The sequence below is a fragment of the Streptomyces coeruleofuscus genome, from assembly GCF_039532725.1.
Taxonomy (GTDB): domain Bacteria; phylum Actinomycetota; class Actinomycetes; order Streptomycetales; family Streptomycetaceae; genus Streptomyces; species Streptomyces coeruleofuscus.
Window position 1 is genome coordinate 1 of record NZ_BAAASE010000016.1, and the last position, 56,073, is coordinate 56,073.

The 56,073-nt window shown below is 69.2% G+C and carries 52 protein-coding genes and 9 pseudogenes (1 of these 61 only partly in view); 32 read left to right on the plus strand and 29 right to left on the minus strand.

Annotated elements, in window-relative coordinates:
- The 4 genes from ABFX81_RS39120 to solA (ABFX81_RS39135) all read right to left on the minus strand — a co-directional run.
- Positions 1-736 (minus strand): extracellular solute-binding protein (locus ABFX81_RS39120; protein WP_346139412.1); only part of this gene is annotated, 736 nt, incomplete at its 3' end.
- Positions 737-819: 83 nt separating this feature from the next.
- Entirely contained in the window at positions 820-1,791 is a 972-nt protein-coding gene (locus ABFX81_RS39125) for a succinylglutamate desuccinylase/aspartoacylase domain-containing protein (RefSeq protein WP_086841530.1), read from the minus strand.
- 19 nt (positions 1,792-1,810) lie between these two features.
- Complete coding sequence (gene solA / locus ABFX81_RS39130; protein WP_086841532.1) at positions 1,811-2,947, minus strand: N-methyl-L-tryptophan oxidase; 1,137 nt, start codon at positions 2,945-2,947, stop codon at positions 1,811-1,813.
- A gap of 43 nt (positions 2,948-2,990) precedes the next feature.
- Positions 2,991-4,133 (minus strand): N-methyl-L-tryptophan oxidase, encoded by a 1,143-nt coding sequence (gene solA, locus ABFX81_RS39135; RefSeq protein WP_086841535.1) that lies wholly within the window; start codon positions 4,131-4,133, stop codon positions 2,991-2,993.
- A gap of 273 nt (positions 4,134-4,406) precedes the next feature.
- On the opposite strand from solA (ABFX81_RS39135), the gene ABFX81_RS39140 reads away from it, so the two are divergent.
- Together ABFX81_RS39140 and ABFX81_RS39145 are read left to right on the plus strand one after the other, a co-directional pair.
- Positions 4,407-5,150, plus strand: a complete 744-nt coding sequence (locus ABFX81_RS39140; RefSeq protein ID WP_086841550.1) for an IclR family transcriptional regulator domain-containing protein — start codon at positions 4,407-4,409, stop codon at positions 5,148-5,150.
- 354 nt (positions 5,151-5,504) lie between these two features.
- On the plus strand, positions 5,505-6,248 hold the full coding sequence (locus ABFX81_RS39145; RefSeq protein ID WP_086841552.1) for an IclR family transcriptional regulator domain-containing protein: 744 nt from the start codon (positions 5,505-5,507) through the stop codon (positions 6,246-6,248).
- Positions 6,249-6,524: 276 nt separating this feature from the next.
- Here the strand turns inward: ABFX81_RS39145 and ABFX81_RS39150 are convergent.
- From ABFX81_RS39150 to ABFX81_RS39160, 3 genes and pseudogenes are all read right to left on the minus strand, one after another.
- Positions 6,525-7,018, minus strand: a pseudogene (locus tag ABFX81_RS39150) (dienelactone hydrolase family protein); the annotation flags it as partial.
- A gap of 234 nt (positions 7,019-7,252) precedes the next feature.
- Positions 7,253-8,236 carry an alcohol dehydrogenase catalytic domain-containing protein gene (locus ABFX81_RS39155; RefSeq protein ID WP_086841537.1) on the minus strand — a complete coding sequence of 328 codons (984 nt, stop codon included), beginning with the start codon at positions 8,234-8,236 and terminating at the stop codon, positions 7,253-7,255.
- A 20-nt stretch (positions 8,237-8,256) separates the two neighbouring features.
- Positions 8,257-8,835 (minus strand): helix-turn-helix transcriptional regulator, encoded by a 579-nt coding sequence (locus tag ABFX81_RS39160; RefSeq protein ID WP_086841539.1) that lies wholly within the window; start codon positions 8,833-8,835, stop codon positions 8,257-8,259.
- A 32-nt stretch (positions 8,836-8,867) separates the two neighbouring features.
- Between ABFX81_RS39160 and ABFX81_RS39165 the strand changes: the two genes are divergently transcribed.
- The 7 genes and pseudogenes from ABFX81_RS39165 to ABFX81_RS39200 form a co-directional block, all read left to right on the plus strand.
- Positions 8,868-9,353: an ester cyclase gene (locus ABFX81_RS39165; protein WP_346139413.1), complete on the plus strand. Its 486-nt coding sequence runs from the start codon at positions 8,868-8,870 to the stop codon at positions 9,351-9,353.
- A gap of 185 nt (positions 9,354-9,538) precedes the next feature.
- Positions 9,539-9,847, plus strand: coding sequence for a hypothetical protein (locus tag ABFX81_RS39170; RefSeq protein WP_346139414.1), 309 nt, complete (start codon positions 9,539-9,541; stop codon positions 9,845-9,847).
- 643 nt (positions 9,848-10,490) lie between these two features.
- A complete protein-coding gene (locus ABFX81_RS39175) occupies positions 10,491-11,327 on the plus strand; it encodes a helix-turn-helix domain-containing protein (RefSeq protein ID WP_086855443.1) in 837 nt (278 codons plus the stop codon).
- Positions 11,328-11,409: 82 nt separating this feature from the next.
- The gene (locus ABFX81_RS39180; RefSeq protein WP_086855440.1) at positions 11,410-11,880 is read left to right on the plus strand and encodes a cupin domain-containing protein; all 471 of its coding nucleotides are present in this window, start codon (positions 11,410-11,412) and stop codon (positions 11,878-11,880) included.
- Positions 11,877-12,596: a GDSL-type esterase/lipase family protein gene (locus ABFX81_RS39185; protein WP_086855441.1), complete on the plus strand. Its 720-nt coding sequence runs from the start codon at positions 11,877-11,879 to the stop codon at positions 12,594-12,596. Before ABFX81_RS39180 ends, ABFX81_RS39185 begins: the two co-directional genes overlap by 4 nt.
- Positions 12,597-13,069: 473 nt before the next feature.
- On the plus strand, positions 13,070-13,687 hold the full coding sequence (locus ABFX81_RS39195; protein ID WP_346139416.1) for a hypothetical protein: 618 nt from the start codon (positions 13,070-13,072) through the stop codon (positions 13,685-13,687).
- An 83-nt stretch (positions 13,688-13,770) separates the two neighbouring features.
- A pseudogene (locus tag ABFX81_RS39200) lies at positions 13,771-13,991 on the plus strand (transposase); the annotation flags it as partial.
- Positions 13,992-14,175: 184 nt separating this feature from the next.
- Here the strand turns inward: ABFX81_RS39200 and ABFX81_RS39205 are convergent.
- The gene (locus tag ABFX81_RS39205) at positions 14,176-14,466 is read right to left on the minus strand and encodes a peptidoglycan-binding protein (protein ID WP_279345107.1); all 291 of its coding nucleotides are present in this window, start codon (positions 14,464-14,466) and stop codon (positions 14,176-14,178) included.
- Between the two features lie 107 nt (positions 14,467-14,573).
- Complete coding sequence (locus ABFX81_RS39210; protein WP_086855686.1) at positions 14,574-14,858, minus strand: RHS repeat-associated core domain-containing protein; 285 nt, start codon at positions 14,856-14,858, stop codon at positions 14,574-14,576.
- A gap of 14 nt (positions 14,859-14,872) precedes the next feature.
- Here ABFX81_RS39210 and ABFX81_RS39215 point away from each other — a divergent pair.
- Positions 14,873-14,998, plus strand: a pseudogene (locus ABFX81_RS39215) (IS5/IS1182 family transposase); the annotation flags it as partial.
- A gap of 109 nt (positions 14,999-15,107) precedes the next feature.
- A complete protein-coding gene (locus ABFX81_RS39220; RefSeq protein ID WP_346139485.1) occupies positions 15,108-15,659 on the plus strand; it encodes a hypothetical protein in 552 nt (183 codons plus the stop codon).
- A 13-nt stretch (positions 15,660-15,672) separates the two neighbouring features.
- On the opposite strand, the pseudogene ABFX81_RS39225 reads toward ABFX81_RS39220, so the two are convergent.
- Positions 15,673-16,208 (minus strand): annotated as a pseudogene (locus tag ABFX81_RS39225) (IS5 family transposase); the annotation flags it as partial.
- A gap of 181 nt (positions 16,209-16,389) precedes the next feature.
- Here ABFX81_RS39225 and ABFX81_RS39230 point away from each other — a divergent pair.
- Positions 16,390-17,235: a MerR family DNA-binding transcriptional regulator gene (locus ABFX81_RS39230; protein ID WP_086854957.1), complete on the plus strand. Its 846-nt coding sequence runs from the start codon at positions 16,390-16,392 to the stop codon at positions 17,233-17,235.
- A gap of 267 nt (positions 17,236-17,502) precedes the next feature.
- Entirely contained in the window at positions 17,503-17,727 is a 225-nt protein-coding gene (locus tag ABFX81_RS39235) for a hypothetical protein (RefSeq protein WP_346139417.1), read from the plus strand.
- Positions 17,728-17,895: 168 nt separating this feature from the next.
- Here the strand turns inward: ABFX81_RS39235 and ABFX81_RS39240 are convergent, their stop codons facing one another.
- The 5 genes and pseudogenes from ABFX81_RS39240 to ABFX81_RS39260 form a co-directional block, all read right to left on the minus strand.
- Positions 17,896-18,618 carry an N-acetylmuramoyl-L-alanine amidase gene (locus tag ABFX81_RS39240; protein WP_086854958.1) on the minus strand — a complete coding sequence of 241 codons (723 nt, stop codon included), beginning with the start codon at positions 18,616-18,618 and terminating at the stop codon, positions 17,896-17,898.
- An 89-nt stretch (positions 18,619-18,707) separates the two neighbouring features.
- Complete coding sequence (locus ABFX81_RS39245) at positions 18,708-19,010, minus strand: hypothetical protein (RefSeq protein ID WP_086854959.1); 303 nt, start codon at positions 19,008-19,010, stop codon at positions 18,708-18,710.
- Between the two features lie 374 nt (positions 19,011-19,384).
- Positions 19,385-19,522, minus strand: a pseudogene (locus ABFX81_RS42315) (transposase); the annotation flags it as partial.
- Positions 19,523-19,868: 346 nt separating this feature from the next.
- On the minus strand, positions 19,869-20,114 hold the full coding sequence (locus ABFX81_RS39255) for a hypothetical protein (protein WP_346139418.1): 246 nt from the start codon (positions 20,112-20,114) through the stop codon (positions 19,869-19,871).
- Between the two features lie 47 nt (positions 20,115-20,161).
- The gene (locus ABFX81_RS39260; RefSeq protein ID WP_086854961.1) at positions 20,162-21,034 is read right to left on the minus strand and encodes an alpha/beta fold hydrolase; all 873 of its coding nucleotides are present in this window, start codon (positions 21,032-21,034) and stop codon (positions 20,162-20,164) included.
- 670 nt (positions 21,035-21,704) lie between these two features.
- Between ABFX81_RS39260 and ABFX81_RS39270 the strand changes: the two genes are divergently transcribed.
- Positions 21,705-22,967 (plus strand): TolB family protein, encoded by a 1,263-nt coding sequence (locus tag ABFX81_RS39270; RefSeq protein WP_346139420.1) that lies wholly within the window; start codon positions 21,705-21,707, stop codon positions 22,965-22,967.
- Positions 22,968-23,015: 48 nt separating this feature from the next.
- Positions 23,016-23,483, plus strand: a pseudogene (locus ABFX81_RS39275) (MFS transporter); the annotation flags it as partial.
- 111 nt (positions 23,484-23,594) lie between these two features.
- On the opposite strand, the gene ABFX81_RS39280 reads toward ABFX81_RS39275, so the two are convergent.
- Together ABFX81_RS39280 and ABFX81_RS39285 are read right to left on the minus strand one after the other, a co-directional pair.
- A complete protein-coding gene (locus tag ABFX81_RS39280) occupies positions 23,595-25,208 on the minus strand; it encodes a ricin-type beta-trefoil lectin domain protein (RefSeq protein ID WP_346139421.1) in 1,614 nt (537 codons plus the stop codon).
- A 965-nt stretch (positions 25,209-26,173) separates the two neighbouring features.
- Entirely contained in the window at positions 26,174-26,752 is a 579-nt protein-coding gene (locus ABFX81_RS39285; protein ID WP_086855622.1) for a hypothetical protein, read from the minus strand.
- A gap of 36 nt (positions 26,753-26,788) precedes the next feature.
- Here ABFX81_RS39285 and ABFX81_RS39290 point away from each other — a divergent pair, with 36 nt between their 5' ends.
- Entirely contained in the window at positions 26,789-26,944 is a 156-nt protein-coding gene (locus tag ABFX81_RS39290) for a hypothetical protein (RefSeq protein ID WP_346139422.1), read from the plus strand.
- Positions 26,945-26,978: 34 nt separating this feature from the next.
- The gene (locus ABFX81_RS39295) at positions 26,979-27,671 is read left to right on the plus strand and encodes an HAD family hydrolase (protein WP_346139423.1); all 693 of its coding nucleotides are present in this window, start codon (positions 26,979-26,981) and stop codon (positions 27,669-27,671) included.
- A 357-nt stretch (positions 27,672-28,028) separates the two neighbouring features.
- On the opposite strand, the gene ABFX81_RS39300 is transcribed toward ABFX81_RS39295, so the two are convergent.
- Positions 28,029-28,463: an Rrf2 family transcriptional regulator gene (locus ABFX81_RS39300; protein ID WP_086855621.1), complete on the minus strand. Its 435-nt coding sequence runs from the start codon at positions 28,461-28,463 to the stop codon at positions 28,029-28,031.
- 128 nt (positions 28,464-28,591) lie between these two features.
- Between ABFX81_RS39300 and ABFX81_RS39305 the strand changes: the two genes are divergently transcribed.
- Together ABFX81_RS39305 and ABFX81_RS39310 are read left to right on the plus strand one after the other, a co-directional pair.
- A complete protein-coding gene (locus ABFX81_RS39305; protein WP_346139424.1) occupies positions 28,592-29,341 on the plus strand; it encodes an SDR family NAD(P)-dependent oxidoreductase in 750 nt (249 codons plus the stop codon).
- A gap of 224 nt (positions 29,342-29,565) precedes the next feature.
- A pseudogene (locus ABFX81_RS39310) lies at positions 29,566-29,837 on the plus strand (Ku protein); the annotation flags it as partial.
- Between the two features lie 315 nt (positions 29,838-30,152).
- On the opposite strand, the gene ABFX81_RS39315 reads toward ABFX81_RS39310, so the two are convergent.
- The 3 genes from ABFX81_RS39315 to ABFX81_RS39325 form a co-directional block, all read right to left on the minus strand.
- Complete coding sequence (locus tag ABFX81_RS39315; RefSeq protein ID WP_346139426.1) at positions 30,153-30,485, minus strand: hypothetical protein; 333 nt, start codon at positions 30,483-30,485, stop codon at positions 30,153-30,155.
- A gap of 574 nt (positions 30,486-31,059) precedes the next feature.
- Positions 31,060-32,037, minus strand: a complete 978-nt coding sequence (locus ABFX81_RS39320; RefSeq protein WP_086855157.1) for a CU044_5270 family protein — start codon at positions 32,035-32,037, stop codon at positions 31,060-31,062.
- On the minus strand, positions 32,034-32,630 hold the full coding sequence (locus tag ABFX81_RS39325; RefSeq protein WP_346139427.1) for an RNA polymerase sigma factor: 597 nt from the start codon (positions 32,628-32,630) through the stop codon (positions 32,034-32,036). The genes ABFX81_RS39320 and ABFX81_RS39325 overlap by 4 nt, the downstream gene beginning before the upstream one ends.
- A gap of 182 nt (positions 32,631-32,812) precedes the next feature.
- On the opposite strand from ABFX81_RS39325, the pseudogene ABFX81_RS39330 reads away from it, so the two are divergent.
- A pseudogene (locus ABFX81_RS39330) lies at positions 32,813-33,006 on the plus strand (hypothetical protein); the annotation flags it as partial.
- Between the two features lie 584 nt (positions 33,007-33,590).
- Complete coding sequence (locus ABFX81_RS39335; protein WP_346139428.1) at positions 33,591-34,151, plus strand: DUF3592 domain-containing protein; 561 nt, start codon at positions 33,591-33,593, stop codon at positions 34,149-34,151.
- A gap of 367 nt (positions 34,152-34,518) precedes the next feature.
- On the opposite strand, the gene ABFX81_RS39340 is transcribed toward ABFX81_RS39335, so the two are convergent.
- The gene (locus ABFX81_RS39340; RefSeq protein WP_086855329.1) at positions 34,519-34,971 is read right to left on the minus strand and encodes an Lrp/AsnC ligand binding domain-containing protein; all 453 of its coding nucleotides are present in this window, start codon (positions 34,969-34,971) and stop codon (positions 34,519-34,521) included.
- A gap of 147 nt (positions 34,972-35,118) precedes the next feature.
- Here ABFX81_RS39340 and ABFX81_RS39345 point away from each other — a divergent pair, with 147 nt between their 5' ends.
- From ABFX81_RS39345 to ABFX81_RS39355, 3 genes are all read left to right on the plus strand, one after another.
- Positions 35,119-36,147 carry an EamA family transporter gene (locus tag ABFX81_RS39345; protein ID WP_086855330.1) on the plus strand — a complete coding sequence of 343 codons (1,029 nt, stop codon included), beginning with the start codon at positions 35,119-35,121 and terminating at the stop codon, positions 36,145-36,147.
- Between the two features lie 472 nt (positions 36,148-36,619).
- On the plus strand, positions 36,620-37,456 hold the full coding sequence (locus ABFX81_RS39350) for an alpha/beta hydrolase (RefSeq protein ID WP_346139429.1): 837 nt from the start codon (positions 36,620-36,622) through the stop codon (positions 37,454-37,456).
- Between the two features lie 403 nt (positions 37,457-37,859).
- Positions 37,860-38,120: a hypothetical protein gene (locus tag ABFX81_RS39355; RefSeq protein WP_346139430.1), complete on the plus strand. Its 261-nt coding sequence runs from the start codon at positions 37,860-37,862 to the stop codon at positions 38,118-38,120.
- 552 nt (positions 38,121-38,672) lie between these two features.
- Here ABFX81_RS39355 and ABFX81_RS39360 read toward each other — a convergent pair.
- From ABFX81_RS39360 to ABFX81_RS39375, 4 genes are all read right to left on the minus strand, one after another.
- Entirely contained in the window at positions 38,673-39,665 is a 993-nt protein-coding gene (locus ABFX81_RS39360; protein ID WP_346139431.1) for a hypothetical protein, read from the minus strand.
- The gene (locus ABFX81_RS39365) at positions 39,662-40,192 is read right to left on the minus strand and encodes a SigE family RNA polymerase sigma factor (protein ID WP_086855129.1); all 531 of its coding nucleotides are present in this window, start codon (positions 40,190-40,192) and stop codon (positions 39,662-39,664) included. The genes ABFX81_RS39360 and ABFX81_RS39365 overlap by 4 nt, the downstream gene beginning before the upstream one ends.
- 309 nt (positions 40,193-40,501) lie before the next feature.
- Positions 40,502-41,701, minus strand: coding sequence for a serine hydrolase domain-containing protein (locus tag ABFX81_RS39370; protein WP_346139432.1), 1,200 nt, complete (start codon positions 41,699-41,701; stop codon positions 40,502-40,504).
- A gap of 182 nt (positions 41,702-41,883) precedes the next feature.
- Positions 41,884-42,489: a hypothetical protein gene (locus ABFX81_RS39375; RefSeq protein WP_086855127.1), complete on the minus strand. Its 606-nt coding sequence runs from the start codon at positions 42,487-42,489 to the stop codon at positions 41,884-41,886.
- A 453-nt stretch (positions 42,490-42,942) separates the two neighbouring features.
- On the opposite strand from ABFX81_RS39375, the pseudogene ABFX81_RS39380 reads away from it, so the two are divergent.
- Positions 42,943-43,125, plus strand: a pseudogene (locus tag ABFX81_RS39380) (IS5 family transposase); the annotation flags it as partial.
- A gap of 20 nt (positions 43,126-43,145) precedes the next feature.
- Here ABFX81_RS39380 and ABFX81_RS39385 read toward each other — a convergent pair.
- Positions 43,146-43,463 carry a YqfO family protein gene (locus tag ABFX81_RS39385; protein ID WP_086855555.1) on the minus strand — a complete coding sequence of 106 codons (318 nt, stop codon included), beginning with the start codon at positions 43,461-43,463 and terminating at the stop codon, positions 43,146-43,148.
- 666 nt (positions 43,464-44,129) lie between these two features.
- Here ABFX81_RS39385 and ABFX81_RS39390 point away from each other — a divergent pair.
- The gene (locus ABFX81_RS39390) at positions 44,130-46,574 is read left to right on the plus strand and encodes a SpoIIE family protein phosphatase (protein ID WP_346139433.1); all 2,445 of its coding nucleotides are present in this window, start codon (positions 44,130-44,132) and stop codon (positions 46,572-46,574) included.
- A 427-nt stretch (positions 46,575-47,001) separates the two neighbouring features.
- Here ABFX81_RS39390 and ABFX81_RS39395 read toward each other — a convergent pair whose 3' ends face one another.
- A complete protein-coding gene (locus ABFX81_RS39395; RefSeq protein WP_346139434.1) occupies positions 47,002-49,167 on the minus strand; it encodes an FG-GAP repeat domain-containing protein in 2,166 nt (721 codons plus the stop codon).
- A 344-nt stretch (positions 49,168-49,511) separates the two neighbouring features.
- On the opposite strand from ABFX81_RS39395, the gene ABFX81_RS39400 reads away from it, so the two are divergent.
- On the plus strand, positions 49,512-50,663 hold the full coding sequence (locus ABFX81_RS39400) for a trypsin-like serine protease (protein WP_086854221.1): 1,152 nt from the start codon (positions 49,512-49,514) through the stop codon (positions 50,661-50,663).
- Positions 50,664-50,909: 246 nt separating this feature from the next.
- On the plus strand, positions 50,910-51,332 hold the full coding sequence (locus ABFX81_RS39405) for a DUF350 domain-containing protein (protein ID WP_086854220.1): 423 nt from the start codon (positions 50,910-50,912) through the stop codon (positions 51,330-51,332).
- Positions 51,333-51,646: 314 nt separating this feature from the next.
- Here ABFX81_RS39405 and ABFX81_RS39410 read toward each other — a convergent pair whose 3' ends face one another.
- Positions 51,647-52,237, minus strand: coding sequence for an isochorismatase family protein (locus ABFX81_RS39410; RefSeq protein ID WP_086851470.1), 591 nt, complete (start codon positions 52,235-52,237; stop codon positions 51,647-51,649).
- A gap of 281 nt (positions 52,238-52,518) precedes the next feature.
- Between ABFX81_RS39410 and ABFX81_RS39415 the strand changes: the two genes are divergently transcribed.
- The 4 genes from ABFX81_RS39415 to ABFX81_RS39430 form a co-directional block, all read left to right on the plus strand.
- Positions 52,519-53,580, plus strand: coding sequence for a LacI family DNA-binding transcriptional regulator (locus ABFX81_RS39415; RefSeq protein WP_086851472.1), 1,062 nt, complete (start codon positions 52,519-52,521; stop codon positions 53,578-53,580).
- A gap of 91 nt (positions 53,581-53,671) precedes the next feature.
- On the plus strand, positions 53,672-54,925 hold the full coding sequence (locus ABFX81_RS39420) for an ABC transporter substrate-binding protein (RefSeq protein ID WP_086851453.1): 1,254 nt from the start codon (positions 53,672-53,674) through the stop codon (positions 54,923-54,925).
- A gap of 10 nt (positions 54,926-54,935) precedes the next feature.
- Positions 54,936-55,895, plus strand: coding sequence for an ABC transporter permease subunit (locus tag ABFX81_RS39425; RefSeq protein WP_086851455.1), 960 nt, complete (start codon positions 54,936-54,938; stop codon positions 55,893-55,895).
- 18 nt (positions 55,896-55,913) lie between these two features.
- A protein-coding gene (locus ABFX81_RS39430) for an ABC transporter permease subunit (RefSeq protein WP_086851457.1) crosses the window boundary here: on the plus strand, positions 55,914-56,073 show its start. It continues 668 nt past the right edge of the window; the window shows 160 of its 828 coding nt (coding positions 1-160); its start codon is at positions 55,914-55,916; its stop codon lies beyond the right edge, outside the window.

Here is a 56,073-nt window from a genome sequence, read left to right on the forward strand (position 1 = left end):
TCACCTCCTGGCGGCTCAGGAGCACACCCGGGAGGGGACCGCTGTCCCAGAACTTCTTGATGTCACCCCGCAGCCGGGTCAGCACCTTGAAGGCGCGGTCCACATCCAGCGGGTACAGCTTGTCCATGGGGACGCCGTCGGCCAGCAGCGCGAACTCCAGTTCGGGCAGGTCGCCGTCCGGGCTGACCATCGCGCGGCCGCCCTGGAACGCCTTGGTGTCCCAGAAGTCCGCCCACGACTCCGGCTTGCGGCCGTCGAAGGCGTCGGTGCGGTACGCGATGCACTGGCCGTAGAAGGAGTTTCCGATGGCGTGCTCGGTGATCTGATTGTCGGGGATCTTCGCGCTCTTCAGGCTCTTGACCCGGTCGGGGTCCAGCGTCTCCAAGGCGTCCTGCTTCACGTACTTGAGGTGGGACATCATCGCGTTGTTGATGAGGTCGCACTGCGGGCGGCCCTGCTTGATCTGGGCCAGCAGCGGGGCATCGTCCAGGTTGAGCACCTTGACGCTGATGCCGGTCTCCTGCGTGAACGGCGTGTAGATCGCCTTCTGCAGGGCCGCGCCGTAGGAACCGCCACTGTCGCGGACGACCACCGTCTTGCCGCCGCCCTTGGCGCTGCCGGACGGGGTGCGGCTGGTGCCGGTGCCGCAGGCGGCGAGAGAGGGCAGGGCGGCGAGGGCGGCCAGACCGCCTGCTCCGCGCAGGAGCGTTCTACGACCGATCACGGGATCACTCATGACAAATCTCCTGGAAGTAGCGCATTGAGGGCCAGCTCAGCGGGATAGGGGGAATCAGGGGAGTCGAGGGGGTATGCAGCGCGTCAGTCGCGGGGGACGGCGATCTCGGCGAGCAGCATGCCGAGGCGGACAGAGAGCCCGTTCATGCCGTAGATGACCGTTCCGGTGGCCGGGGCGACGACCTTGTGCTCGGTGCCGTCAGCCGGGTCGATGACGCGGCCGATGGTCTGTCCTTCGGTCACCTCGTCGCCTGCGATCGCGTCCGGGTACCACAGGCCGGCGACCGGGGAGACGATCTCGCCCGTCCAGACCCACTCGCGGGGCTGCACGGTGACCGGTGCGAGGTTCTGCGGGGCCTCGATGACACCGAGGTGGTGCAGCAGCCGGTACAGGCCGTCGAGGAGCCTGCGCACGGTGGCGGGGTCCCGGTCGCCGAGCTGCCCGGTCTCGATGAGGATCCCGGGGATGCCCTGGCGGTTCGCCGCGGCGTGGCTGTTGCCGCCGTCCGGGAGGGGGCGGGGCATGACCCGTTCGTAGCCGACGGCGTGGGCCATTGCCTTGATCTTCGCGGCCAGCTCGGCATCGGAGGTCACGCGGTAGCCGACGAAGTCGAGCAGGTGCTGGTCGATGCCGCCGCTGTGCAGGTCCACGTAGGCGTCGGCGCCGTTGACCACGTACTCGAAGAGCCAGGCCGCCATCCGCTCGGTGGGGCCGCCCTCCTTGTCGCCGGGGAAGATGCGATTGATGTTGACGCCGTCGAGTGGGGAGACGTTGAGCCTGCCCCCGTAGACGGCCGGCGGGTTGGCCACGGGGCAGATCACCAGCTGGCCGGTGATGTCGTCCGGTTCCAGCAGCCCGGCCAGATGGGTGGCGGCGTCGATGCCGATGAATTCGCCGCCGTGGACACCACCGGTGATCACGACCCTGGGTCCGGGACGGGAGCCGTTGACGAGGATCAGGGGAACGTCCGCTGTGGTGGTGCCCAGGTCGGCGGCCAGGCTCCCGCGGGTCTTCTGGCCGGGCTCGGCCCGCAGGGGGCCGATGGTCAAGGTCATGTCTTACCTCGTAGTGAACTCAGGCCTCGGTGCGGCCGTTTGTGGTGATGAATTCGATCGGCTGGGAGGTGCGGCCCTCCAGTGCGAGGTCAGCGGCGACGTCGCCCATGGCGGGCGAGATCTTGAAGCCCTGACCGGAGAAGCCGGCCAGCAGGACGATGTCGTCGCAGCCCGGCAGGGAACCGACCAGCGGCCGGGTGCTGCCGGTGTAGCCCTCCATGAAGACGGACAGCCGCACCGGGTCGGGGTTCAGGCCGGGCAGATAGCGCCCCACCACCGTGGTGAAGGCCTGCAGTTCCTCCGGTGCGACGGTCCGGTCCAGCCGGTTCGGGTCCTCCACGGGCTTGTGGTGGGCCTGGGGCAGGCCGAGCTTGACAGTCAGGCCGCCCGGGGACGGGATGCCGTAGAAGGGGAACTCGCCGCAGCGGATGAAGGCGGGACGCTCGGCGTCCGCCGGGTGGTCCTGGTGGGGCAGGAACCAGGCGCTGATCGCGCGGTAGATGCTCACCTCCCACGGCAGGTCGGGCAGCAGGTCGCCCACCCAGGGCCCGGGGGTGACGACCGCGGCGTCGAAGCGCTCCGTGTCGGTGTCGGTGCGGATCTCCACGCCTCCCCCGGTGACGGGGGTGACGTCCCGCACCGGGGTGTAGCGGCGGATCCGGGCACCGAGCTCCTCCGCGCGCCGGGCCGCGGTCTGGACCGTCAGCTCGGGGCGGACGAAGCCCGCGTGGGAGTCGAGGACCACCAAGTCGCCGTCGCCGACGCGGAACTGCGGGAAACGCTTGGCCATGGCCTCGGTGTCGATCACCTCGTGGTCGAGGCCGTGCTCGGCGATGCCGTCCATGACGGTACGCATCTCGGGGTCGTCGGCCGGTCCCATGACCAGGGCTCCGGTCAGGCGGCGCAGTTCCCGCCCGGTCTCCGCCTGCAACTGCTGCCAAAGGGCCTCGGCGTGCCGGACGAGCGGAACGTAGCGGCCGTCGTGGGTCTGCACGCTGCGGAAGACCCTGGTCTCACCGCCTGCGGCGCTGCGGTCGTGACCGGGGGCGAAGCGGTCGTAGGCGACGACCTCGGCGCCCCGGGCCGCCAGCCGCCAGGCGGCCTGACTGCCCATGGTGCCGGTCCCGACGACAGCGACGCGCTTTCTGGTGGCCATGTGGTGCTCCCTGTGCATGTACCGGATGGTGGCCGGGTGGGGTTCAGGCCTCGGTGCGGCCGACGGTCGACATGAAGTCGATGGGCTGGGAGGAGGAGCCCTCCAGCGCCAGGTCCGCGGCGATGTCGCCGAAGGCCGGGGAGAGCTTGAAGCCGTGGCCGGAGAACCCGGCGAGCAGGATCACGTTCTCGTTGCCGGCCCCGGGCAGCGGACCGACCAGCGGGCGGGTGCTGTCCGTGTAGCCCTCCATGAAGACGGACACGCGGGTCGGGTCCGGGTGCAGGTCCGGCATGTGACGGCGGATCAGCTCGGCGTAGATCTCCAGCTCCGCCGGCTGGACGGTGCGATCCAGGGTGTTGGGGTCATCGGCCAGGCGGTGCAGGTCCTTGCTGAGCCCGAGCTTGACGGAGATGCCGTCCGGGGAGGGCAGGCCGTAGCAGTGGGTGGGGGTGGTGCGGATGAACGCGGGACGCTCCTCGCCGAACCAGGCGCCGGTCGTGGGCACGAACCAGGCGCTGATCACGCGGCGGATCTGCACGTCCCACGGCAGGCCGGGAAGCAAGTCGTTGACCCACGGGCCGACGGTGACGACGACCGCGTCGAAGTGCTCGCTTCCGGAGTCGGTGTGGATCTCCACCCCGCCGTTCACCGGCGTGATCTCCCGCACCGTCGTGTAGCGGTGGATCGTGGCACCCAGCTGCTCCGCGCGGCGTGCGGCGGTCTGGACGGTCAGCTCGGGACGGATGACACCGGCCCGGCGGTCGAGGACGACGGCGTCGCCGTCTTCGAGCCGGTACTGGGGGAACCGTTTGGCCAAGGACTCGGCGTCGAGCACTTCGTGGTCGAGGCCATGCTCGGCGATGGACTCGAGGACGGTGGCCATCTGCTGTTCCTCGGTGGACCCCATGAGAAGGCATCCGGTCAGGGTGCGCAGTTCGCGGCCGGTTTCCTGCTGGAGCTGCTCCCAGAGGACGTCGGCGTGCCTGAGCAGCGGAACCCACCGGGAGTCCTCGAAGTGGGCGCTGCGGAAGATGCGGGTCTCGCCGCCGGCAGCGCCGCGGTCGTGGCCGGGGGCGAACCGGTCGTAGCCGACGACCTTGGCGCCCCGGGACGCGAGCCGCCAGGCGGCCTGGCTGCCCACTGTTCCGACTCCGACGACGGCGACGCGCTTCCTGGCTGCTGGCACAGGGCTTTCCTTTCGTACCGCCGGGCCGCATGCTGGGCCCCGAGCGTGAAGATGGTCGATTTGCGGCGGCTTGGAGGGGCGGGCCCTGGAGGCCTCGATCGCTCACATCCGTCCGGGTTCGGGGGTCCCCCTCAACCTCGGAGCCTGTGAAGCCGTGCCACATTGTGGAATGTTGTGCTAGGATCTGGCACAGAGAATGACAGCGGCTCCGAGGGGAGTCAAGAGGGTGTCCAGCACAATCTCTGAGGATCAACAGGGGGCAAACGGATGGAGATGAAGAGCGTCACCAGGTCGCTGCGCATCCTGGAGGCGGTCGCCCAGCATCAGCCGGTCACCGTCGGGGAACTGACGAAGATCTTCGGTCTTCCGAAGTCGACGGTGCAGCGCACGCTGGTCACACTGGCTGAAGCCGGCTGGCTGCGGGCCAACCGCAGGGACACCACCCGCTGGGAGATCGGCGCCCGGGTCCTCGCCGTGCGGCCCGCCGCCCTGCAGGGCTCCAGCCTGCTCACCGCCGCCCACGAGCCGATGGTCCGCCTGCGCGACGCCCTGAACGAGACGATCCACCTGTCGGTGCCGGACGCCCTCCAGTGCATGGTCGTGGTGGACCGCGTCGACTCCGACCATCCGGTACGCACGTTCCACACCATCGGCGACACCTCGCCACTGCACGCCACCGCGGTGGGGCGGGCGGTTCTCGCCCACCTGCCGAAACAGGACGTCGAGGAGCTCATCGCGCAGGGGCTCGAGCGCTTCACCGACACCACGCCCGCCGATCCCGACGAACTGCGCGCCGAACTGGACCGGATCCGCACCGACGGTTATGCGGTCAACCGCAATCAGTACCGGCCCGGTGTCTGCGCCATCGCCGCGCCCGTTCTGGACGAGGACGGCGCCCCGCTCGCCTCCGTCGCCGTCTCCATGCCGGACTCCCGCTTCGACGCCGAACGGCTGCCCGAGTGGAGCCGCATGGTCGCCGAGACGGCCGCGGAGATCACGGGCCGTCGACGCGGCTGAATGTCAGACGGAAGCACTTGACAGCCGCACGGCGACATCGGCCCCTCACGCACGAGCGTGGGGGGCCGACTCGTATGACACGCGACCGTCACCGCTCTGTGCCCGACTGGGGGGCCGGGCACAGAGCGGCTGTATCGCGCGGCTCGGTAGGCGAGTCAGGGCACTACCGCTGTCCGTCGCCGCGCGGACGGGGGATGTGGCACCTCCACGGCGCCGGCCCGATGTCTGGTCCGATCACGCGTGCCGCATTGTGGAATGTTGTGCTAACATCCGGCACGAGCTTGCCTGAGGCTCCGGAGAGAGTCAAGAGGCGAGACCGAGCCGTTTACCCGTACCGCGAGGCCCCAGATGGAGATGAAGAGCGTCACCAGGTCGCTGCGCATCCTGGAGGCGGTCGCCCGGCATCAGCCGGTCACCGTCGGGGAACTCACGAAGATCTTCGGTCTTCCGAAGTCGACGGTGCAGCGCACGCTGGTCACACTGGCCGAAGCCGGCTGGCTGCGGGCCAACCGCAGAGACACGACCCGCTGGGAGATCGGCGCCCGCGTACTGTCCGTGCGGCCCGCCGCGCTGCAGGGCTCGAGCTTGTTCGCCGCCGCCCGCGAGCCGATGGTCCGCCTGCGCGACGCCTTGAACGAGACGGTGCACCTGGCGGTGCCGGACGCCCTTCAGTGCATGGTCGTGGTGGACCGCGTCGACTGCGATCACCCCGTGCGCACGTTCCACACCATCGGCGACACCTCACCCCTGCACGCCACCGCGGCCGGACGCGCCGTCCTGGCCCATCTGCCACATTCCGAGATCGACCAGTTCTCGGCGGGCGTGCTGGAGGGGTACGGCAAGGAGACCATCACCGACCCGTCGGAACTGCGTGCGGAACTGCGTCGCGTCAGGCACCGCGGTTACGCCGTCAACCGCAACCAGTACCGGCCTGACGTGTGCGCCGTGGCCGCGCCCGTCCTGGACGCCGGCGGCTCCCCCCTGGCCGCCGTCGCCGCCTCCATGCCCGAGTCCCGCTTCGATCCCGCCGGCACGGCCGAGCTGGGACGTATGGTCGTAGACACCGCATCGGAGATCACCACCCGCTACCTGGGCTGACGGCGGTAGGGCCCGGACCGGCAGCCCGCAACGCAGGTGCCTGCGCCACCGAGTCGCTGTGAAGACTCTGGGTGTTGGCGCCGGAGGTGCTTACTGAGGTGGTTTTCTGTCCCCCATGGCTCCAAACGCCATCGAGAGCCTGGCCTCCCTCATCGCGGCGCGCGTCGACACCCCTCCGACTCACGGGAACTGGGAACCACCTGCGCGGTGGGAAACGATCACTCCGAGCGCGGGAAGCGATCTTGGGAGTCCCTGCATCGGCGCTGATCAGCGCATTCCGTCGGTGCCCCACACCGGGCATCGAATACGCGCCGCCTCGCCCGGTCGGCCCGTGGTCAGTGCGTTGACTGTGCCGATCGCGCGCAGGTTGACGCCGTCGCGCCCGAGTTCCAGCCCGAGGCGCCCCCGGTGCCATAGCCGACGGCGGCGATCCGGTCGGGGTCGGTCCGCGGTTCGGTGCGCAACACGTCGAGCGCTGCATGGCCGATGCTCCGCATCCGGTCGGGATCAGCGAGCAGTGGCATGCAACGGGCCAACATCTCCTCGGGGTCGCTCAAATAGCGCCCGCCCTGAAGGTCGAAGGCCAGCGCTATTTATCCCAGCTCGGCGAGAGCATCGGCCCTGCGGCGCTCGACGTCGCTGAGCCCCGTGCCCTCTGGTCCGAGCAGCACTGCGGGCCGGCGGTCGACACCGGCCGGGAGCGCGAGGTGCCCGATCATCGTCAGACCGTCGGCCGGGTACTCGACCGTACGCGTCGTAATCGTCGTCATGAGACTGGACTGTAGTGATCGTCGAGCCAGGTCCGGCGGCTGTTCTGCCGCTGGCAGAGCAGCGCGGACATCCCCCTGAAATACTCGCGAGAGCTCACAAGAACCGTCACAAACCTCGTCCCCACGGCAGCTATCCATCCCATTGCCCCTTCGACCCGTATCTCGGTCAGGCCTCTCACCGGTTTGAAGATGGGATCCCAGGCAGTTGAGCAGGGCAGTAATTCCGAGTCCGCGCTATTGGGGGATGGTGACCAGGATGCGGCCGTGGCCACCGCCGGCGTCGACGTGGTCGTGGGCCTTGGCGATGTCGTCCAGCCGGTAACGGTCGCCGACGGCGACGGTAAGGGCGCCGACGGCGGCGGCGGAGGTGAGGTCGCGGGCGGCCTGGCGCTTGGCCTCGGCGGGGAAGTCGTCGCTGCCGAGCAGCCGCAGGGTGACGTTATTGAACAGCAAGGGCCAGAAGGGGATCGCAGTGCGGTCCGTGCGGGTGGCGTAGGCGGCGATGACGGCTCCCTGGGCGGCGACGGCGTTGTCGAGGTCGGCGTTGTCGGACAGCGCGACCTCGATGATCCGGTCGACGCCCCGCGGCGCGTACGAGCGGATGGCTGTGGCGGGGTCACCGGTGTCCAGGGCGACGGCGTGGGCGACAACGGCCGGGTCGACGTGGTCGAGGTCCGTGGCTCGGCGGACGGTGGCGATCACGGTGGCGCCGGCCCAGTGGGCGAGCTGGGCGGCCAGTGAGCCGACGCCGCCGAGAACCCCGTGGACCAGGACCAGTTGGCCGTCGACCGGGCCGTCGGCGAAGACGGTGCGGTGGGCGGTGATGCCAGGGATGCCGAGGCTCGCGCCCAGCTCGTCACTGAGGTGGTCGGGCAGGGGTGCGGCCTGGTGGTCGGGTACGACGGTGTACTGGGCGGCGGTGCCGAAGGGGCGGTAGGACTGCGCGCCGTATACCCAGACCCGTTGTCCGACGCGGTGGGCGTCGACTTGGGCGCCCACGGCGTCGATGACTCCGGCGGCGTCGCTGTGCGGGATCACTTGCGGGTAGGGCATGGACGAGCCGAGCCAGCCGCGCCGTTTCTTGGTGTCGCCGGGGTTGACGCCCGAGACGGTGACGCGGACGCGGACCTCGCCGGGGCCGGGGACGGGATCAGGGAGTTCGCCGACGTGCAGGACATGGGCGGCGGGGCCCTGGTCGTCGTACCAGGAAGCAAGCATGGGGGTACCTCCGTGGGCCGTCAGCTCGCGGGAGCGGCGGGCGCCTGTGGATCGCTGTCGGTGCATGCGGTGCCGAATGCGGGCGGCTTCTCCCCGAGGGTCTCGCGCAGCCAAGTCCGTTCGGCGCGGCTGGTGGCGCGGGCGGTGAGCAGCATGCCCCGTCGGTAGGGGTCGGCGATCTCCTCGGCACGCAGGGGCCGCTCGTTGTCGTAGAAGAAGCTCGCCGGTTCTTCCAGGAACTCCAGCCGTCTGCGCAGCACCGCGTGCTGTTCGGCCACGTCAGGCAAGTGAGAAAGGAATGCCAGAACGACGTAGAACCGGGTGAAGTCGGTGATCTCATGGTCGGCGGGCTTGCGCAGGCGCTGAAGCATTTCGGCCCGTCCGGCCGCGGTCAGGCTGAGCACGTACCGGGCCGCCCCGGCGGCCGGGTCGGCGCGCCGCTCGATCAAGCCCGCCTTGGTCAGACGGTTGATTGCCGGATACAGGCTGCCGTCACTGACCGGCCGCGTGTAGCCGGTCAGCTGTGAGAGGCGGCGGCGCAGTTCGTGTCCGGGCAGGGGGGTCTCAGCCAGGAAGCCGAGTATCGCGAGTTCCAGCATGAGTCCATCTTTGCACGCAACATCGAATCGATGTGAACATCGAAGCGATGTTACGCTCGCAGGTACCCGCTCAAACGTCTCTGGAGAGGCACAGCAAGATGCCGTCGCAGTCCACCGAGTCAGTGATGAACCGCTTCGTCGAGTTCATCAACACGGGCAACGAGGATCTCGCCCGCGAGGTCATTTCTCCGGACGCGGTGTTCCACGCACCCAGTCACCCGGAACCACTGCGGGGGCCCGATGGGTACATGGAAGTCCTCGGGATGATGCGCGGCGGCTTCTCGGATGTGGAGTGGACGCTGGAGGAGACGGTCACCGAAGGCGACACAGTGGCCGCGCGGTTCACCATGCGAGGAACCCACGACGGTGAATTCTTCGGGATCCCGGCGAGCGGCAACAAGATCTCGGTGCAGGCCATGAACTTCTACTACCTGGCCGACGGCCGGATCGTCGGCGAACAGGCTCAGCCCGACCTCCTCGGGGTGATGCAGCAGATCGGTGCCGTACCGGCGTCGTGAACCTCGTAGCGCCGCATGAGGTCGGTCTTCTTCTTGATCCGGCGTCTTCGCGCAGGCAGCACCCGTTGCGGTGATAGCTGCATGTGGTGTCTTGTCATCGCTGACGTGACCGGGCCGGGTGTGGGAGTACTCGCCGCCCTGCGGGCGAATACTGCAATCCTCGAATACCGACACTCCACCAGTGGGTGCGCGAGACGACCGAGGCGATCGTCGGCGCGATCACCGGCCCCTTGGCCGCTCCCAGCAGTCTGCTGCTCGGCAGGTACGACGACGATGGCCACCTTGAGTACACCGGCAGCACCACCACTCTCGTCCAGGCGGCGAGCAGCACGGTCGCCGGGCTACTCGCTTCGGCCCGGCGTGGTCATCCGTGGATGGGCTGGTCGTTCTCCGCCGGGTGGGGCAGCCGGGAGACGCTGGACGTCACGCTGGTGGAACCCAAGCTGGTGGTGGAAGTAGGCGTCGACGTCGCACGCGATGCCTCCGGCCGGTAGCGCCACCCCGCTCGCCTGCACCGAGCCCGCCCCCGACCTCTCCCCCGACGACGTCCCCCGCTGGTCCTGAGGGCCGCCTTACGGTGAACCGGGCGCGCGGCCCCGCGTCGGGCCAGGACACCAGCGGGCGCTTGATCCCCTGGGCCCAGTTCCCGGTCTGCGGCCATGGTCTCTGCGTATTTGCGAGTGTTGGGGGCCTTGCCCTGCTGGTCGGTGTAGTGCTGGCTTCCGTCGACCTCAAGTACGACGCGTTTACGGGCATGGCCTGCAGGATGCACTGTGGCAGGGCAGCGACTGCGTAGAGGTTCCCGGCAGGACCAGACGTGAGCTCTCGGCGTCATTGCCGCTCGGCGATGGTGCCCGGGTCAGTGTCGAGGACGGTCAGGACGGGGTGGCCGGCGTCGAGGATGCGCCAGTAGGTCCCGCGGTACTCGCCGTTGCCGTCCGCGATCAGCGCGGCGGCTCCCGGGGACTTGGCCGCGGCGGCGCACTCCTCGGCCCCGTTCCCGTATAGCTACGGCCAATGGAGATGTAGCGCTGCGTGACGGGGTGCCGGTGAGAACCGCGTCACCAGCCGCAAACGGCGGTGATCAGCCCTTGGATGGTGATCTTCCTGGGCTGGGCGGCTCGTACACTGCCGAGAATGGAGGACCACACGGCCACCGGAGTCGGTGCACGTCCGGCGCCCGGCCTGCGGCAGTACGTCGACTCGTATGTCGGCTTCGACCTCCGCGGGCTCCCGACGGGGGTGCACTGCGGCCCGCCGAGTCGCGCGCTCACTGCGGTGATCAGCCTGTCAGATCCCTTGGAGGTGGCGGCGGGCGTTGACGACGGGTCACCGGTCACCCGATTCGGCAGCGTGGCCGGCGGTCTGATGCGCCGGTCCGTCGCGATTCACCACGACGGACGCCAGCAAGGTGTTCAGGTAGCGCTGACACCGCTCGGGGCCCGGGCCATCTACGGCATGCCCGCCGCCGAGCTCGCCCACCGACTGGTCCCACTTGACGAGCTTCTCGGAGCGCTTGCCGTCGAGCTGGTCGACCGGCTCCGATCGGCGACGACATGGGCGGCGCGGTTCACCGCGCTGGACGAATTGCTCCTCCGAGCTGTCGGCCGTGGCGCCTGCGGCGACCATGTGCGCTGGGTGCGCCCCGAGGTAGCCGAGGCATGGCGCCGCCTCGTCGCCGCGCGGGGTTGCGTCCAGGTTGGTGCGGTCGCCGCGGAACTCGGCTGGAGCCGTCGGTACCTCACCGAGCGGTTTCGCGGTGAGGTGGGCCTGTCGCCGAAGACCTTCGCCCGAGTCTTGCGCTTCGAGCACGCGCACGAACTGGCGGCGGCGCAGGACCCGCTCCCGTGGGGCGATGTCGCAACCGTCTCTGGCTACGCCGACCAGGCCCATCTCGTTCGGGACTGGCGCGAGTTCACGGGCCGATCGCCGACGGCCTGGCGTCGCAGCGAAGTCCTCCTCGGAGCCGGGTAGCCGCCGACCGTCTGCCCGTCGCGTCGGCTTCTCTTCCCTTTTCTTCAAGACCGCCCGATCGCTGGCGTGGACGATCGTCGGCATGAGACTCGTCAACCACGAATGCAATGCCATGGACCTGCGGATCACCCCCGTGCACCTCGGACTGGGATCGAGAGCCAAACCCGTCGAGGGCTTCACCTGGGACCCGAAGGTGCTCCAGGCCTACAGCGCCGCGGTCGCGGCAGACGGCGCCGAGGGCCGGATGGTGATGATCTTCGACGGCGACGGGCTCGGCGACCATTGGGAGAGCCACCCTGCAGGCGACGAACTGGTCGTTTGCCTCAGCGGGTCCGTGACGGTCACCCGCGACATGGACGGGGTCCCCGACCGCGTTCTGCTCGGGCCGGGCGAGGCCACCATCAACCCGGCCGGGGTATGGCACGTGGTCGACATGGAGGGGCCGACGTCCATCCTGGCCATCACTGCGACCCTCGGCACCGACCACCGTCCTCGGACCGACACCCGCCCGACCGAACGCGTCGGCACGTCCAGCCAGGAGGAAGCGCCGTGACGACACGCATCGCGTGCCTCGGCGACAGCCTCACCCGCGCGCAGTTCAGCGTCGACTACCTGGATCTTCTCGGACGACGCCGCCCTCCCGGTGACGTGCAGCTTGCCCGTTTCGGCGCCAACGGCGACTTCGCCTACAACCTCTTGCAGCGCCTCGATACTGTCGTCACGAACCCACCCGATGTGATCACCGTGTTGATCGGGACCAACGACGCCCGAGCGAGCCTTGCCGGCTACCCCGTCGAGCAAGCCATGAAGCGCAAACAGCTCCCCGATCGCCCGTCGGCCGGCTGGTTCCAACAGTGCCTGGGAGCCGTCGTCGCACGGCTGCGAGCGGAGACCGACGCGACGATCGGTCTGCTGTCGATACCGGTACTCGGCCAACAACTCGACGGAGCAGCGGCACAGGCATCGCAGGCGTACAGCCGGATGATCGCCGAGATCGCCGCCACCAACGAGGTGGCCTACCTTCCGCTCCACGAACGCCAGATCGAGGAACTGCGCCAAGCGGACCCACCGCCGATTTCATACCGGGAGGTGACGCCCGCAGCGGCCGTCGGCGTCCTCGTCCAGCAGGCAGTGCTGCGCCGCAACCTCGACACGATCTCGCGACGGCGAGGTCTCGTACTCACGACCGACCACATCCACCAGAACAGCCGCGGCGCCACCCTTATCGCTGAGGTCATCGACGCCGGTCTGCTGCCCCAGAGCGCGTAGCCGGTTCCGGCGCCCGGCCGCAGAACAGACTGCCTGCCCGGCTGGTTGGCGAACGGCTCGACGGCGTCCCCCTGCGGCGTTCCGATGCGCCTGGCGACTACATTCCGTACCTGCCGCCGCGCGAGGAGCTGCCGCCCGAGACGGCCGACGCCATGCTTGGGTTTCTGGGCCAGTTTCCGGCCGGACGCCTTGGCGTCACACCTTCCCGTCTGGAAGGCGCGCGGGTTCCCCTCGTGCTCAAGGAACCCCAGGAGGGGCCCGTGCCGCTCCCGTTCGGCACGTCGAAGCTGCTGGACGGGAGCCATCATCCGCTCTACTGGGCTCTGCCCGCAGGCCTTCGGCCTCCCGCAGTTCTGCCCGTGTGCGGACTGTCGGCACTCTCCCTGTAGGGCCGCCGTGAGGGGTCACGAGACCGGCGGCGCTCCCCCGAGACGCCTCCAAGCCGGTGGCCAGTCGGTTCGTATGCTGACCGCATGGGCGTATGCATGGAGGTCCTGATCGTTGACTGGGCCCATCTGGAGTCGGTGCCTGCTGGACAGCGGGAGGACCTGGTCGGGGAGGCCGCGTTCGGCCCGGACGATGCTTACGACTACATCCAACCGCCGGGGTGGACATGGCCCTACCCCACGGAGGCCCGGTGGTGGGCGCGCTACGAGTTCCTCGACACCATGACCTCGCACAAAGCGCACTTCTGGGCTGGCGAACGCTGGGACGAACTGCGCGCCTTCGTCGATGCGCCGCTGCGGGACGCTCTTGACCAGTTCAGTGCCCCGCTGTTCTGGGATGGCTACACCTACGCCTCCGAGGCGTCAGACTTCTCTCCGGCCGTGGAGCCGGGCGCCTGCGACTGGACCTCTCGGCTCGACGTCATGCTCCGGCTGCTGCCGGAGGAGGTAGCAGCGCTGCATCACTTCTGGGGACAGGTCGAGCCGCACCTCGGCTCACTGCGCGAGCCTTTCGACCGCCACCTCACCGAACCCATCGGCTGGATCAAGGACTTCCCTTCGTTCTCCCGACTCGTCACCGAATGGGGTGACGTCGTCAGCCAGGCCGCCCGCCGCGACTGGGCCGTCATCGGCCTGCGGAGCTAAGCACTTACGGTCGGCAGCCTGCTCGGGACCACTGCACCGAACTAAGACCGGGTCCTACGTGGTGAGGCGTCGTTGACCTCGATATGGGGCGGGGTACGTGGAGTTGGGTTGTTCCGGATGGGCTGTGGAAGATTGCGAAGCCGTTGATCCCGCCCCCGAGGGTGCGGCCGCAGGGCGGCGGAACGCAGGACACCCTGATGAGACGCTGTTCGCGGCCATCATCTACGTTCTGGTCAGCGGATGTGCCTGGCGCCAACTGCCGCCGTGCTTCGGCAGCCGCGAGCGCGATCCCCGCAACTACCTGGCCTTCCTCGGCCTCGCCGCCGCCCTCTGCTGCTACAAACGACTCATCCGCCTCACCACGTAGGACACGGTCTTATGAAGCGGATTTCGGCGGGCTATCGGCCGCCTGTGCTGGTCGGACTCAGAGTCGGAGCACGCCGTCGTGCTTCAAAGCCGTTCCGGGAGCTCAGCATGTTGAGTTACCGTCACTCCGAATAGGGCACCCTGAGCTTGGCCCAGGACTTTGCTCCCGGCCAGCCGTCCGCGTCCGCACCCTGGTACCCGAGCTTCCGCTGCCACCTGGCGTAGGAGTCACGGTGGTGCGTCGTCCACCGACGTCCACTGAGAGGGTGGGCCGAGGGTGGGCCGGCCGGACCAAATTCGGTGCATCCCTCTTCGGCCAGGCGCATCGCCATCATCCTGATGATCGGGCTACTCGGCTCGCTTTTGAACCACTCGGAACCTGGAAAGGGAACGTAGCCGTCTTCTGTACTCATGCTTGCATGTTAGGCGTATCCACCGTTGCCAGCATGTTCACGCTTTTGCGACTAGGTAAGTTCATGCGATTGGCGGATGTCTGATCCAACTCGGCCGACAAGATGGGCTACTGGTACGGCGCAACCCCGGTTCCACAGATCGCACTTGCAGCACCTCCCGCGAAGATTCCCATGCCCTTCGAGAAGGCCTTCCGGTATTCCCCATCTCCGATGGCCTGCATCATTTCCAATCCGTCTTGGACGTCATTGACGCGGCCGTACCACTTGCCGACCTCGTCCAAGCTGAGCAACCCGCTCGGGTCGGTTCGGTTGACGGGGTCGCCACCGGCGTAGAGGTAGGTGCTGTTCTCCTGCTCCGACGGGCCGAGCTGGGTGAAACGGCCGAGGGACAGGTCGTAGTAGCGCGAGCATGTCGTGGTTGTCCGGCTGTCGACGGCTCAGACCATGCTACGAACGTATTGCCCGCAACTACCTGGCTCGGCCCCGCCGCCGCATCTGCTGCTACAAACGAGTTGTCCGCCTCACCACGTAGGACACGGTCTAAGAACCCCTAACGAAATGATCTGGGAGGTGGTTGGATCACCATCTGTGTCGGCGAAGCAGGGGAAGGCCAGAGGGGCTGGTCCGGGGAGGGGCTGGGCGTGACATCACTGACGTTTCCGGTGGGGGGCTGGAAGACGCGCACTGTCGCCATACCTCGACCGCTCGGGAAGCCAGCGTTGTTGAGGTTGAGGTCGCGGGGGCCGATCACCACTTACTTCGCGAAACCCTGGATCGACACGGCGCAGGAGCGGTCGTCGTTTGCCAGCCTCTTCCAGACGTGGGGACGATCGTGGCATCCGTTCGTGCTGCCCGGCAGGTATACGCACTTGGAGGTGTGCAAGGTGAGGGGGAACGGCGTGGCTCGCTGGCAACTCGACAGGATGCGGTCTGAGGATGTGCCCCCTCTGCGGACCACCGTCGCAGGTCACGGCACCGAACTCTTCAGCTGGGAGGGAGAGCATCTGGAGATGCGGTACGAGTACGCTGCCCGTTCAGGTGGCCTGCGGTTCACGCATCATGCGTTCGACACCGGTGAATCACTCGAGATGGACAGGACGGGAACCCAGAGAGGGACAGTTCGCATGGTTGGCCCCGGCTACCTGTGGGTTCATTCCGCACCGGCAAGCGATTGGACACTCCAGTCCGTCTGAGACGGCTGCGCACAGTCTCAAGGCGTCGCCAGCAGATGAGTGCGCCTCCGAGGGCGAGGAACGCTTCGTGGATGTCGTCACGGATCTCCAACGAATGCGCAGGCGGCGGAACCAGTGCAGATGGGCGAATGCGCGCTCCACGACCCAACGTTGGGTACCCAGGCCGGAGCCGTGCTCGGTGGCGCGGCGGGCTATCACCGGCTTCACGCCGAGGCCCACACCAGGCGGTGGTACTTATCGTGATCGTAGCCACGGTCCGCCAGCACCACATCCGGGCGGCGCCGGGGCCGACAGCGCTAGCCCCGCACGAGCGGCACGGCTTGGAGCAGTGGGATCAGCTGGGTGACATCGTTGCGGTTACCTACGCTCAGGATGACGGCAAGCGGGATCCCGGAGGCGTGATCAGGTGATGCTTGCTGCCCGTCCTGCCTCGATCAACGGGGCTTCGTCCGGTCTTGGATCCCCCGTTAACGCCCGGATGTGGGAGCCGTCGACCACAGCCCGGGAGAAGTCCAGGGCGTTCGCGCTGCGCAGTTGCGTCATCATCACCAGGCTGACCGGCAGCTGGACCGCGACCAGGTGGTGGCGGTGTCCGCCCGCGGCTTCTGCGGCCAGGGCGAGCAGCTGCGCCACCGTGAACGCTTCAGGGTCCGGGTGGTGGGTAGTTGCACATGCCGTAGCGGCATGTGGTGTCGTCGAGGGCACCACAGCACGAAAGGCCCTGTCTGCGATGTACCCCTTCGTCACTCCTCCCCGCGAGGTCAAGATCGGCGATGCCGCCGCCTTCGCCGGAACCACCCCGCGCGCCATTCGTCACTACCACCAGATCGGTCTGCTGCCGGAGCCCGAGCGAGGCGGAGACGGACGCCGCCGCTACGGCTACGACGACATGATCCGCCTGCTGTGGATCCGCAAGATGTCCGAGGCCGGCATCAGCCTGGACGACATGCGGGCCGCGTTCGACGAAGCCCGGGACGTTGAGGACGTCCTGGGCCGGCTGGAGGAGACCCTGGCCGCCCAGGAGGCCGACATCAAGCGTCAGCGCGCCGCAGTCGAGCGCCTGCGAGCCGTGGGCAGCCCACTGGGCCTGCTTTCCTCGTTGGTCACGGACCGGCTCAGCCACCTGCCCTCTGGCGCACTGCGCCCCTCCGACCTGGACGCCCTGCTGGTCACGGAACGGATCTTCGGGCCGCTGGGAGCCGCGATTCAGGCCAGTGTGTTCATCACCCTGGCGACCCATCCCGGCCTACGGGCCGAGGCAGACCGCCTCGACGCGGCCGACGCCGCCCTCGATGACACCGTCGACCCCCACGACCCGCAGGTCGAGGAACTCGCCGCGCAGCACTGCGCCCACCACAAGGCCCTGGAGCAGGCCATGGAAGCGGCCGGAATGGACGAGGCCGAGGAGAAGCTCTTCGAGATCGACGAGGCCGACCTGACGGGCGACGAGGAGGACACCCAGATGAGTGCCTTCAAAGCGATAACCAAGATGCCCTATGGCTTCTCCGCGGCCCGGACGCGGTGCATTGAACTCACGGGCCGCCTACTTTACGGGGACCTCTCTGCAGGCAGCTGATCGCTGGTGTGGCCGTGCGTGAGAATCCCGGATTGGCCACCGACACGAAGCCAGGGTCTCGACGTCTCGACACGGCCGGCACACTCCACGAGCAGGAAACCCAAGCCGACGACCCGGGCCACGCTCCTTGAAACTCCCCACTTCGTTGAAACCAGAGCGAGTGATGCGAGGAGCATCCCTGGCCGTTTTCAAGGCTCTGTCCGCCGTTCCGTGAATCCCCAGGTCGCGGAGTGAGCGAGGGATCGTTTCGGCAGAGTATGGCCCGGCATGGCCAGCAAGACGGTCGAAGCCGTGCTGTTTCCCGGGATCGATGTGCAAGTGGGACGCGTCAGCGACTCCTCCGACGTCCTCATCGTGGAGTTCGGGCGTTCGCCGACCTGGCCCGTCACCAGCGCGGATACCTGCTGCTGGAGTGGATCCGGCAGGCCGAGCAGGACGCACCGCGCTGGTGCGGGATTTGTGCGGGTGCGCGGACACCTTTGCAAGGTGTGAGTCCGAGAACCGCGTCACCGCCCGCCAGGCTGCTACAGCCGAGCCACAATTGATCCCAGGTGCAGGTATCAGCGAGCAGGTGCTCGGGAACGCTCGTGCAAGGGAGCCGCCGCCGGAACACGGAAGGATCGCGGGTGCTCGGATGCGGCTTGAGCTCGTCCCGACTGGTCAGCGTTGGCGCTCGACTGGTACCGGCTCGGTATCCGGCCCGAGGGTGGAGTGTGCATCCTTGAAGTGGTCGTACGCCACCTGTGCCGCTGCGAGGACCGCGTCGTAGATCTGGTCCATGTGCGGACCGGCGCAGACGGTCGAGGACCAGTGGTGGTGGTAGAAGAGGTTGCTCCTGCTGGGGCGTTCGCCGATCACCTCGGCGAAGTTCCAGCCCGCGAGACGTGCGGCGTTCTTCCAGGTGGCCTCGCCGACCGTCCAGTTGGGCGCGAGCGTTGCGTTCGCCATTTCGATGCTGATCGAGCTCTGGTTGCCGGCCGTGTTGCCGACGGCCCAGGCGTACTCGTTCACCTTGACGTACTGAGCGACGGCGCCGGCGGCGTCCACGTCGAAGTGGGCCGAAGCCGGACGTACCTTCCAGACGTCGAGTATGCCTTGGTGCGAAAGCCGGCCAGCGTTGTGGTGCAGCGTGACCGACGTCTTCCTGTACGAAATGTGGGTGACGTGGCCCGTCGCGCTGAGCTCGTCGATGAAGTTCGCGACGGGACAGTCGTAAGGGATGGTGGCGGTCGCTTGGGGACCGGCCTCCGCATCATCCTCGGCAAAGCCGACGAAGTCGCTCTCCGGAAGGTCGTCAAGGTTGTCGGTGCCGGGTCCATCGCCGGTGTCGGGCCTCTCGATGGCCGCCTTCACGTCCTCGTCGTCGACGTTCTTCTCGGGCATGACGCCGTCCTTTCAGTTGCGAACTTCGCGTGACAGATGGTCCGGGGGCCGGACGAGGAGGAGACGCGGCACGATGGCCATGAGCCGGGTCAGGTACGGCCCATCAGGCGTCGGCCTGCTCCGTGAAGTGCTCCGGCGTACTCCGGCCCTTCCACGGCAGAGGCCAGGAGGTTGGCGGCGAGTACGTCGATGCCGCGCGCCGTATCCGCGAACTGGCCCACGGGTAGCAGACGGCGGTCGAGCGGGACGGCGTCGTCGGTGACCACCTCGGTGACCAACGAACCGTCGTTGGTGAAGGCGTGGTCGATGAGCGTGAGGCCGGGGCGGTAGGTGCTGACCTTGATCATGGAGATCGGCTCGTCCCCGGTGATGGTTCGCACATGCCCATGCATGCGAGTCTCCTCTCGGGCATGGCCGGAGTCGACGAACGCAAGTCTGGTTGAAATACAGACTTCTGAGAGGCCGTTCAGGGCGTCTGATTCCAGGTTCGCCCCATGTGCAAACCCTGTCAATTTCGGTCGGGGCGTGCGTCCCCGCGCTGCGCCTCCGGCCGTGCACCACCCACTTCAGCGGGTCCGATGGCGGCCGCCCTGGCCATCTCGGCGAGGTGTTGGCTCCCGCTTTGACTTGAGCCCTACCCCATGGCACGCCGCGGCCTCGGGGGCGCCGTAGGAGATCCCGTTCGACAAGCGGATCGAGGGCTACAGCAAGGTCGTCCTCCCCCCCACAAGTGACACCGCTCCCGGTCGTCCTACCCACGACCGAGCAGCACACGTACAGCACCGGCGCCGCGGCCTGGGTCGACCGGGGTGACCATGACCATGAGTGGCAGTCCGCGGGTGTCGACGACCATGTGGCGCTTGCGGCCGTTGATCTTCTTGCCTGCGTCATAGCCGCGAGTGGCCTTGGAGACGGTCTCGGCGCCTTCACTCCCAGGGAGTCGATCACGAAGGCCTCACACGCCCTGCGTACCTCGTGCGCCTGGTCCCACTCCGCTCCGCACTCCCCCTCTGGCGTGCGCCAGTGACGCACGAGCGCCTCGGCCCCATCGGCGACGTCGCTCGGGGTAGCGAAGACGCGGTGGAACGGGGTGACGGGTGCTTCGAGGAGCACGTCACTGATGCTGGGTCGAGTTTGGCGTAGCCCCAGCCGGTCTCCTCCTCCCACGCGAGCCGGACACCTCCTCGGGCGCCAGTGCGGCTGACGTCCCAGACCAGGGAGCCCCAACCGAAGGCGTGCATGATCGCGGGTCAGGAGTAGTCGCCGCGTTCACCCCGGTGCAGGATGTCGCGTTCCCGGCCGGACGGGGTGTCCAATGAGTCCTCGTGGTCGATGACAATGGTGTCGTCGGCCTGTTGAGCTCGTACCTGGGAGCCGTAGGCGTCTGTCGCCTTCACCAGGAGAGCGTCCTGGTGGGCGGCGGGCCAGCTCTGAATCAGGTACGACTCGACGACTTCGTCCGCCGTCGTCTGGCAGCAGCAGCTCACCGCCACCACCGGGGGTTTCGCCCTGCGGATAGCTGGTGCACCGACATCCACTGGCCTTATACGTGATGCTGCCCGGCGAAGAATTCGGCGAGGGAGGAGGCGAGCGCTTCCGGGGCCTCTTCGGCGACGTGGTGTCCGGAGTCGATGCCGTGGCCGCGTACGTCAGAAGCCCATGACTGCCAGATCTTCAATGGATCCCCGTACAGGTCCTCGAGGTCGTCTCGCAGGGACCAGAGGATCAGTGCCGGGCACTGGATCCGTGCCCCGGCGGCGCGGTCGTCCTCCTCGTGCCGGCGGTCGATGGTGAGGCCCGCCCGGTAGTCCTCCAGCATTGCCCGCACCACGTCGGGATTTCGCGTGGCCGCACGCCACTCGTCGTAGTTGTCCTGGCCCATAGCCCGGGGGTCGCCTCGGTACCAGCTGTCCGGGTCGGCGTTGATGACGCGCTCGGGGATGTCCGGCTGGGCGAAGAAGAACCAGTGCCACCACTGTGTAGCGAACTCGGTCGTGATGCGGGACAGGTGCTCGGTGATAGGCAGACAGTCCATCAGCGCCACCCGCGAGACCGCCTCTGGGTGATCGAGGGCGAGGCGCAGCGCGACATAGCCTCCGCGATCGTGGCCGGCAAGCGCGAACCGGCCATGGCCGAGGGAACGCACCACCTGCACCACGTCGCCGGCGACGGCCCGCTTGGAGTATCCCGCGTGATCTGCGGTAGGTGCCGGTCCTATGGAGCGCCCGTACCCGCGAAGATCGGGACAGATGACGGTGAAACCCCGCTGGACGAGAAGCGGGGCGACGCGATGCCAGGTGGCAGAGGTGCGGGGGTGGCCATGCAGCAGCACTACCGGCGGCCCTTCCCCGCCATGGCGAACAAAGATCGATCCCTCATCGACCCCAACCCACGTTGTTTCGAAACCCTCGAACAAGGCCCGAACCTCCCGCCCTCTCACACACGCCCGTGCCGCCGATCGGCCTACACCGACGAGCGCTCAACCGGCCCAGCCTTCCTCCTGCCCCCACGTGCCCCGTAGATTCAAAGGGATCCGAGGCTGTCTCCGAGGCCACCCGCGGTTTCGACGCGGAGAAAAGATCAACGGACGCAAGAGACACATCACGGTCGCCACTCTCGGACTGCCGGTGATGATCACGATGACACCCGCCGACACCGCCGACCGCGACGCCCCCCAGAGGATAGAAGCGCAGTTTGCTGCCCGCTGCCCCCGCAGCCGGCCGAACGCCTCACCGCCTTGGCGACACCATTGACCGCAACGCAGGCGCGGCTCTGCACCACTGACCGCGGACGGCCCCTCGAAACCACCCGTCACTGCATGGCCGACTGCGCGGCCTGCTCAGTCCTCGTGCCGTCTGCCTGGACTGAGCAAGCGTACGGACCGCTGATCTCGCCGCCTGGTTGTACCACATTCATCGGATTGTCCAGGGGCGGCAGTTGGAGTTGTATCGGAGGCGCGCCGCCTGCCGCCGCGACGTCCGGTGACCACCCGGTCGACGCTGACGGCCGCCGCCGACGCCTGGCGCGCGGGGCATGCCGAGCCCGGGCGGCGTCCACGTCCGCACGAGTCAAGGGGGAACACATCCATGCGAAGCAGACTCGGAGCCACAGCCGTGGCCGTCACCGCCTGTATGTGCGCGGCGGCGCTGCTGGCGCCAACGGGGGCACAGGCTGCACCGCACGACCCGCACCGCGAGCACCACGGGAAGAAGCCGGGCACCCGGCACACTGTCCGCCTCAGCCAAGGCGCCGACGGCGCGTCGGACGCCCCGTCGCTCAGCGCCGACGGCCGCTACGCGGTCTTCACGTCGTCGGCCGCCAACCTGGTCCCCGATGACACGAACGGCGCCCCGGACGTCTTCCTGCGGGACCTGAGGACCGGCCGCACCCAGCGTGTCAGCACCGACGCCGCCGGAGGCCAGTCCGGGCTCGGCGGCACCGAGGGAGCCATCAGCGCGAACGGACGGTACGTGGTCTTCGTGTCGGCCTCGACCGACCTGATTCCGGGCGAAGTCCACGACAAGCAGTCGGTCTACTGGCGCGACCTGCGGACCGGGGAAGTGAGGTACGTCGGCAACGACCTCGGCAATTACCTGACGTGGGCGCTGCACGCGTCCGTCAGCGCCGACGGTCGGTATGTCGCGTTCGCCGTGAGCGAGACGGTCCCCCGACCGGGCGCGTCGGTCGCCGTACGCGACATGCGCACCGGGGAGCTGACGAAGCACCCGTTCGCCCTGCACCGGGCCACCAGGCCGCTGCTCAGCGACGACGGCAGCGTCATGGTGTACACGAACAGCAGCTACTGGCCGTACGACAATCCGGCCTCCGACGTCAAGGTGGCCGACCCGCTCGGCGGGACCCAGCGGTCGCTGCACACCACGCCCGACGGCGCCCGTGGCAACGGCAGGGCGTCCCAGGCCGGCATCAGCGGCAACGGCCGCTACGCCTCCTTCACCTCGACGTCCACCGACCTCGGCCCCGAGGACACCAACGGCGACGGTTCCAACGTCTTCGTCCGCGACCTGCGCACCGACGCCCTGCGCATCGTCGAGGCACCCGACCCCGCCCTGTCGACCGCCGACGGGGCGCTGAGCCGCGACGGCCGGTACCTGCTCTTCCGGGCGTTCGCGGGCACGTCGGACCCGGGCACCTGGTACCTGCGCGACCTGCGCAACGGCCGCACCAAGGTGGCGATCACCGACGCGGCCGGCACCCCGGTCCAGGCCGACACCGGGGACCGGCCGCTCGACGCCCGGGCCCGGACGGTGGCCTTCTCCTCCACGGCAGACAACCTGGCGCCGGGCCCGCGCAGCCCGAAAGCGGACGCCTATGTGCGACGGCTGCGCTGAACTTGTTCTTTACGGTCCGGCCGAACCTTGAAGTCTGGCCGTATTGAAGCTCGTCCCCGACGTCATGCGCTCACGGGACTCCTGGCCGCGCTCGTCGTATCCAGTCGGGTGCGGCGCAGTCGACCTCCTATTGGCTGCTCCTTGTGGCGCGGCTGCTGACAGCGCTCGTCCAGGCGTTGTTCGGGGCCGTGATGGGTTCGGTCGCGGTGGGCCTGTTCGCGCCAGAGTTCCGCGGGCGTGTGGTCGGGGCACTGTCCTTCGCTGGTTCGCTGGCCTTTGCTTGGTGTTCCTGCCGGAACCTGATTGGGCCACCGGAGCGACTGGCGGGAGCCCGTCGCCATGCTGGCGGCTCTGGGGCTTGGCTCTCTGGTGACGATCGCCGTTCTGCTGCCGACCGTGCGTCCGGAGGAAGAGCCCGCCGCCTACGGAACCAGCCCCGACGTCCGCCGGTTCGTGACGGTGCTTGTGGCCGGGACTCTGTCTGCCACCGGCGCGTTCACGGGATACACCTACATGCCGCCTCACCCCCGGCACCCGCGCGGACTTACTACTCCTCGATGCCCCAAGTCATGTCCACACGACCTGCCGGCCGGGCAGGTCCAGCAGCGCAACGTGCGCGAGTTCTGATCAAGCGGCCCCCGCCCGCCACCGCTGCTCGGTGCCTGCACCCGCCGACTCCAGCGACAGCCCGTCCCCAGCGCCGCCGTCCGGGGTGAGGGCCGTACGGAAGGCGATGGCGGGGCGGATCAGCCCGTCATCGTCCACCACGAACATCAGGTTCCGGCCGTTGCGGCCGTCCACCGAGTCGCAACTCCAGATCCCGACGCCCCGGTGCGTCGCTCCCCGGCTGTCCAGGCAGAAGTCGGGATCGGCGGCCGACTGGAGCACACTGCGGTCGTCATCGACGCGCCAGCGCTGGGTGCGCGATGAGGAGCAGGGGGCCGTGATCACATCGGTGCCGTTGGAGAAGTCGCCGCTCACGTCCAGGCACAGGCCCGACGCGACGTTCACGACCTGCGCGAACGAGCCGGAGAGCGGGCGTGTGGAGGAGGGCGGCGGCTTCGGGCTCGCCGACTTCGTCGGTGACGGACTCCTTGTCGGGGAGGGCGACTTCGAGGTCCGCGACGGTGAGGGTGACGGTGAGGGCGAGGCCGACGACGGTGTCGCCGACACAGTGGCCGTCACCGTCACCGCCACCGGCGGCGTACTCACCCGAGCGTTCACCGGGCCCACCGGGTCATGCGACGGCGATCGGCCCTGCGCCATCAGGAACACCGCCACCGGCAGCAAGGCAACCCCCAGCACCGCCGACACCAGCACGGTGCGCCGGCGATCCGGTGCCCCTTCCCCCTCCTCCAGATCCCGCCCGGACCCGGCAGGGCCGGGCCCGCTCCGCCACACGGCGGTACCACCGGCCCCCCGCTCGCCCGGGTCACCCGCCGCGTACGCCGTGCCGCCCCACGGCAGCAGCCCCTCCGCCAGCGCCGTGCGCGGTGCGTCCCGCAGGGCCGACAGCTCCTCGTACGCCATCGTGCAGTGCGGACAACGCACCATATGGGCGTGCAGATCGGCGCTGTCGCGGGGGCTGTCGGGCCGTATGGACTCCTCGATGAGGCGGCCGAAGTCGGGGCAGTCCGGGTCCTCGGAGGCGGTGAGGCGGGTGCGCAGGCAGGCACGGGCCAGCTGCTGCAGCGCCGCGTCTGTGCCGTAGGTGACGTCCTCCCGGGTCAGGCCGAGGAGGGTTGCCGTGTTTTCCGTGGGCTCCCGCTCCACGATCCCGTACCAGATCAGGCCCTGAGTTCGGGACGGCAGGGACTGAAACGCCGTGAGCATGGAGGGCAGGGGGCCGGAGGGGCCGGCCGTGTTCAGGACGAGCAACAGCCCCGCGTCCAGGCCGGCCGCCCTCCCGTCCTCTGCCCAGGACGCGGCCGACCGGGCGACCAGCAGGAGGAGTTGGTGGCGCCAGGGCAGTCCCGAGTCGATTCCGCGGGCGGTCTGACGGGCCGCCAGCGTGAACGCCTGGGCCGCCAGCTGCCGTGCCGTGGACTCGTTGGGAGTGCACAGCCTGGCGTAGGCGAGGACGTGCGGATGATGACGGGCGCGCAGTTCCTGGAGCGCCGGATACGCCGTGACCGTATCAGCGCGCAGCAGCTCGGTGAGCCGCGCGTCGGACGCGCCCTCGTGGATCCCGTGACCGGGCTCCGCACCGCCACGATCCTTGTCGTCGTCGGCACGAGCCATCCCGCCGCCTCCTTGCAAGCTTGTGACCCGCGCGCAGACCTGACCTACCGGCGGGTATGACGGCTCATAGTGGAGCAATGGAGGTCATGGGGAAAGGGTTTCTGCGGGTAACTCATGAGTCGGCGGCAAGAAGGACTCGATGACACAGAGGCCCTTCCCCTGCGGGACGCCTGTCTGCGGTTGCCGGGAGTGGTAGGCGTCCCAAGCGCCTGCTGTCGAGAGAACACAAGGAAAAGCACCACGAGCAGCTCGTCGGGCAGAAACTAGACGGTCGCCGATCCGGGCGGCCACGGCAGCCGACGACCCGCCATTCGTTACACCGGCGGCTCGCGCCTCCCTCGACGAGGTCGAGCGGTGCGGGGAGGGGGTGCTCTGCTGGCGACTGGCCTGCCCTACCAGTCGGCGGTCAGGGACTGGTGTCTTACCTGCATTTCCTTCGGCCCATTGGGCACAGCGACTCCGAACGAGGGCAAGGCGGGGCTGGTGTGGGAGGTGGCTGCGAGTGTCGTCCGCCGCGCAGCCGGTCATCGCGGCCGGAGGCCGGTACGTACCGGGCCGGTTCAGTACCCAGGCAGGGATGGCCAGGGCCCGCGGGGTCGGGCAGGGAGGCCCTGCCCGACCCCGCCGCCGATCTTCACCGGGGTCCCGTTCTCCTTACCCGCATAGAACCTGCAAGGAGGCAGGACATTCGAACGGCATGGCGTCGAAGCGATAGTCGGATGAGTCGTTGATCATGACTCCGCCGGCTTGCACCCATGGCACGGCTCATCACCTGGTTGCAGGTCACGAACCGCGCCTCGCTGATGCCGGACCTGACGGAAGGCCAGGTAGTGATGGGGTTCCTCTTGATGGGCAGGGTTATTGCCGGAGTCGGGGATGAATGGAGTGCTGCGGGCCTTCCCGGTGGTGCCGAGAGCACGCTACGACGGATCCGGTGGAGCGTTCCCGCCGCTTGCCGCGGCGTGTCAGGGGCTGGAGGGCGGAGCCGGCGGCGTCGGCACCTGGCCGGTGCTCTGATACTGCTTGACCACCTGCCGCATCTTCTTGTGGTCCGCCTTCGTGTACTGCCGCAGAGGAGCTGTGATCGCCCTGAACTCCAGATGGCCCTGGGCAAGCGCACGCACCACGCCTTCGACCAGCAGCACGGCGATGGCGATCGACACCAGGAAGAAGGAGCCTTCCGCCAGCTCCGCATCCTCGGGGTGAGCAGCGGACCCAGCCCAGCGCAGGATCTTGATCTGCTGCATGCCGAGGACGATGACCATGCCGGTCCAGATGACGCCGGCCGTGTAGACGGCCAGTTCTTTGTGCGGGAGACCGATCCTTTCTATGGCCGGCTCGTAGGCATCCGTCAGGTCCCGCTCCTCGGGAGCCTGCCCGTCCCTGAGGGCCTGCAGCACGCGGTGCTGCGCCTCGGCCTTTCGCCGGGCGTCTTCGTTCAGCTTCTGCCCCAGCAGCCGCATGAGCGTGTAGGTCTGGATGGTCCCCACGGCGAAGATCGCGACGATCAAAGTGGTCAGCAGGGCTGCGTAGTCGTCACTCATAGCCCACTTCATGGATCCCCCCGGATCTTGCTCGGCGTGACGGGAACCTACTATCGCAGCGCCATACCGTGCTGCCCGTTCACGGTGTTCGTGGACGGCCCGGGTGTGTGGCTGAGGATCCTGCGCGAACAGCCTCCCGCCGAGTACAGGGCACTGCTCCAGGCGCCCCAGCAGGAGCAACAGCCAGCCTGAGGACGAAACGCAAAATGGTCCGCACCTCTGCGGCATGCGCTGGGAGTACGGGCCGTCGTCGTGTTTACTGCTGGTCATGCCGTTGTTGCTGCTGGACCTCGACAACACCCTTGTCGACCGCGATGCAGCCTTCCGCACCGCCGTCGTCGACTTCCTCGCCGAACACAGCCTGCCCGCCTCCGACCTCACGTGGGTGATGGCTATCGATGCCAGCGGCTATACGGCGCGTCACGAAGTCGCCGAAGCTCTGACCGACCGGTACGGGGGCGTGGTGCCAACTACCACCATCCGTGCCCTTCTCGATACCGGCGCCGCCGATCGCGTCGTGCTGGCGCCGTCCTCCCGCGCAACGCTGGCCAAGGCACAGGCGGACGGCTGTACTTGCGTCATCGTCACCAATGGGCGCACGGTCCAGCAGGAAGCGAAGATCCGTAACACAGGACTCGACCAGCTCGTCCAGGGCTGGGTCATCTCCGAAGGCGTCGGCCACAAGAAGCCGGAACCGGAGATCTTCCAGGCGGCAGCTGCCACCGTCAGCCTGCCCCTGCAGGGCGCGTGGGTCATCGGCGATTCACCGCACGCTGACATCGCGGGCGCCCACACGCTCGGGCTTCGGAGCGTATGGGTGACGGACGGACGCGCCTGGACCCAGGCCTCCTACCGGCCCACCCATGTGGCTGACGACGTCGCTTCCGCGATCAACCACGCCATCACGGCATCGGGATAAGGCGCCGCAAACCTGCTGTGGGAGACCCCCAGACGGCCCACCATGTCGTGGGTCGGACCAGGGAAGGTGATCTCGGGGCAGGGTGTCTCAGCTGCGTCGCAGGGACGCACGGGGCCGTCGAGCCGGTCGCGCTCCCCCGTCGGCGGTGCGCACCCGGTGCGGCACTCTCCCCGTTCTGGTGCCCACGATGCAGTGGATTCCCGCATGGGCGTGCGCGTCGTCGTGCCGGGGTGCGCACCGCACCCCGTACCGGTTCACGCAGTCGAAGGACTCAAGAGCGGGTGTGGGTGGGAGAGTTCGCCCCCCGGTGCTGGGCATGGGTGGGGATCTTGGTGATGCCAGGGCGCAAGGGGGAGGCTAGCGAGATGCCGCGAGTACGTCCCGGAGCACGTTCTCGAGCGTGACGCGGGCCAGCTCGCGTCTCAGGGTCTCCTCGATGCCCTCGTAGATGCTCTGCATCGCCGGCTGGATGCCGTGACCCACCACGCATCCCTGGTCCGGGGTGGTGCGGTGCATTGCGAACAGCGGGCCGGGTTCCACTGCCTCGTACACGTCGAGCAGGGTCATCGACTCCAGCTCGCGTGCCAGCGACCAGCCCGCGCCCACGCCCCGCCGGGACTCCACGAGCCCGGCCCTGCGCAGCTCGCCGAGCAGCCGTCTGATGACCACTGGGTTGGTGTTCGCGCTGGCCGCGATCTGCTCGGAGGTGGCGACCTCATGGCCCTGGCGCTGGTAGAGGCCGATCCAGGCCAGCGCGTGGGCGGCGATGGTCAGCCTGCTGTTGGCGCTCATGGACTCCTCCTCTCAGCCGCAACGCTTCATGTTACGACAGCTCAGTCGTAACAGCGAATGTTGCAACAGCCTGTCGTAACAATTAACGTTGCGACTGCCGGGAAGGGTCAATCAACGAGGTGAGAAGAATGAGCAAGCCACTCACGGGCAAGGTCGCCCTGGTCACCGGGGGGTCGCGCGGACTGGGAGCCGCGACCGTACGGCTGCTGGCCGAGCAGGGCGCCGACGTCGCCTTCACCTACGTCAGCTCCGAGAAGCAGGCGCAGACCGTCGTCGACGAAGTACACGGCAAGGGAGCCAAGGCCGTCGCCTTCCAGTCCGACCAGGCGGACACGAGCCGGGCGCCGGCGCTGATCGACGACGTGGTCGCGCACTTCGGCGGCCTGGACATCCTCGTCAACAACGCGGCGATCTCCGTGGCCGGCACGGTGGACGACCCGGACGCCGACACCGCCGCACTGGACCGGATGCACGCCACCAACTACCTCGGCGTCATCGCCGTCATCCGGGCCGCCTCCCGAGTGCTGCGCACGGGCGGCCGCATCATCACGGTGAGTTCCGGACTGGGCTCCCGGGTCGGCGCCCCCGGCCTTGCCGACTACTCGGCGACCAAGTCCGGGATCGAGAGGTACACCATGGGCGTCGCACGCGACCTCGGGCCCCGGAACATCACGGCCAACGTCGTGGAGGCCGGGCTGATGGAGGGCGGCATGCAGCCGCCGGACACCGAGACCCTCAACGCCCTGGTCAGCTCGCTGTCCCTGCAACGCATGGGGCACCCCGACGAAATCGCCGCGGCGATCGCCTTCCTGGCGAGCCCCGCCGCGTCGTACGTCACGGGCGCGGTGCTGGACGCCCACGGCGGCTACAACGCCTGAGTCCGTACCCCTGCCGCACGCCCCGAAGGACATCGCGCCTTCGGGACGCGCACCGCCGACGACCCGCGACAGGCGGACGGCTCGAAGGCTGTGCGCGGTGAGCTGCGACGCCGCTGCATCCAGGCACTGATGTTCTGCGCTTCGTTTGCGCCTTCGAGTTGGCGGAGGCTCACTGAGCAGCACAACTCCAACGCCGGGCCCCGGGCTGCTTCTCTCCCCGTGCCATCAGCTTTGGTCTCGTGACCGTGCCGATCAACGTCCAGAGCGCCACCGAGGACCACTCGGTCAGATTCCACCAGTACCACCTGGAGGACATGGGTCGGGTGCGGGTCAGGAAGATCGGCAAGAGCCACCAGCTGACCAAGGAGCAAGTGATCCCCATCAGCGGCGACGAGCTGCGCGACCTGCTGCTGCCGACGGCCAAGGCGATCGAAATCGAAGTGTTCGTCCCGCGGAGTCCGTCGATCCGATCCGCATCGGCGAGGGCTCCTACCTCTAGCTGCTTCAGGTGCCGGAAGCTAAGCCGGGCCAGATCGTCGACCTGATGGCCACGCTGACCGAGTCCGTGCAGAAGGCCAGGGCCTCCCGCGGCGAGGACGCCTACGTGCACGAGCTGTCGCAGAAGAAAGCCGCGAAGAAGCAGCCGGCCGAGAAGACCGCCCCGGGGTACGGCCTTCGAAGGCGTTCGAGGCAGCGGTCGCAGACCCATCACCGGGTCCGGCTGGTCAGGTCTCCGGGCGTAAGCCCGTGGGGCGGCGGCCGTACTCCTGAGAGCATCCGGCCGCCGCCCCCTCCCTCCTGCGACCGGGTACTACTCGACGGTCCAGCCGACGCTGCCGACACCCGTGCTGTACCAGGCACAGGTGGCAGAGGACTGGCCCCACTGGCCCGGGTTCAGGGTCACCCAGTCACCGGAGACGTCGAGGGCTTGGCCGCAGACGACCTCGGCGCGGAACCGGACGGTGCGGTCGCTGTTGTTGGTGCAGCTGGCGATGCCCCGGTCCGTGTCGACACCGTGGACCGCGCCACGGCAGTCGACCGAGCCCGCGGCCGACGCCGGGGCGGCCATGGCGCCGACGGACAGGGCCACCGCCGAGACGGTGGTGGCCAGACCTGCGGCGAACATCTTCTTACTGCGGATCACTTTCGTTCCCCCGAGAGGTTGCGGTTTGCATGTGCTGACCTCAGTGAAGGGCACGGGGGCAGCCCCGGGCACCTGACGTCTGTCAGGGTGCCCGGCCCAGAAGGGTCTGTTGTTGGGATCAGGTCGGCTGAAAGGAACTGCGCCTTCCAGCCATCCCGCGACCTGTTTCTTGCAGACGTTGTGGTTGCCGGGCAATGGCCGGCCGACGGCGACGACGAGCCGGGTGTCGGCGACCCGACTCGCGGCGCCCACCTGAACCCGACACGCCCCTCATCGTGCCGCGCTTCCTTCTTTCACTCGGCGCGCGCCGCCGGAGGAGGACCTCTCCAGCGCGTACGGCCCGCCGCGTCGCACCGCTGATGAAGGGTGCGCCGGTATCAACTGGTGGAGTTCCTCGGCCGGGTCTCCCGCGCACTCCGGAACTTGGCCGACTCGGCTGACCACGCGGCGACGATGGTGCGGTTAAGCGGACGCGGCACGGCGAAGCGGAACCGGCACAGCCAGGCGGGCCAGCAGACTAGCTCTGCGCGCGAGCGGAGGTGAGCCGCCCCCACCGGGCGCCCCTCGCGGGTGCTCAGGGGCGGGCGCCGGGCTTGTTGACGACGCCCCAGGCGGCGCGAGCGCTGACGATCTCCCCGTCGTTCCGGGTCTCCCCGAGGTAGGCGTAGCTCTCGGGATCGAAGAAGAGCTCCTGTTTGCCCTGCCAGCCCGCGGCCGTCTTCTCGGCGTAGGTCACGCTCACGCCGATCGCCGCACGGCCGAGCGGGTCTTTCACGCCGGTCGCCACCCGGGCGCCGGGGGTCTTCGCGAGAGCCCGGAACAGGCCCGCCTGAACGTTCGGCGGGATCAGCACCGACCGGTACATGACGTCGATCTCCCGCCAGTCGCGCTGTGCGCGCGTCTCCCCCTTGATGGAGCCGATGGCGTGCTCCTCGCGGATGCGCTTCATCATGCGGTCAGGGTCGCTCGGCAGGGTGGCGAGGAAGCGGTAGAACTGCCGCTGGGAGCGGTCGTCGTAGCCCTCCTTCTTCCACTTCTCCTCCTGGTTGGGGCCGTACCAGACCTGGAGCTCGTCCGGGTCGAAGTCCGAGATGTCACCGGCCGGGGGGATGCCGGGCAGATTTGCGTGCCCGGTGCCGTCCCAGCGGGTCCACTCCTCTCTGCTTTGCGGCTTGCCCTGGACGAACTCGGTGCTCTTCTCGTACACCCACTGCTTCGGGCCGGGTTCGGTGCCGTCGTGCTTCTCGACGGTCGCGGCGGCCAGTTCGAGGGCATCGGCGGAAGCGCCTGCCGACAGCACCTGGGGGCCCTTCCTCGCGGCGGCGCGGGTGCTGTCCTCGGGCAGGGTCGCGACGATCCCGGCGGTCACGGCGAGGGCCCCTGCGGTGGCGGCGCCGACCAGGATCATCCGGCACCTGGGAAGGGCGGCGCGTTGAGGGCGGATCTCCTGCCGGAACGCCGCGGTGAGCCGGGCCCGCGGCGCGGCGAGCCGGTCGGCGTCGGGAAGGGGTGCGTCGGCGCGCAGGCCGCGGAACTCGGAGAGCTCGTTCATGCGGGGTCACCTTCGTGTATGCGAGCTTCGATGAGTGGGCCGCCGGCCGCGCCGGTCGCGGTGCGCAGCTTCCGGCGGGCGCGGTTGAGGCGGGAGCGGACGGTGCCGACGGGAATGTCGAGGGCTTCGGCGATCTCCTGGTAGCCGAGGTCGGCCCAGGCGAAGAGCAGCAGGACGTGCCGGTCGCCCGCGGAGAGACGGGCCAGCGCCCCGGCCAGTGGGCGGGCGGCGGCCTCGGCAGCGATGCGGTCGTCGGCGGAGTCGGTCCAGCTGTCGGCGACCGGGTCGAGGCCGGTGCGGGCGAGCAGCTTCAGCGCCCTGACCTCCTCCCGGCGGTGCCGGCCGATCTGCTTGGCGGCAATGCCGTACAGCCAGGGCCGGACGCCCGCGCGGGCCGGGTCGAACCGGGCCCGTATCCGAAAGGCCGTCAGGAACGTCTCGGCGGTGACGTCGTCGGCCGCGTCCAGGCCGAGCCGTCGGGCGACGTACTGGTGGATCGCCGGGGCGTGACGGTCGAAGAGCGCCGCGAAACGCTCGGGTTCCTCGAGTGAGGCCGCGATGAGCTCGGCGTCGCCGCCGGCCAGGTCGGTCATGGACAGTCCGTCCGTCGGTGGGGTCGGTGGGTGTCAGGGTTGTGGGTGTTCACACCCTGTACTTGCCGAGTCGCGGCGAACGGGTTCACACCGCCGCCTCAGGCGCCGTACGCCTCCGCGGCATCCCGCAGCGCAGCCAGCACCTTTCCCACCCCGGCCCCCTTGCGCACGGCCGCCACGATGTGCGGGACCGGGCGGCCTCGGCCCGCTCGAAGCCACTCCCGGGCGGCGCGTACATCGCCACGTGGGAGCCAAGCCGGGTACGACCCTCCGATGACGTGCGCATCTCGTCGGCTGGCTCGGTGTCGCGTTCGACGAGCTGGCCACCGGGCATTCCGCCCGGCTCGTCACCGAGCTGCGGCTGACCGAGGCGCAGGGGTCCTGGCCCTGGGCTCAACGATTTGGGATGGCGCCGGTGCGTCATCGGGCGTCCACCCACGTCGCCGGGCCGCGGGTCGTCGTACATCGCCTGGCCCCCGGGGCCGAACTGACCCAGCTCCGTGAGGAGGGAGACACCGTCGTCGATCTTCTCCGGCCTTCGGGCCGGTGATGTCGAGCAGCAATCCGTCCAGGGCCCGCCCACCAGTTCGGCGTAGCGTCGTCCCGGCTTCGGGCCCGGGTTTCGTGATCGGCTCCGTAGATCCGGCCGCGCAGCAGCTGCTCATCGTCGCTGTCCATGTCCCCCAGCCTCGCCAGCCGCCACCGACAACGAGGGCTTACCCAGGCGGCCCTGGGCAAGCCCTCCCTCTGCCGGGAGGCTCGGTCAGAAGCGTATTCCGCGCCCCGTACGCTCATCCGTCAACAGGTCGACATAGACGGAGAGAGCGGATGGCAACGGGCAGGGACATACGCGGGCTCGCGGCAGGAGCCAACCGAGCGGCCCAGCCAGCCGAGAACGCCCCTCCCCGACGCCCGCGCCGTACGGGCCCGATTCACTGGTTTCTGTTCAACAGCGGGTGCGTGGCGGCCTCGGTGGCTCTGATGTGGTTCGCTCCGGTGGTGCCCCTGCCGGGCTTCCTGCGCGGCCCGGCCTTCATCACCGCCGCACTGGCGATACCCCTGGCGCTCGTCCTGGTACCGGCCCTCTTGCTCCGCCACGTCACCCACAAGAAGCCTCCGAAACTGGCCATCGGGGCGCTCACCGTTGCCCTCACCGCCGCAGTCGTGCTGGCGGTCATCACCCGAGAGGCCGGCGAAGAGCGGGGCCTGGAGAAGAGGGGCCGCTGGACCGAGGCCGTCGTAGTCGACGTCGACAACGGCAAGACTGACAAGTGCACGCTCCGCACCGACGACGGCCGGGAGATCTCACCTCAGATGACGGACGGCTGCGACCCGGAAAGGATTGAGCCAGGCGACAGACTGCGCGTGCTGTACGACCCCAAGGGAGCAGCTGGTCCGTTCGAGGACACGGAAGTGGACCTGGACCCCGGCGCGTACAAAGGGATCATCGGCGGCCTGGCGGCGCTGATCGTCGTTGCAGGCACCTGGGGCTGCGTACGGGTGAGTCGAGGAGGGAAGTAGACGGAGACACTCCCTGGACACGGCGGTTGGCGGCAAGGCGATCGTGCGTGGCTGCGTCCGGGGTGCGTATCGGCCGGGCGTCTTGGCCGGCTAGTAGGCATCAACGAGGCGCGCTCGAGCGGGAAGACAGCACCGCCCGGCTGAGGCAGGCGCTTGGGTCATAGCGCTCGCACGGCCGCTGACCAGCATGGAAGGCATGGTGCGTGACGTGGACGCTGCCGGAGCCGATGCTCAGCGCCCCCGTGCCCGATCCCGGTCTGCGGCCCGGCTGGGCCGCACAACCTGGGTGGGACGGGTTCCGGGCTCTGGTCTCCGTCGACCGCACCGCGGGCCCGGTGGCCCGCCGCGAGCGGGGTTTGCGCCGGTGTCACGCCGGACCGATGACCTTCTTGCGCATGTGCCCATAGACCACCGACGTCCGTACGTCGGCGAGTTCCGGGCGCTTCGCCAGTTTCTCCAGGACCACTGCGTGCAGATGGTCGGTGTCCCGGACGGCGACGTGCACGAGGAAGTCGTCGTTCCCGGTGAGGACGAAGATCGAGACGACCTCGGGCATCCCCTCCAGGAAGGTCTGGAAGGCCTCGATCACAGCACGTGTCGGCGGGCGGACCCGTACGGCGATCACCGCCTGCAACCCGCGGCCGATCGCCGCGAGGTCCGCCTCCGCATGAAACCCCGTCAGGATGCCGCTCTTGCGCAGCGACCGGATTCGCTCCAGACACGTGGACGGGGCGATACCGAGTTCCTGGGCCATGTCCCGGTTGGTGCGCCGACCGTCCTCCTGGAGCATCCGCACCAACGCCGAATCTAGTTCGTCCACGCTTGCCTCACCTCGCCGGATTCCGAAGGTAATTCGGACTCTTCGCATGACCTTCGATGATCTTGTTAGCCTCCAGCCTAGTTGACCGATGTTCGTTCGGACACAGTGTGGTGGGCGGCAGTGGGTAGTGGAGAGGGGCGACTTGCTATGCGCAAACGAAGGCCCACGGTGTGGGCGGTGTGTGCGGTCATGGCGGCCGCGCTGTTCTGGAGCAGTTCGTACGCGGTGACCAAGCAGGTGCTGGAGGATGTCGGTCCGCTCAGTATCGGCGCCATCAGGTTCACCCTCGCGGCGTTACTCCTGGGCGTGATGGTACGGCTGAGCAGGCACCGCACGGCCCGTCCGGACCGCCGGCAGCGGCGGCAGCTCTACCTGAGCGGGTTCCTCGGCATCACCGTGTACTTCATCCTTGAGAACGTCGGCGTCGACCTGTCCACGGCATCCGACGCATCGCTGATCGTGGCCACGTACCCGCTGATGACGATGCTGATGGAACTGGTCGTCTTCCGCACCCGGATGCCGCTGCCGCGTGTGACGGGCGTGCTGCTGGCGACCGTCGGCGCCTTCCTCGTCGTACGCAACGGGGCCGAGATCGGCGGCAGTTCGCGCTGGCTGGGTGACATCCTGCTGCTGCTCGGCGGGCTGGCCTGGGCCGGCTACAACGTGCTCGGCAAGCGCGCGAGCGCTGGCCAGGACGCCGCGAGCGTCACCTACTACCAGACCCTGGCGGGCGCGGCCGGCTTCCTGCTCGCGTCCCTGCTGGAGGCCGACGACTGGCGAATGCCGGGCCCGACCGCCTCATCTCTGCTGGTCTACCTGGCCGTGGCGTGCTCGGTCGGCGGCTTCCTGCTCTACAACTACGGTCTGCGCAGGATGGCGTCGAGCGTCGCGGTCAACATCCTCAACCTGGTACCGGTCTTCGGCGTCATCGGCGCCGTCGTGATCAACGGGGAGTCGATCCGGCTCGCCCAGGTGACGGGCGGGGCGATCATCATCGTCGGGGTGGCGCTGGGCATGATCGAGCGGGGACAGGAGACCACAGCGAATCCGGGCGCGAGGGGAAGCGAGCCTTCCGGGACTGCGCCCGTTCGGACTACGGCAGAGGCGGGGCCCGTGCCGGACGGGCCCGGAGCGGCTGTACCGACCGCGCGCGGAGTGATCGACGGGGCTCGGTAGCCGTCAGGGGGTGTCGCTGCGACAGCCTCCGGTGATGGAGGCGGCGCCGTAGGTGATGGGCGGACGCGACGGACTCCGATCCCGCCGACGAAAAAATCGGCGGAATGCTGACCAGCCTCAAGCCGTACAGCGCCGCGTGGGCCCGGCTGGCGCCGGTCTGCTGTGTCAGATGGCGATTCGCCCACCCCCCTCCGGCAACATCATCGGCGCTTCACGAGCTCGGCAAAGTCGACGTGCTGACACTCTGCCTCTCCTGACCGTCTTGCTGATCGCCTTCCTCATGTCGCCGCCGTCGACACCGCACCCCGGCGTCTGGTTGCGCCCGGCTTTCCATCCGCCTATTGCGCGAAGAAGAGTGAGCGTCCATTATCAGGAATCCTGTTATTTTAAAGTTGTAACGAAGGGTGGCCGAGGCATGCCATTGAGTCCGCGAGTCCAGGCCAGAGGGATCCAACTGCTGCTCGGTCGGGTGATGTCGCGGGTCCACAAGGACCTGCGCTTCGCGGACATCCCGAAGCGCACCGAAACCCTCCACGTGGAGACCGGCGCCGGCCCGGTGCCGTGCACGGTCTACCGCCCGCCGTCCGACACCCGAACTCCTGCCCCCGTGTACGTCAACTTCCACGGCGGCGGCTTCGTGATCGGCCGCCCGGAGCAGGACGACCACATCTGCCGTTACATAGCCGCCGCGGCCGGCTGTGTCGTGATCAACGTGGACTACGCCGTCGCCCCGCAGCGGCACTTTCCGGTGCCCGTCACCCAGGCGTACGACGTCACCGCGTGGGTCGCCGAGAACGGTCCCACAGGCGGCTGGGACGGCTCGCGCCTTGCCGTGGGCGGACACAGCGCCGGGGCCAACCTGACTGCCGCGGTGTGCCGCATGGCCCGGGACCGCGGAACCTTCTCGCCCCGGCTCCAGATCATCGACTCCGCACCACTCGATCAGATCGCCGACCCGGCCACCAAACAGTCCCCCATCGCCAAGCCGCTGCTCAGCCCTCAGCTCATGCGGGTCTTCACGGCCGCCTACGTCCCCGACCCCGCCCACCGTGCCGATCCCCTCGTCTCACCGGCACTGGCCGATGATCTCGCCGGACTCCCTCCCGCCCTCGTCATCACCGCGGAGAACGACCGCTTGCGCGAGGAGGGCGACGCCTACGCCAAGGCTCTGGAGGCCGCCGGCGTCCCTGTCGTCCACCGTGTCTTCGAGGGAGTCGATCACTACTTCACCCACACCGGTCCCGTACCGGAGGGGAAGGCCGCCATCGACATGATGGCAACCACCTTGCGCACCGCACTCAGCATCTGATGCCAGCCGGTCAGGGCAGGCGAATTGGCCTGCTCTGGGACGGGGCCAAGGAGCAGGAGGGTGTCCGGGCGGCCGGCCGTCGCCGCTCGTCGACGCCGGCGTGCGGGGGGCATCGAAGATGCGGTCTGCCCAGCGCGGCGGCAGGGCAGGGTGATGTCACGGATCCGGGCGTCGTCGGTCGCACCCGGCGGGACGGTACACCTCAACCGTGAGCGGGTGGAGACAACCAGGCCTCGGTGCTCGCAGCCCGCTTCTTGGCCTTCGCCGGATCTGCGGCCGCCACCTGCTCTTGACCTCACGCGCTATGCGCTCGCGCAGGTCCCGGCGGGGCCGCTTGAGCTTGCCCACGACGTACGGCTCCACGGTGCGCTGGGACACCCCGAGCGCCTGAGCGGTGGCCTTGGTGCCCTTCGGCGAGGACAGGGAAGTCGAGGCACTGCAGCTGTTCACCCAGCGCGTCGAAGGCCACCGCAGCGAGCAGCGGCGCCGCCGGCAGCTTCTGACCGGCCTCGCTCTACGAGACACCACCAGCCGCGAGCAGCAGCCGCTCGCGCCGCTGGGCCTGAACTGCCAGACCAGCCGACCTACCAGCAGAGTCATCGTTCAGTTCGCCACAGCCGACGCGCCGCTGCGGCGCGGTAGGTGTGCGAGGCGCTGGACATGAAGGTCACGCCCAGCGACATCCACAACACTCGCCTCAAACTCAAGCGGCTGACGGAGCGCGGGATCCCGGTCGATACGAGCAGGGCTTCTTCGCCTTGCCGCGGCCGTAGCAGCCCGGCGACGCTGCGGCCGGCCCGCCTGCCTCTTGCGAAAGGGTGAAACAGACATCAACTCACGTAACACTCTCGGGATCTGGTCCCGCCGAGGGGAGGCTCACCGGCTGCTGGTGACCTCGCGAGAGCGGCTGGTTTCGTCGGAGCTCCAGTCGCGGATGCTGGCGCTGGATCGGCCGACTGGCTGATGCCGACCTTGAGCTCAGCCGGCCGCGGCAGCTCGCCCCAGTGCTCCGCACCGACCGTGTGAACCCGGCCCCGTCGACCTCGCCCTTGATCGCCGAAGGTTCGATTGCCCGGCCCTGGTTGACCTGCGTGGCGGCCCCGGAGGAGCAGGCACGCCGAGTCGCCTGCTTCTCGGCCGGCTGGCCAGCGCCGAGCGGGCGGGCTGGCCAGCCGTGCTGGACGCCTCGGAGTACCACAGAGCTCCAGCTAGTGCCCTACGGCAGGGTCTTGTCGTACGTCTTGTCCGTGTCCGAGTCGTAGACCAGCTTGCCGGCGGCGTCGAAGCCCTTGATGTGCGGGCTCTTCGTCACCTGCCGGTTCAGGACGCCGGAAGCGACGAACCAGCCGTGGTCCAGGGCGGCCGTGGCGCTGCCGTCGCCGTAGTCGACGGTCACCTTGGCCACGGACGGGTCGACCATGCCGATCACGCCCCAGCGGAAAGGTAGCTTCCACTTGCCCTTGTCCATCAACGACTGCTGGTACAGGTCACCCGCGTTCGCGTCGGGCACGACCAGGCCGGTGTCCGGCCCGTAGGCCTCCTTCGTGCTGGTGCTGATGCCGGCGGACACGCCCTCCTTCACGTTGCAGATCACCCGGAAGCCCTCCGGCCGCTCTGCCACGCCGACGACGTGGATGCCGTCGCCCGGGGAGTTGGAGACGCCCGTGCTCTTCGCCGCCAGGATGATCCGGTAGCTCTCGGCCTTGGCCAGGTCCCCGCTGACCGCGCTTCCCACGTGCTCCTGGTCGAGGCACTGCTCCAGCGCGTCCGACGCCTGGGCGAACGTGATCCCGTCGAGCAATTGCTCCTCCGAGACCGGCGGTTGAGGTCCGGAGCCTGTCGTCGGCCCGGAAGGCGACTCGGTCTGCGGGGCGCTGACCGACGACATCGGCGTCGCCGAGTCAGCGCCCCCTCCCCCGTTTCCCCCTACCACGGCGTACGCCCCCGCCGGCACCGTGACCAGCGCCGCCAGCGCCGCCCCGACCGCCGCGACCCGCCGCCGCCGTTCCGTCACGCCCCGCCGGCGGATCGCCGGGTACGGCGCGGGCGAAGGCTGGATGGTGTGAGCGTCGTCCGTCATCAGTTTCCTCACCAGTTCCTCGAAGTCCCGCTCGTCGTCGGCCTCGTGCGCCGTGTGCGCCTCGTCGGCCCCATCAGCTCCGTGGTGCGCCTCATGCGCTTCGTACGCTTCGTGTGCCTCGTGGTTCACCTTCCACCTCCCAGTCCGGACACCGTGCGGCCCTCGCGCACCAGCCCCGGATACACCCGCAGCTTCGCCAGCCCCTTCGAGGCCTGGCTCTTGACCGTGCCGGGCGAGCAGCCGAGCACCTCAGCCACCTCCGCCTCCGACAGGTCCTCCCAGTACCGCAGGACCACCACCGCCCGCTGTTTCGGCGGCAGCAGGGCCAGCCCGGCGAGCAGGGAGCCACGCTCCTCCACTCGGCCGACGGCCTCATCCCCGCCCGCCCTCTCGGGCGGGGCCGCGGTCAGCGCCTCCGTCACCCGCCGCTTGCGGAACCGGTCACTGTTGCAGCTGACCAGCATCCGTCGGACGTAGGCCTCCGGGTTGTCGCTGCGCGCGATGCGCCGCCACGACCGGTACGCCTTCGCCAGCGCCGTCTGCGTCAGGTCCTCCGCGTGGTGGACGTCGCCCGTGAGCAGATACGCGGTCCGGACGAGCCGTGACCACCGTGCCCTGACGAAATCATGGAACTGGCCTTCAAGTTCGGCCTGCATCAAGCACCCTCCTCGCCCTCCAGACCACCACTGGGGCGGAATCAGTTGCCCGTGACTTCGGAGACCGTTCGAATGACGGCATGGAGAGCGATGCCGAGAACAACGCCGAGACATCACGCCGAACCGGCAGACCACCAGGTCGGAGCCTCCGCCGGCGGCGCTGGCACTGCCTGCCGAGCCGCTGCAGCCTGTGAGTTCTCCGCCCGACCGACGGGGGGCGAACGCCCGGCATCCGGGGATGCCGGGCGACATGATGTACGAACGGTCGATGCGTGCTCGGCGAGAGATGTTGTCGCCGTGGCGACCGTGTCAGCGGGCGGCTTCCAGCTTGGTGCCGGGGTCCGGGGCCGCGGGCCCACAGGTGGCCGCCAGCGCGGTCACCAGGAACTCCTGGACGGCCTTCTCCACTGCGGGCGGTCCGACGACGCCAGGTACCGTCACAGTCCAGCCGAAGGTGACCTGACGGCGGCCGTCGGGGGAGCTCCAGGACTGCGAGCGGTACCCGAATCCATTGCCCATGTTGCCCCACACCCGGTCGCCCGGAGCGGCCGGGCAGATGTCGCCGCCGCCCACCACGCCGAGCCCGTAGCCGGCCTCGTTCACCGCCCGCATGTCGGCCAGGCGGGCAGGGGGCAGCAGCGTGCCGTCGGAGAGCGCCCGGAAGAAGCGGTTGACGTCACCGCTCGTGGACACCACGCCCGCCGCTGCTCCCCACACCGACGGGGTGTACACGGTGGTGTCGACGAGCCGGCCTTTTCCGTCCTGCCGGTACCCGTTGACATGCGGGCCGGCGAGAAAGGGGCTCAGGGTCGGGTAGGACGTGTCCTTCATGCCGGCGGGACGCAGGACGCGGCGGTCCAGTTCACTTGCGAGCGGGCGGCCGGTCGTACTCTCGGCGATGAGTCCAAGGAGCACATAGTTGGTGTTGGAGTAGGTGAACTGGCCGGCTGTTGCGGGTGGTTGCTCGACGGCCCTCCGGACCAACTCCTCCGGGGCCACGTACCGGAAGCGGTTCCGCTCCAGCTCGGCGTCGGTCCCGGTCGGGTACAGCACGTCGAAGTAGTTCGGGATTCCGCTGGTGTGGTCGAGCAGCTGGCTGATGGTGACCTTCTCGTGGGCGGCCGGCAGCAGACCGGGCAGGTGCCGGCCCACCGCGTCGTCCAGGCCGAGCCGACCCTCGTCGACCAGTTGCAGGACGACGGTCGCCACCATCGCTTTGGTGATGCTGGCAATGCGGTACCGGTCGCCGGGCCGGGCGGCCTGCCGGGTGTGGATGTCACGGACACCACTCGCGCCGGACCAGGCCTTGTCCCCGACGCGCACCTGGGCGAGGGCCGCGGGAGCACCTGCGGCCGTCAGTCTGTCCAGTGCCGCCTGCAGCTCCGCTGCGTCTGGGTCGACGGCGTCCGCGACAACCTCCGCCCCGGCGGCAGGAGCCGCGCCGGGCGCGGACGCCGTAGCGGCGGCCGTTCCGGTTAAGGCCGCCAACTCCGTTGCCAGGATGGTCATGATTGCTGCCGCACGAAGCCCGAAGCGCATCATCTTCCCCCGTGAGTTCGATCGATTCTCAACATCAAGATAGACGGCGATCCCATGGTTGATTGCCTTTCAGGTGTCAGCGAGGAGGAAGCCCATCTGGGTGCCGGTGCACCCCTGCCGCTGAGCGAACGCATGACATCCGGCGTGGCAGCTCACTGCAGCCCCACCTCGGCTGACCGGCCGGTACGACGACGCTTCCAGTACGCGACGGTCAGCACGGCCAGCAGCGGCCCCCAAAGGATCAGTGGCGCGTAGCAGAGGTAGAACCATGCAGCCTCCCATCCGCCGGCTCGGCTCGGGTAGCTGTCCGGCAGCTCGGCGCCTCGGATGGTGGTCCCCCTGATCTCGGCGACGCTGAACAGGAGAGTGAACAGGAGGGTGAGGGTGGTGGCCCCGATGGCGGCCGGGATGACCGCTGCCATCGTGGGGACCCGGCGGCCGCGCAGGAAGGGGACCCAGCCCGGAAACACCTCGCCCCACCGTGCGATCAGGCCGATCGCGGTGAACGCGAAAAGCTCGGACACGATCGACAGGGAGAGAATGTACGCCCGTTCACCGACCCCGATCCCGTCGTCGAACGCGGCCGGGAGCCGCCAGATACTCGATGGCAGAACGACTAACGGCACGGCATAGGCCGCGAGGCGCAACCGTCGCGACACGCCGGCAGCGGGCTGGTGGGCTGCCTGCCATGTAGCGCGGAGCCGTCCGGGGCGGGTGGTGGTGAGGTCTTCGATGTGCAGGTGCTGGTGCGGGTGCATGTTGGCTCCTCGGTTCTCCCTGGGCTGGTGGTCGGCCGCCTCAAGATGAGGCTCGCAGTCAGGGGGCCGGTGAGGGACACTCTGCGGACCGAAGTCGTCTCCGCCGGACAGCCGAGGGGACGGTGGACCACAGGATGACGGCAGACACCGTTCCCCTGCCTCTCCCTTGGAGTCGATGATGTCGCTGACCTCGCTGCCCGCGGCTCGGCTCTTCGCGCTACAGGGCCCTACACGCCAGGCTTGAGCCGCTGCTGCCGCAGGGCATCGAGCGGGGGCGACCGCAGGTGTGGACGCGACGGCAGCTGATAGACGGCATCCGCACCGGGTCCGGGCCGACGAGGCGTAGCACTCCCGCAGCAACCGCACCTCCCTGCGCAGACCGGTCCGCTACCGGCTCGAGCGCGGATCGCGCGGCGGGCGGCGGGCGGCGGGCGGCGGGCGGCGGGCGGCGGGCGGCGGGCGGCGGGCGGCGGGCGGCCATCGAAGTTCGACAAGGACGACTACAAGCAGCGACACGCCGTCGAGTGCGGCATCAACCGGCTCAAGCGCCACCGCGCCGTCGCCAGCAGGTACGACAAACTCGCCGTCCGCTTCGAAGCAACCGTGCTGGTCGCAGCCATCAACGAATGGCTGTGACGGGCACCCGCCGACGTTGCTTACGGCTCGTACAGCGGCAGGAAGTGGATGACCGCCTGCTCGTAGGGATGGGCATCGCGCACAGCCTGCTGGACGGCGCTGGACTGAGCCGCGTCACAGACCGATTCGATCCGGCACTCTTCGCTGTGCTGTACGACGCCCACCTCACCGTCGTACGGCTGCGCGCCAGGCAGGGCCTGCCAGTTGCCGGTCACCTTCCAGATGCTGGAACACCGTGCGTACTCGCCCACCCGTCCTGCGCCGGCCACGTGGAGAGCCTCGATCACAGCCTCCGCATGACTCTCGGGGACGGATATCTCGATCTTCAGGCGTGTCATGCCTGGACCCTGGCAACCTCTGCGACCAGCACTTTCGCAGCAGGCCCTAACGACCTCGTGCGCCCGTGGGCATCTCCCGGAGTCGGCGCAGCGGGCGGGGTGTAACTCTGGCGGAAGCTACCGAAGACCACGTTGCGAGCCTTCGAGGAGAACACCCGGATGCCGGCCAACCCGCTCGCCTCCCCCGAGGACATCAAGAATGCGGCGGCCGGACACTCCCCTGACGAGCGCCTTCGCGGCCTCCGCCACGCTGATGCTCGGGGCGCTCGTCACCACCATCACGGTCTCCGCACTGGTCAGCGCCCGCCCCCTGTACCTCGGCTCCCGGCGACGACTGCACCAGGCGACAGGAGACCATCGGGGTCGACGTCCTCGCCGCGCTGCCCGACCACCGTGTGCGACGCGGTGCTGGCCGGCGGCCCAGAACGCCGGAGACACAGCAGGCCACGGCCTCGGCCAGGTCGGCGTCGTCCATGACGATGACCGGGGCGTTTCGGCGCCCTCACGACCCCAGCGAAGTAGACCCGTCGTCGAGGTCCGCCGCCCGCCTGGCCGCCGCGGCCGGTTGAGCGCCGTGGCCCGCGGCGGGATGCTGGAGGCAGCACCCGTGACAGGTGACGCAGCACTGTGCCTGGGCGCGACAGGAAAACGAGGTCGGGATACTCCATGGACAACGAGCCCGACACGACCACAGGGGCAAGAGGAGTAGCCGCACCCGACGACTTCGCGGTCGTCATCGACGCCCGCGGAGCCGTCAGGATGTGGAGCGCCGGAGCCGGACGACTGCTCGGCTACGAGCGCGAGGAAGTGGTGGGTCGGCAGGCCGCCGGCCTGCTCGCCGCGAGGCTGCCCTTCGCGATGCGCCGACACCTGGCCGCCAGGGAACCATGGACGAGCGACGTGGTACTGCGGAAGCGGCACGGAGACCGGGTCACCGTGCAGATCCGGGGCACGCCGCTGGCGGACGTGTACGGCGCCACTCACTGGATCGTCACCCCGGCGGCGGTGACGTACGCCTCCGGGCCGACCGATGCGGGGATGGCGGCGCTGTGGGACCTCACGCTCGCGCAGCTTCCGTTGCCCGTGGCCGTCTACGACAGTGAGGCACGGTTCGTGACCTGCAACCAGGTGATGAGCCAGGCCATGGGACTGAAGCCGGAGGAGATGAGAGGCCTTACGTTGTGGGAGATCTATCCCACTCCGCCCATGGACGAGATCGACCGCCTTCAGCACCAGGTCGTGCGCACCGGTGAGATGATCTCCCGCGAGGGGCAGCCGTTCCGGGCCTTGGGTGAGGTCCGCGATCACGCGTGGCATCTGTTCCTCTCCCCGCTGAAGGACCGGGCGGGCGAGGTGCTGGGGATGTCGGCGCTGGTGATCGACATCACCGAGCAGTTCTGGGCCCGGCGTCGCCTCGCCGTGCTGAACGACGCAAGCGCGCGCATCGGCAGCACGCTCGATGTGACCCGGACAGCCGAGGAACTGGCCGAGGTCGCGGTGGCCGGGTTCGCCGACTTCGCCACCGTCGACCTGCTGGAGTCGGTCGTCCAGGGACACGAGCCGCGAACGGTACCCCCCGGCACGCCGGTCGTCTGCCGCCGTACCGCACAACGGTCGGTGCTCCAGGGAGATCCGGAATCCGTCGTTCCGACGGGTGGCACCGACGTCTACCCGCCCGGCTCCCCACCGGCCCAGGCGCTGATCACCCGCCGGGGCAGCCACTACAGTGCTGGCGATCCACTGCTGCGCGCATGGTCGACGGCTTCCCCGGCCCGTGCCGAGAGCATGCGGCGATTCAATATCCATTCGGTGATGATGGTGCCGCTGAGCGCGCGGGGCGTCACCCTGGGCGTGATGCAGCTCCTGAGGCACCGTACTGCGGATCCCTTCGTCCAGGACGATCTGACGCTCGCCGAGGAGATCGCCGCCAGGGCGGCGGTGAGCATCGACAACGCCCGCCGCTACACCCGCGAGCACCGCACCGCACTCACTCTGCAGCGCAGTCTGCTGCCCGAGCGGCTGACGGGAGCGGAGGCGGTGGACCTCGCCTACCGGTACCTCCCCGCCGGTTCGGGGGACGAGATCGGCGGAGACTGGTTCGACGTGATCGCCCTGTCCGGGGGACGGGTCGCGCTGGTGGTCGGGGACGTCGTGGGCCACGGCGTGCACGCCTCGGCCACGATGGGCCGCCTGCGCACCGCGGTACGAACCCTCGCCGACGCCGACTTCGCGCCCGACGAGCTGCTCACCCGGCTGGACGACCTGGTCATCCGCCTCGACCGGGAGGAAGGCCCGGACACTCGAGGGCAGGCGGAGGAGGCCTCGGGGGAGGTAGGTGCCACCTGTCTCTACGCCGTCTACGACCCGGTCACCGGCCGCTGCGACCTGGCACGGGCCGGGCACCCGCCGCCCGTACTGGTGACCTCCGACGGCACCGTCCAACTACTGGACCTGCCCGCCGGGCCACCGCTCGGCCTGGGCGGACTGCCCTTCGAGGCCGCCCGGGTCGACGTGGGCGAGGGCAGCCTGCTCGCCCTCTACACCGACGGCCTGATCGAGGCCCCCGACCGCGACATCGACGTCGGACTCGACCTGCTGTGTGAAGCGCTGCGCCGCCCGGCCGCCGACCTGGAGGAAACCTGCGACGAAGTGCTGCGCAAGGTACTGCCCGACCCCCCTGCCGACGACATCGTCCTGCTCCTGGCCCGCACCTCCACTCTCGGCGCGGACCGGGTACACACCTGGCAGCTGCCCATGGATCCCGCGGCCGTCGCCGGGGCCCGCAAGGTGGCGGCCGAGCAGCTGGACACCTGGGGGCTGGGCGAGCTCGAGTTCGCCACCGAGTTGATCGTCAGCGAGCTGGTCACCAACGCCATCCGGTACGGCAAGAGCCCCGTCGAGCTACGGCTCATCCGCGCCGACGCGCTTGTCTGCGAAGTCTCCGACGGCAGCAGCACCGCCCCGCACCTGCGGCAGGCCCGCACCTTCGACGAGGGCGGACGCGGCCTGCTCCTCGTCGCCCAGGTCGCCGAGCGCTGGGGCAGTCGTCAGACCTCCGCCGGCAAGACGATCTGGGCGGAACAGCCACTGCCGGAAGAGCGTGTGCGATAGCCGGCCCGGTGCGAGCGGCTGACGCACACCGGCGCCGCTCACCAATCACTCCGGACGATCACGGCGGTCGCCGTCTCCTCTTCGGACGCCGACGACCCGGCCCGCCCCTCCGCCAACCCCCTCCACCAGTGGATCACCGGCTTCGAGAACACCTTCCGCGACCTGGGCACCTCCAACGCCCGGGTCGCCGTCCTGCTCGACACTCCGTGGCCCAAGGGCGACCCGATCGACTGCGCCGCCAGGAACTCCCTGCGACTGCGCGCCTGCGCACACCGTTTGCCGGACGCGACCCGCTACGCGACCAGCGGCGCAGCCATCCGCACCGGCGTCTGACCTGTAGTTGTCGCCAACACCGCCGTCTACCGGGATACCAGAGGCGAACCCGCCTCCGGGGTTCCACGTCCCCGACCGCCCCGGATCCGTGCCGTCAGGAGATGCGGATGTCCGACCAGCTCGTGCTCTTGCCTACCTGGGACCGGCTGTCGAAACCGCCCTTGCCGTTGCCCCGGTTCAGCCAGGCTCGGCCGTCCTTGTCGAGTGAGAGCAGGTCGGCCCGGCCGTCGCCGGACAGGTCGGATCCGCCGACCACGTCCTTGTAGGACGTGCCCCAGTCTTTGAAGACCAGCGACCGCGGCTTGAAGGTGCCGGCGCCAGTCCCGTTGAACCGCCACAGCTCGTTCGACGCGTCGATGGCCAGCAGGTCGTTCCTGCCGTCGCCGTTGAGGTCGCCCGCGGCGATCAGCTTCTTGTAGCCGCCGAAGCCGGACCCGGCGAGCGCTCGGGCCTTGAAGCCGCCCGCGCCGTTGTTCGCGTACAGGTACAGCTTCCCGGTCGAGGCGGACCGGGTCAGCAGGTCTGCCCTGCCGTCGCCCGTCACGTCCCCGGGCGAGACGACCGCGTTGTATGCGCTCCAGTCCGAGGAGACCCTCATGGAGAGCGACTGCTGGTCGGGCAGCCCGCCGCCGCAGATCGTCGGGTGGACACGTGCCTCGCCCTTCGGGGAGCGGACGAACACGTCGTTGCAGCGGTCGCCGTCGAGGTCGCCGAAGGGCAGTACGAGCGTGCCCGTCGGCCAGCCGCTCGCGCGCTGCCCCGCGGTCAGCTTCGTCGCGTCACCCGCGTACACCTTGAGCCCGGCGCTGCCCCGGCCGAACAGGTCGGCTTTGCCGTCGTCCGTGTAGTCACGCCACTTGGGCAGCGCACGGCCGGTGGCGGTGGCCTCATACACGCCGTCCAGGACGGTGCTGTTCGTCTCGCTCCGCAGGTACTCGTCCCACAGCACGACGGGCCGGCCGAGCGCGTCGGCGGCCACCTGCGGCGCCCCGGTGAACTGGGCGCTCTTCGCGCTCAGCCGCCGCGGGGTGGACCAGGTGCCGCCCTTGAAGACGGCGGCCATCGTGTACTCCTCGTACGAGTAGCCCTCCCGCCACGTCACCGTGACCGTGCCGCCCGAGGTGGCGGCCGCGGCGACATGACGCACCTTCTGGTGGGTGGAGAAGCGCTGCGAGTACGGCAGCCAGCGGCCGGTGGCCGCCGAACGCACCGCGTACCAGGGGGTGGTGGGCCCGCCGGCCACGAAGAGGTCGCCGTTGGGCAGGTAGACGGGCGCCGTCATCCTGTACGTGCTGCCATCGCTGTCGGCGGACTGCGGGGTGCTCCACTGCGTGGCGCCGGCGGGCCGGTGGGAGTACATGAGGTGCGCGAGGTCGTCGTAGAAGACGTCGAAGCCGCCCTGCGGATCGGCGAACACCTTCGGGCGCGCGAGATCCTTGTCCGGGACCGGGAAGCCCTCGACCGCGGTCCAGGCGGACGCGCCGGGGGCCTTCTCCAGGGCGACGACGGCGTTGCTCGCCTGCCACTGCCACACCAGCAGGGCGGTTCCGTCCTTGGCGACCGCGAGGTCCATGTTGGCGATGTCGCGGCTGCCGGACGGCGGCTGCCCGTTGAGGCCGACCGGAGCGGTCCACGCGGCCTGCGGGCCGGTCTTCTCGGCGGCCCTCACGACACCGGAGACCGACCACACGGCGATCAACCGGCCGTCGGGGGCCGCCGCCAGGTGGTGGTAGCCCTTCTCGGGGACGGCGGCGACGTATTCGGGCTCGGAGAAGGCGGTCGCCCCGGGCGCGAGGGTGGCGACCTTCAGCCAGTGGTTGCCGTGGTCGTCGGCGCGTTCGGCTCGCCAGGCCAGGCGCACCGAGCCGTCGCCGAGCGAGGCCAACTCGGTGCTGTATCCGCCGGCGTCCGGCCAGGTCTGCGGGGTGAGCCAGCGGGTGCTGCCGGCAGGCCGGATCCGGGTGGAACGCCCGTCGCGGGTGAGGGAGACGAGGGCGCCGTCCCCCGCCGACACCAGGGCGTTCAGCCCGCCCGAGGCTTCACCTGGGTTGGGGGCCGGGGCGTGGAGGGCGCGGGTGCCCCACGGGCCCGGCGCACGCGTCTCGACGCCGGCCACAGCGGTGCCGGCGGCCGTGGCGGAGGTGGCCGTGGCGGTGCCAGTGGCCGCGGCGGTGGCGTGGGCGGCGGCCGGGTCGGCGGCCGCCAGAGCGAAGACGGGAGTGAGCGCGATGCCGAGCACCGCGCGGGACTGCGAAGTCATGGGAATGCCCCCCCGGGCAGGACGAATCGGTTGGCATGGATTCGCCGAACTGTTCGAACAAGTCAGACGCAGCGTATATCAACCAAGATCGTCCCGCGTGGGGGAATTCCCTTCCCTCCCCGCGCCCGGAGGGGTTCGGCCGGCGCGTCCGGTGCCGCCGTGAAGTTCGACGCCCCGGCCCGGCTCGCGGTGCCATGGCACCGCGCTGACGCACCCCTCAACCGCGGCCGGAATTGGCATAGACCTATATGTACTCACGGGCTAGGCTCTGCCGCGCACACGAGAGCGCTCTCAAGCACTGCTGTTCCACCCCCACCCTGTTGGAACAACGAAGGGTCATTCCCTTGAGACGCACCACAACACTGCGCACCGCACTGTCCGCACTCCTCCTGCTCGGCACCTGGGCGACCGCGAGCGCCCTGCCCGCTTCCGCCGCGGATGCTCCCGCGCGCTCCACCGAAGCACCGGCCTCCCCCGAGCTCCTCTCCGCGATGCAGCGCGACCTGGCGCTGACGCGGAACGAGGCCGAGGCACGCCTGGCCGCGGAGAAGACCGCGACCTCCGTCGAACGCAAGGCGCGTGGCGCGGCCGGTTCGGCCTACGGCGGCTCCTGGTTCGACGCCGACAGCGGCCGACTCACCGTGGCCGTCACCCGTGCCGCGCAGGCCGACGCCGTACGCGCGACCGGAGCGGCCGTACGCCTCGTGCGGTACGACGCGCGGCAACTCGACGCAGCGAAGAACAGCATCGACGCGCTGTCCGCGCCCGCCGGAGTCGCCAGTTGGCACGTGGATCCGAAAGCCAACAAGGTCGTCGTGAACATCGTCTCCGCACACCGGGACGACAACGATGTCCGGGCCTTCCTCGCCAGAGCCCGCGAAGCGGGCCCCGTGACGGTGCGCCAGATATCCACCGCCCCGCGTACCTTTGCCGCCGGCACCGTGGGCGGTGACCCCTACTACACCGGCAACGTCCGCTGCTCCATCGGCTTCTCCGTGCGCGGCGGCTTCGTCACCGCCGGGCACTGCGGCCAGCCGAGTGCGGCCGTGTACGGCTGGGACCGGTCCTACATCGGCAACTTCCAGGGGTCGTCGTTCCCGGGTAACGACTACGCCTGGGTGAACGTGGGCAGCGGCTGGTGGACCGTACCGGTGGTGCTCGGCTGGGGCACGGTTCCCGACCAGCTCGTCCGCGGCTCCGCCGAGGCCCCGGTGGGTGCCTCCGTCTGCCGTTCCGGCTCCACCACTCGCTGGCATTGCGGCACCGTGCTGGCGAAGAACGAGACGGTGAACTACAGCCAGGGCGCCGTCCACCAGATGACGAAGACGAGCGTGTGTGCCGAACCCGGCGACTCGGGAGGTTCGTTCATCAGCGGCGACCAGGCCCAGGGCGTCACCTCCGGCGGCTGGGGCAACTGCAGCGGCGGCGGCCAGACCTGGCACCAGCCCGTCAACGAGATCCTCAACCGGTACGGGCTGACACTGCACACGGCCTGATTGGTCATCAGCGCGGCCGAGCGGACTCCGTCACGGAACTGCCGACGGAGTCCGCTCGAACGTCACCTCTTTCACGCACCGCAGCACGGAGTGAGTAGCTCTCCATCCCGACTGGCTTCCCGCTTCGAAGTTCCGGAAGCAGAGGAGGATGTGGGGGGCCGATCAGCGGGCGGAGCGTATGCGCTAGATTTTGCCTCTCTTTGACCGCGATCACTCACGATCTCTACCCTCGGAGTCGGCAACCCCATGAGCGACATCGTCAACGGACTCGGGCGGGCCACCGCCTACGGCGGCCTGGGACTGGTCCTGTTGGTCCTCGGCATCGTCCTGGTCGACCTGCTGACGCCTGGAAAGCTCGGCCGACAGATCTGGGAGCAGCGCAATCGCAACGCCGCCATGGTGCTCAGCTCCGCACTGGTCGGTATCGGCGGCATCGTCTTCACGTCCATCTGGACGACGTACGAGGACTTCGGCAAGGGGCTGGTCTCGACCGCGGCGTTCGGGCTGCTGGGGCTGGTGATGATGGCCGTGGCGTTCCTGGTGGTGGACCTGATCACGCCGGGGCGCCTGGGTGCGACGCTGGTCGAGGCAGAGCCTCATCCCGCGGTCTGGGTGACGGCGTCCTGCAACCTCGCTGTGTCCGCCGTCATCTCGGCCTCCATCGCCTGAACCGCTGTCCCTGGGAGATGGCCCACCACCACACGCCGTGGAGGTCCCTGCTCCATCGAGAAAGCGGCCTCAGCGTCGGGACCCGCCCGCACGTCCCGCGCCACGGAGTCATCGCGGTCACATGCACGACCGCCCCTGGCGCGGGCTGACGGAGCCGTCAGCGTCAGGTGCAACCGGCTTCGCCCGGCCGAATGCGTCCGCGCCACGCTCCCGACTCACCTCCGCCGGAGCAGATGGCCCGCCCTGCCGCGTGCTCGGCGGCAGGGCCCACCACCGATCACCCCGGCCCCGCGCCGGGCCCGGAGCGGGGACTACTACGGTAGTGGTGCCTCGCCGGATACGGCGATGCCTGCCTGGCGGAAGTCGTCCACAGCCGCGGCTGTCGTGTCCGGGGCGACTCCGACCGAGTAGTCCAGGCGTACCCGTGCGCGGAAGCCGGCCTTCACGGCATCCAGCGCGGTGGCACGCACGCAGTGGTCCGTGGCGATGCCCACCACGTCGACGTCCTCGACCCCGCGGGCGCGCAACCAGTCCGCGAGGGGGGTTCCTGCTTCGTCGGCTCCTTCGAAGCCGCTCTTGGATGCGCTGTGGGCCCCCTTGTAGAAGACGGCGTCGACCTTTCCGCCGATGACGACGGGGGCGAAGTGGGGGTGGAATTCACCGCCTTCGTTTCCTGCCACGCAGTGGACGGGGAAGCTGTCCTTGAAGTCCGGGGTCTCGGAGAAGTGACCTCCCGGGTCGATGTGGTGGTCGCGGGTGGCGACGACGTACCGGTAGTCACGGCCCGCGGTCTGCTCCACCAGTTCGGCGATCTTGGTCGCGATCCGCGCGCCACCCGTCACGGGGATACTGCCTCCTTCACAGAAGTCGTTCTGGACATCCACGACGATCAAGCCTCGGCTCACCATGACCACCCTTCAGCACGACGGAACACTCCCCGCGTTCTACCGGCCCTCGCGGACCCCCGGAGACATAAGCGGCTGCGCTCACCCACACGGACCAGGATTTTCACCGCAGGAACGATTCGCACCCGCCGAAGACCATGCCGTGCAGTTCGCAAGCCGCGGTATCGCTCAAGGTATTGCCCTTCCAGACCCGCCGTGCTTAAGGTCACCCCGTTTGTCGAATCGATTCGATTGATTCGAGGAAGCCGGCGGGCCCGAGACGGGCCGGGTGGGGGGTGGGGATGACCACGATCAAGGACGTCGCCCAGCGGGCAGGCGTCGCGCCGAGCACCGTGTCGTACGTCCTGAGCGGGTCGCGCAAGATTTCCGAGGACACCCGGCGCGCGGTGCAGGCCGCGATCGACGAGCTCGGATACCACCCGCGCGCGAGTGCCCGTACGCTGCGCAGCGCACGGACCCGGGTGCTCGCGCTGGCCGCGCCGCGCGTGCCCGGGGCGTACCGGGCGATCGACGGGCGGTTCGCGATCGACGTCACCGACGCCGCCCGTGTGCACGGGTACGACGTGCTGCTGATGACGGACAGCGACGGCGTCGGCGGGCTGCGCCGGGTGGCCCGCAGCAGGCTCGCGGACGCGGCGGTGCTGATGGCGGTCGAGGACCGCGACCCCCGTGTCGAGGTCCTGCGCGAACTGGGCTTCCCCGGGGCGCTGCTCGGTCACGACGATCACGCGGCGCTGCCCTGGACCGACCTCGACTGGGAGGCCGCCGTCGCCCTCGCCGTGCGCGAGACCGCCGCTGCCGGCCACCGGCGGATCCTCTTCCTCTCGTCGGCCGAGCACGAGATCGCCGCGCGCCGCGGCTATGCCCTGCACGGCCTCGACGGCGCCCGGCGAGCGGCCGTCGGGACCGCAGCCGACGTCCGCGTGATCCCGTCCCACCGCGACCCGGACGTCCTCGCGCGGCGGCTGAGCGAGGCGCTGGCCGCGCGGCCCGTCCCGACCGCGCTGGTCGTCCAGCACCTGATCCTCCTCCCCCGTCTGCTGGACGCGGTGGCGGCGGCCGGGTTGCGGGTCCCCCACGACCTGAACGTCGTGCTCGTCGGCAGTCTCCCGGACGAGCTGGGCATCCGGCATCTGCCGCGGATCGATCTGCCCGTCGCGGAGATGTCCACGGCCGTGGCCCGGCTCGCCATCGACGCGATCGGCCCCGGCCGCGACGACCGGTCATCGACTTCGCGGGAGCCCGTCGCGGCACTTTCCTCGAGCATGCTCTCCGGCGCGCCGCACCACCTGATCCAGCCGCGGATGGCCGGGCCCGTCATCGCTCCGCCGTCGCCCGGCTGACCACTCGGACCGCCCGTACGGCACGGCCGGCGACGCTTCCATCGCCGGACCACCGCATGTCCAGAGCCGCACATGTAACGGAGGATCAACCTTGCCCTTCTTAGCAGGACGCATCGGAACAAGACGCGGACGCGTTCCCGCGCTCGCCGCCACCCTTGCCTGTGCCCTCGTCGCGCCAGGGTTGGCCGGTTGTGCCGCGGAGCCCGACCCGGGCACCGTCACCGTGCTCAACTCGGCGACCGACACCGCTGAGCACACCGCCAACCAGCGGTTCTTCGACCGCTGCGGCAAGCCGCTCGGCTTGAAGGTCGAGCAGATCAGCGTGCCCGCCGACCAGATCGCCTCCAAGGCGCTTCGGATGGCGTCGTCCGACTCGCTCACCGACATCCTGGAGCTCGACGGTTCGGAGCTGCCCCAGTTCGCGCAGACCGAGGGCCTGCGGCCGCTCGACGAGGTCGGGGTCGACACCTCCGGCCTCTCCGCGAGCGCGAAGTCCCTCGGCTCGTACGACGGCACCCAGTACGGCATCGCCCGCTCCGTCAACTCCCTCGCGCTGATCTACAACACCAAACTCCTCAAGGACGCGGGCATCTCCCCGCCCACCACCTGGAGGGAGTTGCGGACCGCCGCGAAGAAGCTGACCGCGGGCGACACGTACGGGATGGCCTTCAGCGCGAGCCCGAACGCGGACGGCGTCTACCAGTTCCTTCCGTTCTTCTGGTCCGCCGGCGGTGACGAGGCCGAGATCGACAACGGCAAAGGCGAGGCCGCGCTCCAGCTCTGGAAGGATCTGGTCGCCGACGGCTCCGCCTCCAGGTCCGTCGTCAACTGGAACCAGCAGGACGTCAACGACCAGTTCGTCGCGGGCCGTGCCGCCATGATGATCAACGGGCCGTGGCAGGTTCCGGTCCTCAGCGCCCAGAAGGACGTGGACTGGGCGGTCGCGAGCATTCCGGTGCCCGAGGCGGGAAAGCCGGCGGTGCCGCCCATCGGCGGCACCGTCATGGCCGTACCGAAGAACGACGAGGACCCGGCCCGCGAGAAGAACGCCGGCAAGGTCCTGAACTGCCTCAACTCCGAGAAGAACCAGCTCCAGTGGGGCGCATCGGTCAACAACGTGCCCACCCGCGCCACGGCCGCACGGGCGTACGCGAAGCAGAACCCGAAGCTCGCCGCCTTCGCCGAGCTCGTCACCACCGCCCGCTCCCGTACGGCGAAGGTCGGCACCGGCTGGCCGGTCGTCGGCGACGCGCTCGCGGGCGCCTTCCAGTCCGTGCTGACGGGCCGGACCAGTCCCGAACAGGCCCTGCACCGGGCCCAGCAGCAGGCTTCGGCGGGGAAGTGAGGAACCGGCCATGACCACCGTCACCTCCCCGGCACCCGCCACGGGCGCCGCCGAAACGAAGTCCGCCGCCGGTCGCGCTCCGCTGCGCCGCGGGCTGCTGCGCTGGCTCTTCGTCGCTCCCGCGCTCGCCTACATGGTGCTCTTCTTCGGCTACCCGCTCGTCCGCAACATCGTGATGAGCTTCCAGCACTACACGCCGAAGACGTACTTCACCGGCGAGGCGCCGTTCAACGGCCTCGACAACTGGCGGGCCGTCTTCGCCGACGAGCTGTTCACCGACGCCCTGTGGCACACGGCCCTGTTCACCGTCGGCTCGCTGCTCGGCCAGTTCACCCTCGGCCTGGCCCTCGCCGTGTTCTTCTCCCGCCGCTTCCGGCTCTCCGGCTTCGTGCGCGCCATCCTGCTGCTGCCGTGGCTCGTGCCCATGGTCGTCTCCGCCGTCGTCTGGCGACGCATCCTCGACCAGGACCACGGCATGCTGAACGCCGCCCTCCACGCGGTCGGCCTGGTCCCGCAGGACGGCGTGCCGTGGCTGAGCAGCCCCGGCGTGGCACTGCTGTCGGCCATCCTGGTCAACATCTGGATCGGCATCCCGTTCAACATGGTCATCCTCTACGGCGGTCTCCAGGAGATTCCGCGCGATCTCTACGAGGCCGCATCGCTCGACGGCTCCGGCCCCTGGCGGACGTTCCGCAGCATCACGCTGCCGATGCTGCGGCCGGTGATCACCGTCGTGCTCGTGCTGGGCTTCATGTCGACGGTGAAGATCCTCGACCTGATCCTGGCGCTGACCTCGGGCGGGCCGGCGGACTCCACCCAGACGCTGGGCACGGTCACGTACCAGCTCTCCTTCCTCCAGCTCGACTTCGGCCAGGGCGCCGTGGTGGGCAATGTCCTCATCCTCATCAGCGCGGTCTTCGCCGTGCTGTACCTGCGGGCCAACCGCGCCGACTTCGGCAAGGGGAAGTGACCGACGATGAACCGACCGATGAAGCGACCGGCGAACCTTCTCCGCGTTCGTTCGGTGTGGAACACCGCCGCCGCGCTGCTGATCCTCGCCGTGCTGCTCTTCCCCGTGTACTGGATGCTCAACACCGCCCTTCAGCCCGAGTCGAGCATCGCCGCCACCGAGTGGTTCCCCCTCTCGC

What these genes read in the sequence shown, in the direction of transcription:
- ABFX81_RS39370 (WP_346139432.1), bottom strand. Translation starts at nt 41,701, where the DNA reads ATGACCATCCTGGCAACGGAGTTGGCGGCCTTAACCGGAACGGCCGCC.
- ABFX81_RS39385 (WP_086855555.1), bottom strand. Translation starts at nt 43,463, where the DNA reads ATGACACGCCTGAAGATCGAGATATCCGTCCCCGAGAGTCATGCGGAG.
- ABFX81_RS39155 (WP_086841537.1), bottom strand. Translation starts at nt 8,236, where the DNA reads ATGCTTGCTTCCTGGTACGACGACCAGGGCCCCGCCGCCCATGTCCTG.
- ABFX81_RS39285 (WP_086855622.1), bottom strand. Translation starts at nt 26,752, where the DNA reads ATGAGTGACGACTACGCAGCCCTGCTGACCACTTTGATCGTCGCGATC.
- ABFX81_RS39300 (WP_086855621.1), bottom strand. Translation starts at nt 28,463, where the DNA reads ATGAGCGCCAACAGCAGGCTGACCATCGCCGCCCACGCGCTGGCCTGG.
- ABFX81_RS39160 (WP_086841539.1), bottom strand. Translation starts at nt 8,835, where the DNA reads ATGCTGGAACTCGCGATACTCGGCTTCCTGGCTGAGACCCCCCTGCCC.
- ABFX81_RS39140 (WP_086841550.1), top strand. Translation starts at nt 4,407, where the DNA reads ATGAAGAGCGTCACCAGGTCGCTGCGCATCCTGGAGGCGGTCGCCCAG.
- ABFX81_RS39415 (WP_086851472.1), top strand. Translation starts at nt 52,519, where the DNA reads ATGACCACGATCAAGGACGTCGCCCAGCGGGCAGGCGTCGCGCCGAGC.
- ABFX81_RS39230 (WP_086854957.1), top strand. Translation starts at nt 16,390, where the DNA reads ATGTACCCCTTCGTCACTCCTCCCCGCGAGGTCAAGATCGGCGATGCC.
- ABFX81_RS39280 (WP_346139421.1), bottom strand. Translation starts at nt 25,208, where the DNA reads ATGGCTCGTGCCGACGACGACAAGGATCGTGGCGGTGCGGAGCCCGGT.
- ABFX81_RS39235 (WP_346139417.1), top strand. Translation starts at nt 17,503, where the DNA reads ATGGCCAGCAAGACGGTCGAAGCCGTGCTGTTTCCCGGGATCGATGTG.
- ABFX81_RS39375 (WP_086855127.1), bottom strand. Translation starts at nt 42,489, where the DNA reads ATGCACCCGCACCAGCACCTGCACATCGAAGACCTCACCACCACCCGC.
- ABFX81_RS39305 (WP_346139424.1), top strand. Translation starts at nt 28,592, where the DNA reads ATGAGCAAGCCACTCACGGGCAAGGTCGCCCTGGTCACCGGGGGGTCG.
- ABFX81_RS39405 (WP_086854220.1), top strand. Translation starts at nt 50,910, where the DNA reads ATGAGCGACATCGTCAACGGACTCGGGCGGGCCACCGCCTACGGCGGC.
- ABFX81_RS39350 (WP_346139429.1), top strand. Translation starts at nt 36,620, where the DNA reads ATGTCGCGGGTCCACAAGGACCTGCGCTTCGCGGACATCCCGAAGCGC.
- ABFX81_RS39425 (WP_086851455.1), top strand. Translation starts at nt 54,936, where the DNA reads ATGACCACCGTCACCTCCCCGGCACCCGCCACGGGCGCCGCCGAAACG.
- ABFX81_RS39145 (WP_086841552.1), top strand. Translation starts at nt 5,505, where the DNA reads ATGAAGAGCGTCACCAGGTCGCTGCGCATCCTGGAGGCGGTCGCCCGG.
- ABFX81_RS39125 (WP_086841530.1), bottom strand. Translation starts at nt 1,791, where the DNA reads ATGACCTTGACCATCGGCCCCCTGCGGGCCGAGCCCGGCCAGAAGACC.
- ABFX81_RS39295 (WP_346139423.1), top strand. Translation starts at nt 26,979, where the DNA reads ATGCGCTGGGAGTACGGGCCGTCGTCGTGTTTACTGCTGGTCATGCCG.
- ABFX81_RS39180 (WP_086855440.1), top strand. Translation starts at nt 11,410, where the DNA reads ATGAGACTCGTCAACCACGAATGCAATGCCATGGACCTGCGGATCACC.
- ABFX81_RS39270 (WP_346139420.1), top strand. Translation starts at nt 21,705, where the DNA reads ATGCGAAGCAGACTCGGAGCCACAGCCGTGGCCGTCACCGCCTGTATG.
- ABFX81_RS39240 (WP_086854958.1), bottom strand. Translation starts at nt 18,618, where the DNA reads ATGCCCGAGAAGAACGTCGACGACGAGGACGTGAAGGCGGCCATCGAG.
- solA (WP_086841532.1), bottom strand. Translation starts at nt 2,947, where the DNA reads ATGGCCACCAGAAAGCGCGTCGCTGTCGTCGGGACCGGCACCATGGGC.
- ABFX81_RS39365 (WP_086855129.1), bottom strand. Translation starts at nt 40,192, where the DNA reads ATGCAGGCCGAACTTGAAGGCCAGTTCCATGATTTCGTCAGGGCACGG.
- ABFX81_RS39345 (WP_086855330.1), top strand. Translation starts at nt 35,119, where the DNA reads ATGCGCAAACGAAGGCCCACGGTGTGGGCGGTGTGTGCGGTCATGGCG.
- ABFX81_RS39395 (WP_346139434.1), bottom strand. Translation starts at nt 49,167, where the DNA reads ATGACTTCGCAGTCCCGCGCGGTGCTCGGCATCGCGCTCACTCCCGTC.
- ABFX81_RS39175 (WP_086855443.1), top strand. Translation starts at nt 10,491, where the DNA reads ATGGAGGACCACACGGCCACCGGAGTCGGTGCACGTCCGGCGCCCGGC.
- ABFX81_RS39195 (WP_346139416.1), top strand. Translation starts at nt 13,070, where the DNA reads ATGGGCGTATGCATGGAGGTCCTGATCGTTGACTGGGCCCATCTGGAG.
- ABFX81_RS39390 (WP_346139433.1), top strand. Translation starts at nt 44,130, where the DNA reads ATGGACAACGAGCCCGACACGACCACAGGGGCAAGAGGAGTAGCCGCA.
- ABFX81_RS39320 (WP_086855157.1), bottom strand. Translation starts at nt 32,037, where the DNA reads ATGAACGAGCTCTCCGAGTTCCGCGGCCTGCGCGCCGACGCACCCCTT.
- ABFX81_RS39325 (WP_346139427.1), bottom strand. Translation starts at nt 32,630, where the DNA reads ATGACCGACCTGGCCGGCGGCGACGCCGAGCTCATCGCGGCCTCACTC.
- ABFX81_RS39205 (WP_279345107.1), bottom strand. Translation starts at nt 14,466, where the DNA reads ATGAGTACAGAAGACGGCTACGTTCCCTTTCCAGGTTCCGAGTGGTTC.
- ABFX81_RS39245 (WP_086854959.1), bottom strand. Translation starts at nt 19,010, where the DNA reads ATGCATGGGCATGTGCGAACCATCACCGGGGACGAGCCGATCTCCATG.